The 55,289-nt window shown below is 70.8% G+C and carries 54 protein-coding genes (2 of these 54 running past the window's edge); 25 read left to right on the forward strand and 29 right to left on the reverse strand.

Annotation, left to right across the window (positions count from 1 at the left end; translation table 11 throughout):
- A protein-coding gene (locus FBY22_RS04095) for a hypothetical protein (protein ID WP_142142526.1) crosses the window boundary here: on the forward strand, positions 1–66 show its end. It extends 141 nt beyond the left edge of the window; 66 of the gene's 207 nt are visible here — the last part of the coding sequence; its start codon lies beyond the left edge, outside the window; it ends in the stop codon at positions 64–66.
- A 26-nt stretch (positions 67–92) separates the two neighbouring features.
- Here FBY22_RS04095 and FBY22_RS04100 read toward each other — a convergent pair whose 3' ends face one another.
- From FBY22_RS04100 to FBY22_RS04110, 3 genes are read right to left on the reverse strand one after another with little or no spacing between them, the layout of a single operon-like run.
- Entirely contained in the window at positions 93–665 is a 573-nt protein-coding gene (locus FBY22_RS04100; RefSeq protein WP_142142527.1) for a cob(I)yrinic acid a,c-diamide adenosyltransferase, read from the reverse strand.
- Between the two features lie 13 nt (positions 666–678).
- Positions 679–1,428: an ABC transporter permease gene (locus FBY22_RS04105; protein WP_142142528.1), complete on the reverse strand. Its 750-nt coding sequence runs from the start codon at positions 1,426–1,428 to the stop codon at positions 679–681.
- A gap of 13 nt (positions 1,429–1,441) precedes the next feature.
- Positions 1,442–2,227: an ABC transporter ATP-binding protein gene (locus FBY22_RS04110; protein ID WP_142142529.1), complete on the reverse strand. Its 786-nt coding sequence runs from the start codon at positions 2,225–2,227 to the stop codon at positions 1,442–1,444.
- Between the two features lie 79 nt (positions 2,228–2,306).
- Between FBY22_RS04110 and FBY22_RS04115 the strand changes: the two genes are divergently transcribed.
- The 4 genes from FBY22_RS04115 to FBY22_RS43830 all read left to right on the forward strand — a co-directional run bounded on the left by FBY22_RS04115 (position 2,307) and on the right by FBY22_RS43830 (position 7,238).
- Complete coding sequence (locus tag FBY22_RS04115) at positions 2,307–2,948, forward strand: TetR/AcrR family transcriptional regulator (protein ID WP_142142530.1); 642 nt, start codon at positions 2,307–2,309, stop codon at positions 2,946–2,948.
- A 138-nt stretch (positions 2,949–3,086) separates the two neighbouring features.
- Positions 3,087–3,935 carry a 3-hydroxyacyl-CoA dehydrogenase family protein gene (locus FBY22_RS04120; protein ID WP_142142531.1) on the forward strand — a complete coding sequence of 283 codons (849 nt, stop codon included), beginning with the start codon at positions 3,087–3,089 and terminating at the stop codon, positions 3,933–3,935.
- A gap of 169 nt (positions 3,936–4,104) precedes the next feature.
- Positions 4,105–4,428, forward strand: coding sequence for an STAS domain-containing protein (locus FBY22_RS04125; protein ID WP_142142532.1), 324 nt, complete (start codon positions 4,105–4,107; stop codon positions 4,426–4,428).
- A 257-nt stretch (positions 4,429–4,685) separates the two neighbouring features.
- Complete coding sequence (locus tag FBY22_RS43830) at positions 4,686–7,238, forward strand: ATP-binding protein (protein WP_160159857.1); 2,553 nt, start codon at positions 4,686–4,688, stop codon at positions 7,236–7,238.
- 63 nt (positions 7,239–7,301) lie between these two features.
- Here FBY22_RS43830 and nucS read toward each other — a convergent pair whose 3' ends face one another.
- Positions 7,302–7,973 (reverse strand): endonuclease NucS, encoded by a 672-nt coding sequence (nucS, locus tag FBY22_RS04135; protein WP_142142533.1) that lies wholly within the window; start codon positions 7,971–7,973, stop codon positions 7,302–7,304.
- 255 nt (positions 7,974–8,228) lie between these two features.
- Between nucS and FBY22_RS04140 the strand changes: the two genes are divergently transcribed.
- Positions 8,229–8,621, forward strand: a complete 393-nt coding sequence (locus FBY22_RS04140; RefSeq protein WP_142142534.1) for an SCO5389 family protein — start codon at positions 8,229–8,231, stop codon at positions 8,619–8,621.
- Between the two features lie 82 nt (positions 8,622–8,703).
- Here the strand turns inward: FBY22_RS04140 and FBY22_RS04145 are convergent, their stop codons facing one another.
- Positions 8,704–9,732, reverse strand: a complete 1,029-nt coding sequence (locus FBY22_RS04145; protein WP_142142535.1) for an LLM class flavin-dependent oxidoreductase — start codon at positions 9,730–9,732, stop codon at positions 8,704–8,706.
- Positions 9,733–9,953: 221 nt separating this feature from the next.
- Here FBY22_RS04145 and FBY22_RS04150 point away from each other — a divergent pair, with 221 nt between their 5' ends.
- Positions 9,954–10,295 carry an ATP/GTP-binding protein gene (locus FBY22_RS04150; protein WP_142142536.1) on the forward strand — a complete coding sequence of 114 codons (342 nt, stop codon included), beginning with the start codon at positions 9,954–9,956 and terminating at the stop codon, positions 10,293–10,295.
- 16 nt (positions 10,296–10,311) lie between these two features.
- Here the strand turns inward: FBY22_RS04150 and FBY22_RS04155 are convergent, their stop codons facing one another.
- The 7 genes from FBY22_RS04155 to mce form a co-directional block, all read right to left on the reverse strand.
- Positions 10,312–11,190 carry an ABC transporter permease gene (locus FBY22_RS04155; RefSeq protein ID WP_142142537.1) on the reverse strand — a complete coding sequence of 293 codons (879 nt, stop codon included), beginning with the start codon at positions 11,188–11,190 and terminating at the stop codon, positions 10,312–10,314.
- Complete coding sequence (locus tag FBY22_RS04160; protein ID WP_142142538.1) at positions 11,187–12,659, reverse strand: ABC transporter ATP-binding protein; 1,473 nt, start codon at positions 12,657–12,659, stop codon at positions 11,187–11,189. Before FBY22_RS04160 ends, FBY22_RS04155 begins: the two co-directional genes overlap by 4 nt.
- A gap of 114 nt (positions 12,660–12,773) precedes the next feature.
- Positions 12,774–13,544, reverse strand: coding sequence for an ABC transporter permease (locus FBY22_RS04165; RefSeq protein WP_142142539.1), 771 nt, complete (start codon positions 13,542–13,544; stop codon positions 12,774–12,776).
- A gap of 2 nt (positions 13,545–13,546) precedes the next feature.
- Positions 13,547–14,503: an ABC transporter ATP-binding protein gene (locus tag FBY22_RS04170; RefSeq protein WP_142142540.1), complete on the reverse strand. Its 957-nt coding sequence runs from the start codon at positions 14,501–14,503 to the stop codon at positions 13,547–13,549.
- 108 nt (positions 14,504–14,611) lie between these two features.
- The gene (locus tag FBY22_RS04175; RefSeq protein WP_142142541.1) at positions 14,612–15,547 is read right to left on the reverse strand and encodes a cellulose-binding protein; all 936 of its coding nucleotides are present in this window, start codon (positions 15,545–15,547) and stop codon (positions 14,612–14,614) included.
- A gap of 183 nt (positions 15,548–15,730) precedes the next feature.
- On the reverse strand, positions 15,731–19,612 hold the full coding sequence (gene scy / locus FBY22_RS04180) for a polarized growth protein Scy (RefSeq protein ID WP_142142542.1): 3,882 nt from the start codon (positions 19,610–19,612) through the stop codon (positions 15,731–15,733).
- A 209-nt stretch (positions 19,613–19,821) separates the two neighbouring features.
- Complete coding sequence (gene mce, locus FBY22_RS04185) at positions 19,822–20,262, reverse strand: methylmalonyl-CoA epimerase (RefSeq protein WP_126274402.1); 441 nt, start codon at positions 20,260–20,262, stop codon at positions 19,822–19,824.
- A 148-nt stretch (positions 20,263–20,410) separates the two neighbouring features.
- Here mce and FBY22_RS04190 point away from each other — a divergent pair, with 148 nt between their 5' ends.
- Both FBY22_RS04190 and meaB read left to right on the forward strand, forming a co-directional pair.
- Positions 20,411–21,613, forward strand: coding sequence for an acetyl-CoA C-acetyltransferase (locus FBY22_RS04190; protein WP_142142543.1), 1,203 nt, complete (start codon positions 20,411–20,413; stop codon positions 21,611–21,613).
- A 37-nt stretch (positions 21,614–21,650) separates the two neighbouring features.
- Entirely contained in the window at positions 21,651–22,607 is a 957-nt protein-coding gene (gene meaB / locus FBY22_RS04195; protein ID WP_142142544.1) for a methylmalonyl Co-A mutase-associated GTPase MeaB, read from the forward strand.
- A 65-nt stretch (positions 22,608–22,672) separates the two neighbouring features.
- Here the strand turns inward: meaB and FBY22_RS04200 are convergent, their stop codons facing one another.
- The 4 genes from FBY22_RS04200 to FBY22_RS04215 form a co-directional block, all read right to left on the reverse strand.
- Positions 22,673–23,149: a MarR family winged helix-turn-helix transcriptional regulator gene (locus FBY22_RS04200; RefSeq protein WP_142142545.1), complete on the reverse strand. Its 477-nt coding sequence runs from the start codon at positions 23,147–23,149 to the stop codon at positions 22,673–22,675.
- Positions 23,150–23,244: 95 nt separating this feature from the next.
- Complete coding sequence (locus FBY22_RS04205) at positions 23,245–24,042, reverse strand: AIM24 family protein (protein ID WP_142147346.1); 798 nt, start codon at positions 24,040–24,042, stop codon at positions 23,245–23,247.
- Positions 24,043–24,044: 2 nt separating this feature from the next.
- Positions 24,045–24,695: an AIM24 family protein gene (locus FBY22_RS04210; RefSeq protein ID WP_142147344.1), complete on the reverse strand. Its 651-nt coding sequence runs from the start codon at positions 24,693–24,695 to the stop codon at positions 24,045–24,047.
- Between the two features lies 1 nt (position 24,696).
- Positions 24,697–25,329: an AIM24 family protein gene (locus FBY22_RS04215; protein WP_142142546.1), complete on the reverse strand. Its 633-nt coding sequence runs from the start codon at positions 25,327–25,329 to the stop codon at positions 24,697–24,699.
- A gap of 114 nt (positions 25,330–25,443) precedes the next feature.
- Here FBY22_RS04215 and FBY22_RS04220 point away from each other — a divergent pair, with 114 nt between their 5' ends.
- The 5 genes from FBY22_RS04220 to FBY22_RS04240 all read left to right on the forward strand — a co-directional run bounded on the left by FBY22_RS04220 (position 25,444) and on the right by FBY22_RS04240 (position 28,316).
- Positions 25,444–25,788, forward strand: a complete 345-nt coding sequence (locus FBY22_RS04220; protein ID WP_142142547.1) for a DUF3817 domain-containing protein — start codon at positions 25,444–25,446, stop codon at positions 25,786–25,788.
- Complete coding sequence (locus tag FBY22_RS04225; protein ID WP_142142548.1) at positions 25,785–26,078, forward strand: MTH1187 family thiamine-binding protein; 294 nt, start codon at positions 25,785–25,787, stop codon at positions 26,076–26,078. The genes FBY22_RS04220 and FBY22_RS04225 overlap by 4 nt, the downstream gene beginning before the upstream one ends.
- Positions 26,079–26,227: 149 nt before the next feature.
- A complete protein-coding gene (locus tag FBY22_RS04230; protein ID WP_142142549.1) occupies positions 26,228–26,992 on the forward strand; it encodes a hypothetical protein in 765 nt (254 codons plus the stop codon).
- The gene (locus FBY22_RS04235) at positions 26,989–27,675 is read left to right on the forward strand and encodes a DUF4166 domain-containing protein (RefSeq protein WP_399210472.1); all 687 of its coding nucleotides are present in this window, start codon (positions 26,989–26,991) and stop codon (positions 27,673–27,675) included. The genes FBY22_RS04230 and FBY22_RS04235 overlap by 4 nt, the downstream gene beginning before the upstream one ends.
- A complete protein-coding gene (locus FBY22_RS04240) occupies positions 27,672–28,316 on the forward strand; it encodes a TetR/AcrR family transcriptional regulator (RefSeq protein WP_142142550.1) in 645 nt (214 codons plus the stop codon). Before FBY22_RS04235 ends, FBY22_RS04240 begins: the two co-directional genes overlap by 4 nt.
- A 225-nt stretch (positions 28,317–28,541) precedes the next feature.
- Here the strand turns inward: FBY22_RS04240 and FBY22_RS04245 are convergent, their stop codons facing one another.
- Positions 28,542–29,525: a DUF5937 family protein gene (locus FBY22_RS04245; protein ID WP_142142551.1), complete on the reverse strand. Its 984-nt coding sequence runs from the start codon at positions 29,523–29,525 to the stop codon at positions 28,542–28,544.
- Positions 29,526–29,606: 81 nt separating this feature from the next.
- Here FBY22_RS04245 and FBY22_RS04250 point away from each other — a divergent pair, with 81 nt between their 5' ends.
- The 4 genes from FBY22_RS04250 (at position 29,607) to FBY22_RS04265 (ending at position 33,668) form a co-directional block, all read left to right on the forward strand.
- On the forward strand, positions 29,607–30,875 hold the full coding sequence (locus FBY22_RS04250; RefSeq protein WP_142142552.1) for an MFS transporter: 1,269 nt from the start codon (positions 29,607–29,609) through the stop codon (positions 30,873–30,875).
- 21 nt (positions 30,876–30,896) lie between these two features.
- On the forward strand, positions 30,897–31,406 hold the full coding sequence (locus tag FBY22_RS04255; protein ID WP_142142553.1) for a MarR family winged helix-turn-helix transcriptional regulator: 510 nt from the start codon (positions 30,897–30,899) through the stop codon (positions 31,404–31,406).
- Between the two features lie 116 nt (positions 31,407–31,522).
- On the forward strand, positions 31,523–31,861 hold the full coding sequence (locus FBY22_RS04260) for a DUF3817 domain-containing protein (protein WP_142142554.1): 339 nt from the start codon (positions 31,523–31,525) through the stop codon (positions 31,859–31,861).
- A 106-nt stretch (positions 31,862–31,967) separates the two neighbouring features.
- Positions 31,968–33,668, forward strand: a complete 1,701-nt coding sequence (locus FBY22_RS04265; protein ID WP_142142555.1) for a methylmalonyl-CoA mutase — start codon at positions 31,968–31,970, stop codon at positions 33,666–33,668.
- A gap of 54 nt (positions 33,669–33,722) precedes the next feature.
- On the opposite strand, the gene FBY22_RS04270 is transcribed toward FBY22_RS04265, so the two are convergent.
- Complete coding sequence (locus FBY22_RS04270; RefSeq protein WP_142142556.1) at positions 33,723–34,337, reverse strand: TetR/AcrR family transcriptional regulator; 615 nt, start codon at positions 34,335–34,337, stop codon at positions 33,723–33,725.
- 276 nt (positions 34,338–34,613) lie between these two features.
- Here FBY22_RS04270 and FBY22_RS04275 point away from each other — a divergent pair, with 276 nt between their 5' ends.
- From FBY22_RS04275 to FBY22_RS04300, 4 genes are all read left to right on the forward strand, one after another.
- On the forward strand, positions 34,614–35,594 hold the full coding sequence (locus FBY22_RS04275) for a tetratricopeptide repeat protein (protein ID WP_142142557.1): 981 nt from the start codon (positions 34,614–34,616) through the stop codon (positions 35,592–35,594).
- A 622-nt stretch (positions 35,595–36,216) separates the two neighbouring features.
- Positions 36,217–36,849, forward strand: a complete 633-nt coding sequence (locus FBY22_RS04290; RefSeq protein ID WP_142142559.1) for a DUF6230 family protein — start codon at positions 36,217–36,219, stop codon at positions 36,847–36,849.
- Positions 36,850–36,992: 143 nt separating this feature from the next.
- Complete coding sequence (locus FBY22_RS04295) at positions 36,993–37,553, forward strand: DUF6114 domain-containing protein (protein ID WP_142142560.1); 561 nt, start codon at positions 36,993–36,995, stop codon at positions 37,551–37,553.
- Positions 37,543–38,871, forward strand: coding sequence for a hypothetical protein (locus FBY22_RS04300; protein WP_142142561.1), 1,329 nt, complete (start codon positions 37,543–37,545; stop codon positions 38,869–38,871). Before FBY22_RS04295 ends, FBY22_RS04300 begins: the two co-directional genes overlap by 11 nt.
- Positions 38,872–38,968: 97 nt before the next feature.
- Here the strand turns inward: FBY22_RS04300 and pyk are convergent, their stop codons facing one another.
- The 3 genes from pyk to pta form a co-directional block, all read right to left on the reverse strand.
- On the reverse strand, positions 38,969–40,393 hold the full coding sequence (gene pyk, locus FBY22_RS04305; protein WP_142142562.1) for a pyruvate kinase: 1,425 nt from the start codon (positions 40,391–40,393) through the stop codon (positions 38,969–38,971).
- Between the two features lie 120 nt (positions 40,394–40,513).
- The gene (locus FBY22_RS04310) at positions 40,514–41,719 is read right to left on the reverse strand and encodes an acetate kinase (RefSeq protein WP_142142563.1); all 1,206 of its coding nucleotides are present in this window, start codon (positions 41,717–41,719) and stop codon (positions 40,514–40,516) included.
- Positions 41,716–43,806: a phosphate acetyltransferase gene (gene pta / locus FBY22_RS04315; protein WP_142142564.1), complete on the reverse strand. Its 2,091-nt coding sequence runs from the start codon at positions 43,804–43,806 to the stop codon at positions 41,716–41,718. The genes FBY22_RS04310 and pta overlap by 4 nt, the downstream gene beginning before the upstream one ends.
- A gap of 289 nt (positions 43,807–44,095) precedes the next feature.
- Here pta and FBY22_RS04320 point away from each other — a divergent pair, with 289 nt between their 5' ends.
- Positions 44,096–45,121 carry an ATP-dependent 6-phosphofructokinase gene (locus FBY22_RS04320; RefSeq protein WP_142142565.1) on the forward strand — a complete coding sequence of 342 codons (1,026 nt, stop codon included), beginning with the start codon at positions 44,096–44,098 and terminating at the stop codon, positions 45,119–45,121.
- 133 nt (positions 45,122–45,254) lie between these two features.
- On the opposite strand, the gene FBY22_RS04325 is transcribed toward FBY22_RS04320, so the two are convergent.
- From FBY22_RS04325 to FBY22_RS04345, 5 genes are all read right to left on the reverse strand, one after another.
- Positions 45,255–46,007: a helix-turn-helix domain-containing protein gene (locus tag FBY22_RS04325; protein WP_399210479.1), complete on the reverse strand. Its 753-nt coding sequence runs from the start codon at positions 46,005–46,007 to the stop codon at positions 45,255–45,257.
- 353 nt (positions 46,008–46,360) lie between these two features.
- Complete coding sequence (locus tag FBY22_RS04330; RefSeq protein WP_142142566.1) at positions 46,361–47,206, reverse strand: carbohydrate ABC transporter permease; 846 nt, start codon at positions 47,204–47,206, stop codon at positions 46,361–46,363.
- A gap of 6 nt (positions 47,207–47,212) precedes the next feature.
- On the reverse strand, positions 47,213–48,175 hold the full coding sequence (locus tag FBY22_RS04335) for a carbohydrate ABC transporter permease (RefSeq protein ID WP_142142567.1): 963 nt from the start codon (positions 48,173–48,175) through the stop codon (positions 47,213–47,215).
- 16 nt (positions 48,176–48,191) lie between these two features.
- Positions 48,192–49,574 carry an extracellular solute-binding protein gene (locus FBY22_RS04340; protein WP_142142568.1) on the reverse strand — a complete coding sequence of 461 codons (1,383 nt, stop codon included), beginning with the start codon at positions 49,572–49,574 and terminating at the stop codon, positions 48,192–48,194.
- Between the two features lie 132 nt (positions 49,575–49,706).
- Complete coding sequence (locus FBY22_RS04345; protein ID WP_260844706.1) at positions 49,707–50,567, reverse strand: 5'-methylthioadenosine/S-adenosylhomocysteine nucleosidase; 861 nt, start codon at positions 50,565–50,567, stop codon at positions 49,707–49,709.
- A 65-nt stretch (positions 50,568–50,632) separates the two neighbouring features.
- Between FBY22_RS04345 and FBY22_RS04350 the strand changes: the two genes are divergently transcribed.
- Complete coding sequence (locus FBY22_RS04350) at positions 50,633–51,166, forward strand: hypothetical protein (RefSeq protein WP_142142569.1); 534 nt, start codon at positions 50,633–50,635, stop codon at positions 51,164–51,166.
- A gap of 39 nt (positions 51,167–51,205) precedes the next feature.
- On the opposite strand, the gene FBY22_RS04355 is transcribed toward FBY22_RS04350, so the two are convergent.
- Both FBY22_RS04355 and FBY22_RS04360 read right to left on the reverse strand, forming a co-directional pair.
- Positions 51,206–51,892, reverse strand: coding sequence for a response regulator (locus FBY22_RS04355; RefSeq protein ID WP_142142570.1), 687 nt, complete (start codon positions 51,890–51,892; stop codon positions 51,206–51,208).
- Positions 51,889–53,526: a sensor histidine kinase gene (locus FBY22_RS04360; protein WP_142142571.1), complete on the reverse strand. Its 1,638-nt coding sequence runs from the start codon at positions 53,524–53,526 to the stop codon at positions 51,889–51,891. Before FBY22_RS04360 ends, FBY22_RS04355 begins: the two co-directional genes overlap by 4 nt.
- A gap of 219 nt (positions 53,527–53,745) precedes the next feature.
- On the opposite strand from FBY22_RS04360, the gene FBY22_RS04365 reads away from it, so the two are divergent.
- Complete coding sequence (locus FBY22_RS04365) at positions 53,746–55,128, forward strand: cation:dicarboxylate symporter family transporter (protein ID WP_142142572.1); 1,383 nt, start codon at positions 53,746–53,748, stop codon at positions 55,126–55,128.
- Between the two features lie 146 nt (positions 55,129–55,274).
- Here the strand turns inward: FBY22_RS04365 and FBY22_RS04370 are convergent, their stop codons facing one another.
- Positions 55,275–55,289, reverse strand: partial view of a TetR/AcrR family transcriptional regulator gene (locus tag FBY22_RS04370; protein WP_142142573.1) — the 3' portion only. Its footprint extends 597 nt past the window's final position; only the last 15 of its 612 coding nucleotides appear in the window; its start codon lies off the right edge, out of view; it ends in the stop codon at positions 55,275–55,277.

Raw genomic sequence — 55,289 nt, forward strand, 5'->3', positions numbered from 1 at the left:
GCCGCCGCCGAGTCCGCGCTCGCCCGGGCGGACGAGGACGCGGCCCGGGACGGCACGGACCGCTGAGAGGAGCGGGCGCGGGGCGGGGGGTCTCAGCGCTCCCCGCCCGGCACCCACAGCACGTCACCGACGTCCTTGTTGGCCGTCCGGGCCAGGATGAACAGCAGGTCCGAGAGGCGGTTGAGGTAGGTCGCGGTGAGCGGGTTCATCGCCTCGCCGTGCACCTCCAGCGCCGCCCACGTCGAGCGCTCGGCCCGCCGTACGACCGTGCAGGCCTGGTGCAGCAGGGCCGCGCCCGGGGTGCCGCCCGGCAGGATGAAGGAGCGCAGCTTCTCCAGCCGCTCGTTGAAGCGGTCGCAGTCCGCCTCCAGCTTGTCGATGTAGAACTGCTCGACCCTCAGGGGCGGGTACTCCGGGTTCTCCACGACCGGCGTCGACAGGTCCGCGCCCACGTCGAACAGGTCGTTCTGGACGCGGGTGAGGACCTGGACGACCTCCGCGTCGAGACCGCCCAGCGCGATCGCCGTCCCGATCACCGCGTTCGCCTCGTTGGCGTCGGCGTACGCGGAGATCCTGAGGTCGGTCTTGGCGACTCGGCTCATGTCGCCGAGGGCGGTCGTGCCCCGGTCGCCGGTCCTGGTGTAGATGCGCGTCAGATTGACCATGTGGCCAGCGTAGTTACGCCCCGGCCGTGCGGAAGACGCGTGTGCCCACTGTCACGGCGAGCAGGGCGAATCCGAGGGCGACGAGGACGCCGTACGCCATGTGGTCCGTCACGTACGACCCGACGTACGCGTCCCGCACCGCGTCCACCAGATAGCGGAACGGCACGAAGTGGGACAGCACGTCCAGCCACGCCGGCGCCAGGCTCATCGGGAGCATCAGCCCGGACAGCAGCATGGACGGCATGGTCAGGGCGTTGACCATGGGACCGAACTCCTGGGGCGTGCGGACCTTGAAGGCCAGCGCGTACGACAGCGAACCCAGGGAGACGGTCAGCAGGGCCACGAAGGCGAAGCCGATCAGGATGCCGGCCAGTGGGGCGCGCAGGCCCATCACCGCCGCGGCCAGCACCAGCAGCACGGCCTGGAAGACGAAGACGGTCGCGTCGCGCAGGACGCGGCCGAGCAGCAGCGCGAGCCGGCTGACCGGGGTCACGCGCATGCGCTCCACCACGCCCTGGCCGTTCTCCATGATGATCGTGAACCCGGCGAACGCGGCCCCGAACAGGCCGAGTTGGAGCAGCAGCCCGGGGACCAGGACCTGCCAGCTGGTGCCGCGGGAGGCCAGCGGCAGCCCGGTGAGCAGCGGCCCGAAGAACAGCAGGTACAGCAACGGCATCAGCACGCCGAAGAGCAGCGCGAAGCGGGAGCGCAGGGACTGGCGGAGGTAGCGGCCGTAGATCAGGCCGGTGTCGTGGAGCAGCATCTTCTCCGGCTTCCTATACGGCGACGGGGGCGGGGTCGGCCTTGGCCGGACCGCGGCCGGTGATGGCGAGGAACGTGTCCTGCAGGCTCGCGTCGATCGAGCCGGCGTGGCGCAGCTTCAGGGCGCTCGGCGTGCCCTCGGCGGCGACCACGCCCCGGTCGACGACGACCAGCCGGTCGGCGAGGGCGTCCGCCTCGTCCAGGTAGTGGGTCGTCAGGAACACCGTGGTGCCGTGCTCGTCCCGCAGTCGGCGCACCAGCTCCCACAGGTCGGCCCGGCTGCCGGGGTCGAGGCCGGTCGTCGGTTCGTCGAGGAACAGCACCTTCGGGCGGTGGGTGAGTGCCATCGCGATGTCCAGACGCCGGCGCTGGCCTCCGGAGAGCGTGCCGCACCTGCGGTCGAGCAGCCCTTCGAGGCCGAGGTCGCGAGCCAACTCCGCGGCGCGGTCGACCGCCTGCCCGCGCGTCAGCCGGTACAGGCGGCCCTGGGTGACCAGCTCCTCGCGCACGCTGATCTGCGGGTCGACGCCGCCGGACTGGGCGACGTAACCGCATGCCCGCCGCACCCCTGCCGGATCGCGCGCCAGGTCGTGGCCGGCGACCGTGGCGGCGCCGCCGGTCGGGGTGAGCAGGGTCGTGAGCATCCGCAGGGTGGTGGTCTTCCCGGCGCCGTTCGGGCCGAGGAACCCGAGGATCTCGCCCTCGTGGACGGTCAGATCGATGCCGCGGACCGCTTCGACGGGGCCGCGCCTGGTGGGGAAGGTGCGCGCCAGTGCGGCCGCGCTGATGACTTCAGCCATGCGCCCAGAAAAACAGAGTCCCTTAAATTTTGCAATGACTCCAAAATTCAAGTGAGCCCAGCGGGGTTAGGATTCGGACATGGCAGAGGGGCTCCGCGAGCGGAAGAAACGGCAGACCAGGCAGTACATCTCCGACGTCGCCACGGGCCTGTTCGTCGAGCGCGGCTTCGACGCCGTGACCGTCGCCGAGATCGCCGACGCCGCCGACGTCTCGGTCAACACCGTCTACAACTACTTCCCCGCGAAGGAAGACCTCTTCTTCGACCGCTCCGGCGACATCGGTGACCGCCTGGCCCGGTGGGTGCGCGGACGGCGCAAGGGGGAGTCGGCCGCCGACGCCGTCCTGCGGGAACTGCGCGAGGAGGCCGAGGCGGTCTCGCCGCGGCTCGGCCTGATGCCGGGCTACGCCACCTTCATGCGGGTCATCGAGGAGGCCCCCGCGCTGCGCTCCCGGCTGTGGGCCATCGGTCAGGAGGTCCAGGACAGCCTGGAGGCGGCCCTGCGGGAGGAGACGGCCGCGGCCGACGACGACCCGCTGCCCCATCTGATCGCCGGTCAGCTCGGCTGGGCGCACAGTGCCGTCATGGCGGTCATTCGCCGCGAGATGGTCAAGGGGCGCGATCCACGCGAAGTGTCACGAGAGGTACTGGTCCTCCTCGACGACATCGAGGAGCTGTTGGGCGAGAAGGTGCTCAACTACGCCGTCCGTGGCGTCGAATGACCCCTGCCGGTGTGATGTCCGTCAGATGAGACGTGACGCGCATTACTTACCGAACACACGGCACCTCACGAGCGCTAAGGTCCGCCGAAGAGACATACGTAAACGTGGTGTAAGGCGTTTCAAAGGGGAGTCGCAAACGTGGCACGGAAGCTTGCCGTCATCGGCGCCGGCCTGATGGGTTCCGGTATCGCCCAGGTCTCGGCCCAGGCCGGCTGGGACGTCGTCCTGCGGGACGTCACGGACGAGGCCCTCAGGCGCGGCACCGACGGCATCAAGGCCTCGTACGACAAGTTCGTGAGCAAGGGGAAGATGGAGGCGCACGACGCCGACGCCTCCCTCGCCCGCATCACCGCGACCACCGATCTGGACGCCGCCGCCGACGCCGACATCGTCGTCGAGGCCGTGTTCGAGAAGCTGGAGGTCAAGCACGAGATCTTCCGCACGCTCGACAAGATCGTGCGCCATGACACCGTGCTGGCCTCCAACACCTCCGCCATCCCGATCACCAAGATCGCGGCGGCCACCGAGCACCCCGAGCGGGTCGTGGGCGTCCACTTCTTCTCGCCGGTGCCGATGATGCAGCTCGTCGAGCTCGTCCGCGGCTACAAGACCAGCGACGAAACCCTCGCCACCGCGCGGGAGTTCGCCGAGTCCGTCGGCAAGACCTGCATCGTCGTCAACCGCGACGTGGCCGGCTTCGTCACCACCCGGCTCATCTCCGCCCTCGTCGTCGAGGCGACCAAGCTCTACGAGTCGGGCGTCGCGACCGCCGAGGACATCGACCTCGCCTGCAAGCTGGGCTTCGGCCACGCGATGGGCCCGCTGGCCACGGCGGACCTGACCGGCGTCGACATCCTGCTGCACGCCACCAGCAACATCTACACCGAGTCGCAGGACGAGAAGTTCGCGCCGCCGGAGCTGATGCGCCGGATGGTTGACGCCGGTGACATCGGGCGCAAGAGCGGGCAGGGCTTCTACACGTACTGACCACATCGGTACGTCCGGCCACTGAAACCGCACAAACCCCGGGAGCATCACTCGCGGGGGTGAATTCGGTATCGGTTCGCTCACAGACGGCAACCTCGTCGCCGCTGGAGCAGTCAGACGATGCACAGCCACCGTCACGGAGTACGCAACGCACTCACGGGGAGCGCTTATGTTCATCAGGGGCGACCACGCCGAGCTGGTCGTCGGGGGCCGCCTCGACGTCCGCAGCGCGGCGGACGCCCGCACGGTCCTGCACTCGGCCGTCGACGACGGAGTCGGCGACATCGTGCTCGACCTGTCCGAACTGGACTCCTGGGACGCCACCGGACTCGGGGTGATCATGGGCGTCCACCGGCGGGCCGGCCGCTGCGGCCGGCGCCTGGTGCTGCGCGACGTACCGCCGCAGATGCAGCGCCTGCTGGTGGCCACCCGGCTGCACCGGATCCTGGCGATCGAGGGGGGCATCGGGGTGGAGTCGCTGCCCCGCGTGTGACGTCTGGCACGCACGGTGCGGGCGCGGCCGGGCATTCCGGCCGGGAAACGCAGGTCAGCGCGATCCGTACGACACTGTGACGTCTCGGGCGGCGCCGTACCCCGGGCTGTCGTAGATACTGAGCGAAGGTTTAGGGTTCGGCTGCCCGCCGCCAGCGAAACCCTCGAGCGGGTACCGGACCAGAAGCGACAGCGGAGTGTGCGACAAGGCCGGGAGGGGCTGTATCGGCACACGATCGCTTTTGGGGGGCTTGACCTATGGACCCGAACAACCGGGGACCCGAGGGCTACGGCCATGACGGCGACACGGGAGCGTCGCGCCAGCGCCCGCCCAGGGACCCCCTCACACCCGACTTCGGACAGCACACGCCCGCGCTCGCCCGCACGGTGCAGCTCGTCACGGGCGACCACCTGCTCACCGTCAATCCCGTCGACGGCAGCGAGATAGAGCCCTGCCCGCCAGGGGAGCGACCGGCCCGGCCCGAGAAGCTCACCGCGGCCGAGCGCGCCGAGGCGGTCCGGGCCGCCCGGGCACCCGTCCCGCCGGGACCGGCCCTGCCCGTGCTGCCGCTCCTGGAACGCCAGGACGAGCGCGAGCACTTGGTCCGGCTGCTCGCCCGTGGCCGCTCCGTACGCCTCACCGGCCCCGCAGGCTCGGGCCGCACCGCCCTGCTCGACCTGGTCGCGGAGGACTGCGCGGACCTCGCCCCCGACGGCGTCGTCCGCCTCAACGGCTTCCACCGCAGCGCCGAGGAACTGCTGCACGACCTCTTCCACGCCGTCTACAACGCGCCCCTGTACCGCCCGGAGCGGGAAGAACTGCTCGCCCTCGTCCGGGAGGTCGGCGCGGTCGTCGTCCTCGACGACATCGAGTTCGGCGGCGCCGCCCTCGACGAGCTGCTCGACGCGACGCCCGAGTGCGCCTTCGTGATCGGCGCCACGCCCGACGTGCCCGCGCCCTCCGCCGACTCCGCCGTCGAGGAGGTCCTCCTCGGCGGCCTGGAACGGGCGGGCGGCGTCGACATCATCGAACGCGTCGTCGGCCGGCCGCTCACCGAGGAGGAGGCCAACTGGGCCGGCGACCTCTGGTTCGAGTCCGAGGGCCTGCCGCTGCGGTTCGTCCAGGCCGGCGCCCTGCTGCGCCAGCGGGACCAGCAGCGGGCCGGCGCCGGCGCCGTGGACGAGTTCGGCGTCTTCGCCGACTCCCTGCCCGTGGACGCGCCCTTCGACGCCCCGTTCGACGCCGAGGACGACGCCGTACCGCTGCCCTCACTCGGCGAGGCCGCCGCGCCCGCCCCGCTGCTGGCCGCCCGGCTGAGTCCGTCGGCCCGCGCGACCCTGCGCTTCGCGGTCGCCCTCGGCGGCGAGGTGCCCCACCAGGCCCACCTGCCGGCGCTGGTCGGCGACACCCACGCGGACGCCGCCCTCGGCGAACTGGCCTCCTGCGGGCTGGTCTCCCCGGTCGGCTCCCGCTACCGCCTCGCCGCCGGCGTCCTCCAGCAGCTGGAGGCCGCCGGATACAACGACGACATCGGGGCCCGCGCGCTGACCGCCGCCCAGCACTACGCCTGGTGGGCCGGGCATCCGTCGGTCACCCCCGAGCGGGTGTGCGCCGAGGCCGACGCCCTGCTCGCCGCCCTCGGCGTCCTGGTGCCGGACACCGCCCCGCCCGCGGAGGGCGAGGAGGCCGTCACCGTCCGGCTGGCCCGCACGGCCGCGCCCGCCTTCGCCGCCGGACTGGACTTCAGCGCCTGGGAACGCGCGCTGCGCGCCGGTGCCGAGGCCTCCCGGCTGGCGGGAGAGGTGTCGGAACAGGCCTACTTCCACCACGAGCTGGGTGTGCTCGCGCTGTGCGACGGGGAGTTCGACCGGGCCCGCGCCGAGCTGGAGACCTCCCTGGGGCTGCGCGGCGCGACCTCCGACAAGCGCGGCACGGTCGCCGCCCGGCGCGCCCTCGCCCTGGTCGCCGACCGCACCGGCACGGCGCCGGGTCTGGTGTCGACGGCCGGTGAGGAGGTGCCGGACGCCCGCTACGAGGAGTCCCAGTCGCCCCCGGGCGGCGTACCCGCGGTCCTGCCGGGCTTCCCGCCCGCGCGGCCGTCGGCCCCCTCCACGGGCGACGGCGCGACGATCGTCGTCAACCGGTCGGCGTCCGGCGGACACCCGCCCAAGACGCACCGCGCGGGCATCAGGGGCCTCGCCCGCCGCAACCTGGTGGCGGCCGGCGCGGGCGCGCTGCTCGTCGCCGTGCTGGGCACGGTGGTGACACTCGGCGCGACCTCCAACAACGACGCCAACAACCCCTCCGACAAGGTCGGTGTGAACCCGTCCGCCAGCCAGGGCGTCGACGACGGCTCCCTCGGCGCGGACAAGCCGAAGACCGACAAGGGCGGCGACACCGGCACGGCCACGAGCAGGCCGACCGATCCGGGGCCCGACGGCACCTACGGCACCTCGGACGACCCGACGCCGCCGTCCGACACCGGCGGCACGCCGTCGGACAGGCCCAGCGGGACGAAGGGGTCGGGTGGCGGCGGTTCGTCGAGCTCGCCGTCGAAGTCGCCGTCCAAGCCGCCCACGTCACCGCCCCCCTCGTCGCCGAAGCCGAGCACGTCGTCTTCGTCGCCGTCCACGTCACCGAGTCCCTCGCCCTCGCCGTCCGCCTCGACGTCGTCGAGTGCGGGGCCCCCGTCCACCTCGACCACGGCCAGCGGCCCGGCCTCCGGCGCCCCGGCGTCCTCCACCGCCCCGGACCGGACGAGCGCTTCGGCGAGCGCACCGGCGAGCAGCGCCTCGGGCGCGGTGATCTGAGGCGGGCACACCGAAGGGGCCGGGTTCCACCAGGACCCGGCCCCTTCGCCGTACCGCCGCCGCTCAGAACAGCCGCAGCTTGTCGTCCTCGATGCCGCGCAGCGCGTCGTAGTCCAGCACCGTGCAGCCGATCCCGCGGTCGGTGGCGAGGACGCGGGCCTGCGGCTTGATCTCCTGTGCCGCGAAGATGCCGCGGACCGGGGCCAGATGCGGGTCGCGGTTCAACAGCTCCAGATAGCGGGTCAGTTGCTCCACGCCGTCGATCTCGCCGCGCCGCTTGATCTCCACCGCCACGGTCTGCCCCTCGGCGTCCCGGCACAGGATGTCGACGGGGCCGATCGCGGTCATGTACTCGCGCCGGATGAGCGAGTAGCCCTCGCCGAGGGTCTCGATGCGGTCCGCGAGGAGTTCCTGGAGGTGTGCTTCCACGCCGTCCTTGATCAGGCCTGGGTCCACGCCGAGTTCGTGCGAGGAGTCGTGGAGGATCTGCTCCATCGTGATGATGAGTTTCTCGCCCGCTTTGTTGATGACGGTCCAGACGCCCTCGTCGTCGCCCGCGCCCTCCTTCAGCGTGCAGGGCGGTGACATCCAGTTCAGGGGCTTGTAGGCACGGTCGTCGGCGTGGATCGACACACTGCCGTCCGCCTTCACCAGGATCAGGCGGGGCGCCGAGGGGAGATGGGCGGTGAGCCGGCCCGCGTAGTCGACGGAGCATCGGGCGATGACGAGACGCATGGTCGGCAACGCTACTCGACGGGCAGGTGTCGACGCGATTCGCCCCAGAAGACGACTGACCGCCCCTGTTCGGTTGTGGCCGATTGTGGGCCTAAAGAGGAGCCCCTATGTACGCAATCTCCTGGTGCGGTCACGGTCCGTTGCCTACCGTATAAACGGGAGGTCGCGAGGCGTGTACACAGCGTGTGCGGTATCGCGAACTCCCTTATCTGTCCGGCAACCCCTGTGCACCACAGGGGTGCGAGAGGAGAACCCATGTCGCTCGACGTCTCACCGGCCCTACTCGAGAAGGCCGAGCGAGGCGAGGTCGACGAAGCAGAATTCGTCGACTGCGTCCGGACCTCCCTGCCCTACGCATGGGAGATGATCAGCTCCCTGGTGGCCCAGCTGAAGGTCGACGGCGGACAGTTCGCCGACAACCAGACGCCTCCGCCGGACGAGCGGGCACGCGGTCAGCTGCTGCGTGCGCTCGCGAGTGACGCGATACGCGGCGCGCTCCAGCGGCACTTCGGTGTCCGGCTGGCTTTCCAGAACTGCCACCGGGTGGCGGTGTTCCCGTTGGACTCTTCCGTCGACGAGACGCTGGCGCGCTTCACCTCGGTCCGCAGTCAGCTGCTCAACCAGTCTCCGGAGTTCCGGGACTGCTGAGCGGCATGCCGCTTGCTTGCCGCTCCGTACGCGGGAGGTGCATCAAGTACCGGAGCGGCAAGCCCCATGCCGGACCATGCGGTCAGCCGAGGTGGGGGAGGATTTCGGCACCCAGCCGCCGTACGTTCTCCTCGGTGGCCGCGAGGTCGCCGGAGCCCTCGATCAGCAGGGCGAAGCGGGAGATGCCCGTCCGTTCGCTGGTCGCCGTGAGCCGGTCGACGCACAGCCGTGGGGTGCCCACCGGGTGCAGCCCGCAGAGCAGTTCGGTGTACGCCAGCGGGTCGCGCATCTGCCGCATCCGGCCGTCCACAGTGACATGCGCGTCCAGCCCCTGCTTGAGCCAGCCCGGCATCGCCTTCGTCAGCGCCTCCACCGCGTCCGTGCGCCGGTCCGCGATCTGGCACACGCCCGCGGAGACATGGCCGGCGCCCATGACGCGCTCCGGCGGGTGCCCCGCCGCGCGCGCCAACTCCCGCCACAGGGCGACCATTTCCGCCTTCTCCTCGTCCCCCACGTGCATGCCGAGCAGCATCGGCAGCGCCCGCTCGGCGGCCATCCGGACGCTCCTGGGCGAGGTGCAGGCGACGACGACCTCGGGTCCGTCTGCGTCCGTCAGGGACTCCGACGGCCTTGGCACCACGGGGACTTCACGGAAGCGGAACCGCTCCCCGGCCGCCCCCACGGACGGTTCGCGCAACCAGCGCACCAGCAGATCGAGTGATTCCGGGAACCCCTCCTCGTAGGCCGCGAGACCCGACCCGAACACCTCCAGGTCGACCCACGGGCCACCGCGCCCCACGCCCAGCGAGAACCGCCCGCCGGAGGTGAGGTGCAGCAGCGCGGCCTGCTCGCCGAGGGCCACCGGGTGAGCCGTGGGCAGCACGCTGACGGCCGTGCCCACCCGCAGCCGGCGGGTGTGGCCCAGCAGGAACCCCGCCAGGGTGATCGCCGACGGACAGGTCCCGTACGGCACGAAGTGGTGTTCCGCCAGCCAGACCGAGTCCAGACCGGCCTCCTCGGCGACCTCCGCCGAGCGGACCGCGCGGTGCAGCGCCTCCCCATGACCCTGTCCCGGGAACTGGGCGGACAACACGAAACTTCCAACGCGCATTGCTTTTTCCTGCTTCCTTGGCTCCGACATGGAGCTCCCCCACCCGGCATAACCGTCTGACACGTGCGGGGGTCACGGCCTGGCGAAGAGATTTCCGGATTGTCTGCAGAACGGGCCGTCGCGGGTGGGGCCCGGGGGGTCGGTGCCCTACGCGTACCCGGGTTCCGGGACCGTAGGCTGGACACGAACCGTGCTTCCTGTATAGCCCCGTGAGGTGTTCCGTGTCCCCGCGTCGCAACCGACCCAAGGGCTCCGATCCGTCGGGCTCGTCCGGCCGCAGCGCCGAGGACGACGGCCCCGGCCGCTATGGCGGCTGGCAGTCGACGGAGAGCTGGCAGGGCGAGCAGTGGAGCCTGCGGCACGTGGCGGGCACGAGTGCGCAGGGCAAGACCTACCGCTGCCCCGGCTGCGACCAGATGATCGCCTCCGGGGTGCCGCACGTGGTGGCCTGGCCGGAGCACGCGGGCGTCGACGACCGCCGTCACTGGCACAAGGCGTGCTGGAACGCGAAGGACCGCCGCACCACGCGGGTGCAGCGGTCCCGTAACGCGCCGAAGTTCTGACGAGGCTCCCGAGGGCTCACACGTCGCGGCTGTTGAGCAGCGCCACCGCGCCGCCGAACGCGGCGGCCGTGACGCCGAGCGCGATCCACAGCGGGTCCCAGCCGCTGGGGCCGCCGGAGTCGCTGAGGGAGTTGGAGTAGAAGACGGCCAGCTGGTTGGGGATCGAGTACTCGAACAGGGCCTGGCGGACGTCCTCCAGCGCCTCGGAGAACATGAACAGCGCGATCACCAGCGGCGCCAGCACCAGGCCGATCATGATCGTGATGGCGCCCGCGGAGTGCCGGATGACCGAGCCGATGACGAGCGAGAGCAGTCCGAGCAGGGCAATGTAGAACGAGATGCCGAGGGTGCCCTTCAGCCATTCCTCGCCCGACGGGGTCCGGGCCGAGCTCAGCATGGACACATCGGCGAGCGCGACGAGCAGCACCGACACGAACGTCACGGTGAACGCGACCGCGAAGAACACGATCGCCTTCGCCGTGAGCACCCGGGCGCGGGACGGGCACGCGGTCATCGTGGTGCGGATCATCCCGGTGCCGTACTCGGAGGCCGTGGTCAGCACGCCGAGGGTGATGATGCAGATGCTGCCGAGGAGCAGTCCGAAGACACCGAAGGACAGCGGGTTCTCGCCCGACAGGCTGCCGTCCGACTCGTTGGCGGACACCAGCGCCGCGACCAGCAGGCCGATGCCCACCACGAGCAGCACGAACACGCCGAGCGTCCACATGGTCGACCGGACCGACCTGATCTTCGTCCACTCCGAGGCGATCGCGTGCCCGAGGTGGGTGCGCACCACGGGGATCGGCGAGGTGTAGCCGGGATACGGCGAACCGGGCGCCGCCGCCTGCCAGTCGGGTGCGGCGGCCTGGGGCATCGGGGGCTGCGGGGTGCTCATCGGGCGTCCTCGGGCTTGGTCAGGTCGGCGGAGGCGGCGGACGGGACGGACGCGGGCGCCGCGTCCTGCGGGCCCGCGGCGGCGCTCTGCGGCACGGACGCCTGCGGCGCGCCGGCGGGCGGCGCCGGGACGGCGGGCGTGGCGGAACCTTCCGGCGCCGACCGCGGCGGGCTCGGCGGCTGCGCCGGGGTGGCGGGCTGCGGCTGCGGCGCGGACCCGTGCGGGGCGGCGCTCGGCGCGGGCGCACCGGGGGCCTCGCCGGCCGGTACCGCGGGCACCGGCGGCTGCTGGGGTGCCTGCGGCGCCGGCTGGACGTACGGGTTGCCCTGGTCCGCGGGCGGCGCGGTGGGGGCGCCGTACGGGCTCGCGGGGGGCTGTCCGGCGGCACCGTAGGGGCCGGGCTGCCCCGGCTGCCCCTGCGGCATCGCGAACGGCTGACCGCCCTGTCCGGGCGGCGGCGGGGCGTACCAGCCCGGCTGGCCCTGGCCGGGCACCGGCATCGGGGGCTGGGCGCCGGGCGGCAGGGGCTGCATCAGCCCCGCCTTCTGGTCGATCGTGGAGCGGTAGTCGACGGCGGCCTGGGTCATCCGCATGTACGCCTCCTCCAGCGAGGCCTGATGCGGCGACAGCTCCCACAGCCGTACGTCGGCGTCGTGCGCGATGTCGCTGATGCGGGGGAGCGGCAGCCCGGTGATCCGCAGGGCGCCGTCCTGCTCGGGCAGCACGTGTCCGCCCGCCTCGGTCAGCGCGGACGTCAGCTTCTCGCGCAGCTGCGGTTCGGTGTCCGGGGTGCGCACCCGCGCGAAGCCGGCGGAGTTGGCGGCGATGAAGTCCGCCACGCTCATGTCGGCGAGCAGCTGCCCGCGTCCGATCACGATGAGGTGGTCCGCGGTCAGCGCCATCTCGCTCATCAGGTGCGAGGAGACGAAGACCGTACGACCCTCCGCCGCGAGCGCCTTCATCAGGTTGCGCACCCACAGGATGCCCTCGGGGTCGAGGCCGTTGACCGGCTCGTCGAAGAGCAGCACCTGCGGGTCGCCCAGCAGCGCGGCGGCGATGCCGAGCCGCTGCCCCATGCCGAGCGAGAAGCCCTTGGACCGGCGCCTGGCCACGTCCTGCAGGCCCACCACGCCCAGCACCTCGTCGACCCGCCGGGACGGGATCCCGGACAGCTGGGCGAGGCTCAGCAGGTGGTTGCGGGCGGACCGGCCGCCGTGCACCGCCTTGGCGTCGAGCAGCGCGCCCACCTGACGCGGCGCGTTCGGCAGCTTCGCGTACGGGTAGCCGCCGATCGTCACCTGCCCCGCGGACGGGTTGTCCAGGCCGAGGATCATCCGCATCGTCGTCGACTTGCCGGAGCCGTTGGGCCCCAGGAAGCCGGTGACGGCCCCCGGCCGCACCCGGAACGAAAGGTTGTACACAGCGGTCTTGTCGCCGTAGCGCTTGGTCAGGCCGACTGCCTCGATCATGCTCCGCACCCATCAAAAGGTTCAGGACAGCGGGGCACACGCCCCCGTAAGGGTTAGGAGGATATCGAGGCGCTGACGGTTCCGCTCAAGAGGAGGTAAAACCTGAGCCCCTGCTCACGCGTCCCGTCTCCGCAGCAACACGTACCCGCCGAGCAGCGCCGCGACCACCCACAGCACCATGATCCCCAGACCGCCCCAGGGCCCGTACGGGGTGTCGTCGTCGATCCTCGGCACCACCTGCATGATCCTGCTGCCCGCCTGGTCCGGCAGGAACCGGCCGATCTTCTTCGTCGCGGAGACGTTCCCCAGGATGTTGGAGATCAGGAAGAAGAACGGCATCAGGATGCCCAGCGACAGCATCGGCGAGCGCAGCATCGCGGCCACGCCCATCGAGAACACGGCGATGAGGGTCATGTAGAGCCCGCCGCCGACGACCGCGCGCAGCACGTGCGGGTCGCCGAGGGCGGCCTTGTGCGAGCCCAGCATCGCCTGCCCGAGGAAGAAGGCGACGAAGCTGGTCGCCATGGAGACGACGAGGGCGAGGCCGGTCGCCACCCCGATCTTGCCGGCGAGGAAGGTGCCGCGCTGCGGCACGGCCGCCAGCGAGGTGCGGATCATGCCGGTGCTGTACTCGTTCGACACGACCAGCACCCCGAAAACGATCATCGCGAGCTGGCCGAGGCTCATGCCGGCGAAACTGATGTAGGTGGGGTCGAAGGACAGCCGGTCCTTGGCGCTCATGTTGTCGAACTCGTGCCTGGTCAGCGCCGAGATCAGCATGCCGAGGGCGATGGTGACGACCACGGCGAGGGAGAGGGTCCACACGGTCGAGGCCACCGACCGGATCTTGGTCCACTCGGACCGCACCACCTGGATCGCCGCCATCCTCAGCTCCTCTCGCAGTCGTCGCCCCAGGCCGGCCGCTGCCCGGCGGGGGCGTCGGAGTGCGCGTGGTACTCCACGGACTCGGCGGTCAGCCGCATGAACGCCTCCTCCAGGGAGGCCTGCTGCGGGCTGAGCTCGTGCAGCACGATCTGGTGCCGGGCCGCCAGCTCGCCGATGTGCTCGGCCTTCCCGCCGTCCACCTCCAGCGCCCCGCTCCCGGACTCCACGACGGTCACGCCGGCCTCGTGCAGCACGTCGAGCAGGCGCTCGCGCTGCGGGCTGCGCACCCGGACGTAGGAGCGCGAGTTCTGCTCGATGAACTCGGCCATGGAGGTGTCGGCGAGCAGCCGGCCCTGGCCGATGACGACCAGGTGGTCGGCGGTGAGCGCCATCTCGCTCATGAGGTGGGAGGAGACGAACACCGTCCGCCCCTGCGCGGCCAGCGATTTCATCAGAGTGCGGATCCAGTGGATGCCCTCGGGGTCGAGGCCGTTGACCGGCTCGTCGAACATCAGGATCCGCGGATCGCCGAGCAGCGCGCCCGCGATGCCGAGCCGCTGCCCCATGCCCAGGGAGAACCCCTTGGCCTTCTTCCTCGCCACACCGGTGAGACCGACGGTGTCCAGCACCTGCGCCACCCGGCCGCGCGGGATGCCGTTGCTCTGCGCGAGGCAGAGCAGGTGGTTGTAGGCGCTGCGCCCGCCGTGCGTCGCCTTCGCGTCCAGCAGGGCGCCGATGTACTTCAGCGGGTCCTTGAGACGGTCGTAGTGCTTGCCGTCGATCCGGACGTCACCGGCCGTCGGCCGGTCGAGACCGAGCATCATGCGCATCGTCGTCGACTTGCCGGCGCCGTTGGGTCCCAGGAACCCGGTGACGATGCCGGGTCTGACGGTGAAGGTCAGGTTGTTGACCGCCACCTTCTCGCCGTAACGCTTCGTCAGGCCCGCCACTTCGATCATGCGGCCACGCTAAGACGGCTCCTGGGCCGGTGCCACCGGAGGACTCCGGGCACGGCGAAGGCCCGCACCTCCGGGGGAGACGGTACGGGCCTTCGAACGTAGTGCTGATTACCGGGACTGCTGAGCCGGAACCCCACGGGAGATCGGCTCGTCGTCGGCCGGCGTGCCGGCGGCGGCCACCGCGGCGCCCGTGAGCGTCGCGAGCATCTCGCGGACGTTCGTCAGCTGGGCGTTGATGCTGTCGCGGCGGTTGGTGAGGGCGGCCAGCTCGCGCTCGGATTCCGAACGGATCCGGTCGGCCTTGGCGTTGGCGTCCGCCACGATGTCCTCGGCCTGGCGCTGGGCCGTCTCCACCGTCTGGCGGGCGCGGCGCTCGGCGTCCGTGCGCAGCTTCTCCGCCTCCAGGCGCAGCTGCTCGGCGCGGTGCTCGATCTCGGCGAGGCGCTTCTCCGCCTTGGCCTGGCGCGAGGCCAGGTCGCGCTCCGACTGCTCGCGGCGCTTGGCGAGGTTCGTCTCGAAGTCCGCGGCGGCCTGGGCGGCCTTGGCACGGGTCTCCTCGAAGAGGGCGTCCGCCTCCTCGCGCTTCGACTGCGCGTCCTTCTGCGCCTCGGAACGCAGCTGGGAGGCGTCGCTCTTGGCCTTCTCGACGATCCGGACGCCCTCGTCCTCGGCCTTGGCCTTGCGCTCCGCCGCGAACGACTCCGCGTCGTTGCGGACCTGCTGGGCCGCGGACTCGGCGAGCTCGCGGTGCTGCTCGGCCGCGCGCCGGGCCTCCTCGCGCAGATCCTTGGCCTCTTCCTCGGCGAGGCGCAGGATCTTCTCGACACGCGCGCCGAGACCGGCGTACGACGGCTCCGCGTCGCTTACCTGAGCCTGGGCGTTCTGCGTCTCGAGGTGGAGCTCCTCGATGCGCTTTTCCAGAGCGGTGATGCGGGCGAGAGCGCTGTCACGGTCGGAGACGAGCTTGGAGATGCGTTCGTCCACCTGAGCGCGGTCGTACCCACGCCGCACAAGCTCGAAGCCGTAGGGGGAAGTGTCGCTCATGGGGTTCCTGTCAAATGAGACCGGTGAGGTGATAGGGGGAATCCTAGGGGCCGAAGCGGTGTGTCATCGAGCGGATACGTGTTTGATCTGGAGAATGACACCCCTTTTGAGTGGCTGACCCCGGGACGGCTTGCCAAAAATGTGGTCAAAGGCCCCCGACTGCATCGCCTTTCGACCGGTCGGTCAGCTGTCCGACGGCTTGCCACCCGAACGAGGGGCTCCGACCGCGGCACCCGCCTTGACACCCGCGTCCTTGCCCGCCGACGGGGCCTCGAAAGACTCCAACGCCTCCAGGACGTCCTGGACACGGGAGATCTCGGCCTGGATGTCCTCGCGCCGGCGCACCAGGATCTCCAGCTCGCGCTTGCCCTCCTCGACCGTGGCCCTGGCCTCGCGGATCGCCTCCGCCTTGAGCTCCTCGGCCTCCCGCACGAGCGCCGACTTCTTCTGCTCGGCCTCCTTCAGCAGGCCCTCGGCCTTCTTCACGGCGGCGATACGGACCTTGCCGGCCTCGGAGTTGGCCTCCGACACCAGCTCCTTGGCCTTCGCCTGGGCCTTGGCGAGCTGCTCCTCGGCGGCCTTGATGAGCGCGTCGCAGCGGTCGCCGGTGGACTTCATCGTCTCGGCGGCCTCGCGGCGGGCCCGCTCGTGCAGGGCCTCGATCTCGCCGGTGATGCGGTCGCGCAGCTCCTCCGCGCGCTCCCGGATCTGCGTGGCGTCGCGACGGGCGCCGACCAGCAGCTCGTCCGCGTCCGTACGGGCCTTCTCCACCAGCGAGTTGCCCTCGACCGTCGCCTCCGACACCAGCCTGTCGGCCTCCTTGCGGGCCGCGCCGACCATCGTGTCGGCCCGCGTCTCCGCCTCGGCGGTCGTCTGGTGCGCCTGCTGCTGCGCCTCGGTGAGCAGCTTGTCGGCCTCGGCCGTCGTCTCCGTGATGAGCGTGTCGACCTGCTCGGCCACGTCCTGGCGCCGCTTGTTGGCGTCCTTGCGGGCCTCGTCCAGAGTGCGCTCGGCCTCCGCGCGCGCCGAGTTGACCAGCCGCTCGGCCTCCGCCGCCGCCTCGGCCCTGACCCGCTCGGACTCGCTGCGGATCCGCTCGGCGTGCTGCTGGGCGGAGCCCACGGTCTCGGCGGCCTCCGCGCGCAGCCGCTCGGCGTCGCCGGTGGCGTCCGCGATGAGCCTCTCGGCCTTGGCGACCGCCTCGGCCCGCGTCCGCTCGGCCTCGGCGACCGTGTCGGTGCGCAGCTTGTCGGTGTCCCGGACCGTCTCCGTGGTGAGCCGCTCGGCCTCGTTGCGCGCCTCGGTGATGAGCGTGTCGGCCTGCGTCGCCGCGTCCGACCGGATGCGGTTGGCGTCCTCGCGGGCGTCCGCCCGGGTGCGCGCGGCCGCCTGGTCCGCCTCCGCGAGGGCGTCCGAGACCTCCGTACGCACCCGCTGGGCGTGCTCGGCCGCGTCCGAGCGCAGCCGCTCCGCCTCCGCGATCGCCTCCGAGACGGTCCGCTCGGCGAGCGCCTTGGCGGCGTCCGTCTCCTCTGCGGCCTCGCGCCGGATGCGGTTGGCGTCCTCGGTGGCCCGCTCCCGCTCCGCGTAGGCGTCGGCGCGGACCCGGTCCGACTCCTCCTCGGCCTCCCGCCGGGTGCGGTCGGACGCGTGCTCGGCGGCGCTGCGCAGCCCGGCGATCTCCTCCTGGGCCTGCTCGTGCAGCCCGGCCACGGAGTCCCGTACCTGCTGGGCGTGGAGCTCGGCCGCGGACACCATCTCGGTGGCACGCCGGTCGGCCTCCTCGACCAGCCGGACCGCCTCGGTCTGCGCCTCCTCGACCCGGTTGCGGGCGGAGGCCAGCAGTTCCTCGCTCTGCTCCCGGGCCTGCCTGCGCTCCTGGTCGGCCTCGGTGCGCGCGGCGCCGAGGAGTTCCTCGGCCTCGCGGCGGCGCCGGTTGGCCTCCTCCTGGGCCGCGGCCAGCGTCTCCGACGCCTCGGTACCCAGCCGCTCGGCGGCGGCCTGTGCCTCGGCCCGCACCCGGTCGGCGGTGTCCTGCGCCTCCGACTTCAGCCGCTCGGCCTCGGCCGCGGCCTCCGAACGCAGGCGTACGGCGACGGCCTCGCCCTCCGCACGGGAGGCCGACGCGTCCGACGCGGCCTCGTCGCGCAGCCGCTGGGCCTCCGCCTCCGCCTGCTGCTGGAGCGTGCGGATCCGCTCGGCGGCCTCGGCGCGCAGCCGGTCGGACTCCTCGGCGGCCTCGCGGCGGATGCGCCCGGCCTCCTCGCGGGCCTCGGCCAGCGCCCGCTCGGCGGCGGCCAGCCGGTCCTCGGCCTCGGACTGCAGCCGCGTCAGCTCCGCGGCGGCCTCCGCGCGGCGGGTCTCTATGGCCCGCTCGGTCTCCTCGCGCAGCTCGCGCGCGGCCCGCTCGGCCTCCGCCCTGATGCCCTCGGCCTGCTCGGCGACCTCCTCGCGGTGCCGCTCGGCCTCCTGCCGGGTGCGCTGCAAGGTCTCCTCGGCCTGCCGGCGCAGCGTGGTCGCCCGCTCGATGGCCTCGGTGCGGACCTTCTCGCTGTCGGTGGTGGCGCTCTGGCGCAGCTCGTCCGCGTCCGCCTTCGCCTTGGACAACAGCTCCTCGGCGGTCTTGGCGGCCTCCTCGATCTGCGCCACGGCCTCCTTGCGGGCCTCCGCGCGGATCTTCTCGCCCTCGGCGACCGCGTCGGAACGCAGCTGCTCGGCCTCGCCGCGCAGCCGGCGGGCCTCCTCCTGCAGCTCGACCGTCTTGGCGCGGTACTCCTTGGTGTCGTCCTTGGCCGCGCCCTTGAGCTGCTCGGCCAGGTCGTGCGCCTCGGCACGCAGCCGGTCCGCCTCGGCCTCGGCCTCGGAGCGGATCCGCTCGGCCTCCTCGGCGGCGGCCTTGGTGGTCTTCCTGGCGTCCTCCTGCGCGCGGTTGAGGACGTCCTCGGCGGTCCTGGCCGCCTTCGACAGCTGGGTGGCGCTCTCCTCGGCGGTGATCGTCCGGGCCTTCTCGGCGGCCTCGGCGACGATCCGCTCGGCCTCGGCGCGGGCATCCGCGACGGCCTGCTCGGCGTCCGCCTTGGTGGACTCGGCCTCCTTGGTGGCCTCCTGCACCAGCCGGGCGACCTGCTCCTTCGCCGTGCGCGTGCGCTGCTCGTTGGCCGACTCGGCGCTGGCGAGGGCCTTCTCGGCCTGCGCGGTCGCCTCGGTGACGAGCTTGTCGGCCTCCGCCTGCGCCTTGCGCAGCGCCTCCTCGGCCTCGGTCATGCGCTGCTCGGCGGCGCGGCTGAGCTCCTGCGCCTGCCGGCGGGCCGAATCCGACTCCGTGGCCGTGGAGTTGCGCAACTGCTCGGCGTGGTCGGTGGCCTCCTGGGCCTGCGTGGACGCGGCGTTCAGCAGGCGCTCGGCGTCCGTGCGCGCCCGGCGCAGCAGCTGCTCCGCCTCCGCGCGCGCCGACTCGGCCTCGCTCTGCAGCCGCTGCCGGGCCTCCTCGGTCAGCCGCTCGGCCTCCGCGCGGGCGGCCGCCATGGCCTGCTCGGCCTCGGCACGGGACTCCTCCAGCAGCCGGCGGGCCTGCGCCTCCGTACGGGCGCGCAGCTGCTCGGCCCAGGCCACGTTCTCGTTGACGTGCGACTCGACGGTCTGCCGGCGCTCCGCCAGCTCCTGGTCCAGCTGCTGCCGGCGGGTGACCGCCTCCTGGTGCAGCTCGGCCTGCAGCCGGGCGGCGTTCTCGGCGTGCTCCTGCAGGATGCGCTGGGTCTGGGCCCGGGCCTGGCTCAGCTCGCGCTCGGCCTCCTGGCGCAGCTGGTCGGCCTGCATCTGCGCGTTGCGCAGCAGTTGTTCGGCCTGGTAACCGAGGTCACCGCCGTCGAAGGCGGGCCGGGACATGATGGTGCGGCGCGCCTCGTGCAGCTTGGCGCGCAGCACCTCGACCTGGTAGCCGAGGTCCTCGGCGTGCTGGATCGCCTTCTCCCGCTCGGTCTTCAGCCGATCCATCTCGGCCTCGAACCGAGAGAGGTGGTCGACGTCAGCCGCCGGCTCTCGCTCCTGGCGTTCGTAGCCCCGCACTGCGCGGTCCCATCCGTCCCCTGGTCGCATGTCTGGCCATACGAGCTCCGTCCGTCGGACGGACGGAGCCCCCGGGGAATGGTGTCAGATCAACGGCGGAGCATGGGCTGCTGCCCCGCGCTCGCCCCCCGAAACCCGGACCCCGGCGTGCGGCCACCCCGGTTCGAGGAGCGACCGCCCCCAACCCTACCGGCCCTTATGTACGGCGGTCAGTGCTCAGGTGACTCAACAGGCGCCGAAGTGACCAGTTCTGTCAGTACGCCGTGACAATCCTTGGGGTGCAGAAACGTGATCCGTGACCCCATGGAGCCACGTCGCGGCTCTTCGTACAGAACGCGTACGCCCTTGTCCTTGATGTCGGCGGCGTCGGCGTCGACGTCCGCCGTACCGAAAGCGATGTGGTGGACGCCCTCGCCGTTCTTGTCGAGCCACTTGGCGACCGTCGAGTCGGGGCGCGTCGGCTCCAGGAGCTGCAGGTAGGAGGCGCCGCCGTCCGAGGTGTCGTTGATCTTCAGCATGGCCTCGCGGACGCCCTGCTCCTCGTTGACCTCGGAGTGGAACACCTCGAAGCCGTACGTGGCCCGGTAGAACTCGACGGTCTTGTCGAGATCGAAACAGGCGATTCCGATGTGGTCGATTCGCGTCAGCATGGTTGTCAGTGCAGCGCTCTTCGGATGGTTACGCAACGTGCGCGCGATCACACCGACGGCCCGGTGACGGCACGGAGTGCCACTCAGTACATTCGAAGTAAACCCTCGTTCACTCCTCGGCAGTGCAGCCGGAAGGGGATCGCACCTCATGACTGGAACGAACAGCACGACCTCGGTGATCGTCGCGGGCGCCCGAACGCCCATGGGACGGTTGCTGGGCTCGCTGAAGTCCTTCTCCGGAGCCGACCTCGGCGGCTTCGCGATCAAGGCGGCCCTCGACCGTGCGGGAATCGGCGGCGACCAGGTGCAGTACGTGATCATGGGCCAGGTGCTCCAGGCCGGGGCGGGCCAGATCCCGGCCCGCCAGGCCGCCGTCAAGGCGGGCATCCCGATGAGCGTCCCGGCGCTCACGGTCAACAAGGTGTGCCTGTCCGGCCTCGACGCCATCGCCCTCGCCGACCAGCTGATCCGCGCCGGCGAGTTCGACGTGATCGTCGCGGGCGGCCAGGAGTCCATGACCAACGCCCCCCACCTGCTGCCGAAGTCCCGCGAGGGCTTCAAGTACGGTGCGATCGAGATGCTCGACGCGATGGCGTACGACGGCCTGACCGACTCCTTCGAGAACATCGCCATGGGCGAGTCCACGGAGAAGCACAACACGCGCCTGGGCATCCAGCGCCCCGAGCAGGACGAGATCGCCGCCCTGTCCCACCAGCGCGCGGCGGCCGCCCAGAAGAACGGCATCTTCGAGGCCGAGATCACCCCGATCGAGATCCCCCAGCGCAAGGGCGAGCCGGTCGTCTTCAGCAAGGACGAGGGCATCCGCGGCGACACCACCGTGGAGTCCCTGGGCAAGCTGCGTCCGGCCTTCACCAAGGACGGCACGATCACCGCGGGCACGAGCTCCCAGATCTCGGACGGTGCGGCGGCCGTGGTCGTGATGAGCAAGGCCAAGGCGCTGGAGCTGGGCCTGGACTGGATCGCCGAGATCGGCGCCCACGGCAACGTGGCCGGGCCGGACAACAGCCTGCAGTCGCAGCCGTCGAACGCGATCCTGCACGCCCTGAAGAAGGAGGGCCTTAGCGTCGAGGACCTCGACCTCGTCGAGATCAACGAGGCCTTCGCCGCCGTCGCGGTGCAGTCAATGAAGGACCTCGGCGTGTCCACGGAAAAGGTGAACGTCAACGGTGGTGCGATCGCCCTGGGTCACCCGATCGGCATGTCCGGCGCCCGTCTCGTCCTGCACCTGGCCCTGGAGCTCAAGCGCCGGGGCGGCGGTGTCGGCGCGGCCGCGCTGTGCGGCGGCGGCGGTCAGGGTGACGCGCTGATCGTGCGGGTACCCAAGGCCTGAACCCTCTGTCGTACATACCTCTCTGAACGGAGCTGTGATGCAGGACGTCTCCACACTCGTCGCCCAGGCGAGGGAAGGCCGGCCGCGAGCCGTGGCCCGGCTGATCTCCCTGGTGGAGGGGGCGTCCCCGCAGCTCAGGGAGGTCATGGAGACACTCGCCCCGCTGACGGGCAACGCCTATGTGGTCGGTCTGACGGGCTCGCCCGGCGTCGGCAAGTCCACGTCCACGTCGGCGCTGGTGACCGCGTACCGCAAGCAGGGCAGACGGGTCGGTGTCCTTGCCGTCGACCCGTCCTCGCCCTTCTCGGGCGGCGCCCTGCTCGGCGACCGCGTCCGCATGTCGGAGCACGCCTCCGACCCGGGCGTCTACATCCGCTCGATGGCGACCCGGGGCCACCTCGGCGGGCTCGCCTGGGCGGCCCCGCAGGCCATCCGCGTCCTGGACGCGGCGGGCTGCGACGTGATCCTGGTCGAGACGGTCGGCGTCGGCCAGTCGGAGGTGGAGATCGCCTCCCAGGCCGACACCAGCGTCGTCCTGCTGGCCCCCGGCATGGGCGACGGCATCCAGGCGGCCAAGGCCGGAATCCTGGAGATCGGCGACGTCTACGTCGTCAACAAGGCCGACCGCGACGGCGCCGACGCCACCGCCCGCGAGCTCAACCACATGCTGGGCCTCGGTGAGTCCCGCGGCCCGGGCGACTGGCGCCCCCCGATCGTCAAGACGGTCGCCGCGCGCGCCGAGGGTGTCGACGAGGTCGTGGAGGCCCTGGAGAAGCACCGCGCGTGGATGGAGGAGCGCGGAGTCCTCGCCGAGCGCCGCCGGGCCCGCGCCTCCCGCGAGGTCGAGACGATCGCCGTCACGGCCCTGCGCGAACGCATCGGAGACCTCCACGGCGACCGCCGCCTGAGCGCCCTGGCGGAGCGCATCGTCGCCGGCGAACTGGACCCGTACCGCGCGGCGGACGAGCTGGTGGCGGGCCTGACCCAGGGCTGAGGCCCCGGACGACGAGGGGCGGGGTTCCTGTTCGGACCCCGCCCGCCGTCCTGCCGGTCGGCCGCCTAGGGGCGTCCCCGCTGCCCGCGCAGGTGTTCCTGGATGGGCTTGAGGGCCTTGTCGAGTTCCGACAGTGCCTCGGGGGACAGCAGATCGATGAAGTGCCGCCGTACGGACGACACGTGGTGCGGCGCGACCTTCTGCATCGTCTCCATGCCGTGCTCGGTCAGCACCGCGTACAGGCCGCGCCGGTCGGACTCGCAGTTCTCCCGGCGGACCAGGTTCGCGTTCTCCATGCGGGTGATCTGGTGCGAGAGCCGGCTCTTGGACTGCAGGGTGGCGGACGCGAGGTCGCTCATCCGCATCCGTACGTCCTCCGACTCGGAGAGGTTCACCAGGATCTCGTAGTCGTTCATTGTCAGGCCGAACGGCTGCAGATCCCGTTCGAGCTGGTACGTCAACAGCCTGTTGACCTCCAGGTGGGTGCGCCAGGCGCACTGCTCCGCATCGGTCAGCCAGCGCGTGGCCGTCTCGGTCTCCATGAATGAAGTCTACCTAAGAAGTTGAAAAGCGAACTAGTGAGGGTTTTCGCGTGACGGTGCGCACACGTTCGACGTCACACTCCGCAGACTACCGCTCACAGCCCGAAGCGACGCTGGAGGTCTCCCAGCTGTCCGGGAAGGCGCGGTGCCCCTCCCGGCTGTGAGGGCCCTGTGAAGGGCCCCCCGGAACCGGGGATTCCGGGCTCCTGCGGAACCATCCCCGTGGCCTGCTCGGCCATGAGGGTCTCGGACGACTGGAGCAGGACCGTGCCCGCCCCGACGAACTCGAACTGGTGCTCCTCTCCGGAGGCCCCTCCGAGGCCCGTCATCGCACGTAGACCGCCCATCACACCGGTCATGTAACCGTGGTCGTAGTGGTGGCACGGCGAGGGGCAGTCGGCCCAGCCGACGAGCGCCTGCGGGTCCACCCGGATCGGGGGTTCCATGAACACCACCGGACCGTTAGATGCGGCCACGAACTTTCCGGTTCCGATGAGTGTCAGAAAACCCGGCACGATCGATTGCTTGAGAGCGAGACTTGGCTGAAAAGCGAGCAAGTTGCCGGAGCGAATGGTCAGGTTGCCGTCGTCCAGGTCGTACGAATTCACGTCGAAGGCCCGGTCGGCGAGGAGCATCTTGCCCGAGCCCTCCGCCACGACCCAGTCGCTCGCGTGCAGAGGCGAATGGAACGACGTACGGACAAGTCGGTCGAGTCGACCGTGCCCGACGCCGTTGAACTCCATCGAGCCGTAGTACGCGATCATCTTCCCCTTCTGCAGGAACCACTGGCTCCCCTTGAGCTCGACGCAGAAGGTGTACTTGTTGACGTTGTCGTCGACCGGCAGGGTCATGGGGTCGTAGACCGTCGGGCCGCCGCCCGGAGCCCCGTACATGCTCACAGCTTCTCCTCCGAGGCCTGGACGTAGACGGTGCCGCTGCCGCTGAACTCCAGCTGGAAGGCCTCGCCGGAGCCGCGGCCCACCATGTCGCGCCAGCCGAGGGCGGTCGACAGCTTGTTGCGTACGTCCCCGTAGTGGGCGACGTACGCCTGCGGATCGACGTGCACGGCCCGCCCCGGGGTGATCGGCACCTCGAAGACCCCGCCGTGCGCCATGACGGCCACCGACCCGTGGCCCTTCAGGGTCGTGGTGAACAGTCCCTGCCCGGTGACCTGCCCGCGCACCATGCCCATCACCCCGCCCTGCGAGCCCATGAACATCGTGCCCTGCTCGAGGGTGCCCTCGAAGGCGAGCAGCCGGTCCGCCTCCACGTACAGGGTGTCCCCGGTGAGGTCGATGACCTGGACGTGGTGCCCGCCGTGCCCGAACAGCACGGTCCCGCTGCCCTCGACGCTCATCAGCGGTGTCGCCTCGTTGGCCACCCGGCGGCCGATCATCGACATGATCCCGCCCTGGCCGCCCTGCATGTTGGGCGTGAAGGACACCTCGCCCTTGTAGGCGAGCATCGCGCCCCGCTGACTGAACAGCCGCTGCCCCGGCACCACCGTGGCCTCGATCATCTTGGAGTTGATCTCGCGGAAGCCCATCTCACACATCACCCGCGATCGTGTTCCGCTCGCTCGGCTGCACGTACACCAGCCCGTCCCCCTCGAACCGGATCTGGAAGGCCTCCCCGCCGCCCTCACCGAGCAGGGTGCGGAAGGTCACACCGGACTGGAAGGACTGCCGCAGGTTCCCCTGGTGCGCGACGTACGCGCCGGGGTCGACGGTCAGCGGGTACTGCGCGCTCACCCTGAGCACCACCGCCGGCCCGTCGGACATGATCGCCGCCTGTCCGTGCCCCTCGACGGTGGTCGTGAACAGTCCGTTTCCCTGGGAGGCCCCGCGCAGACCGGTGAAGGTCGTGCCGGTGCGCAGACCCGCGTCCGTGGCGAGCAGGTTGCTCGACTCCACGAACAGCTTGTCCCCCTGAAGGCTGACCAGGTTGATCTCGGACGCGCGGTCGGCGAACCAGCACGTGCCCTGCCCCCGCACCTCCATCACCGTCATCTGCTCACCGGTGAGGCGCCGCGTCACCATCCCCCGCAGCCCCTCCCCACCGCCACTGAGCTTCTTGAACGCCATCTGACCGTCGTACGCGACCATCGAGCCGTTCTTCGCCTTAACGGCGTCCCCGGTCATGTCGACGGCGAGCACTTTGCTGCCTTGAAGTCGGAACATCGCCACGCTGTGAAGGTAACCCCCCGACCCGTCCCCGCTCGCCCCTTTGTCACAATGGGGAACGCTTGTGCATCCGTTCACAAAGAGCGACCTGTCTCCCACCGAAGGTGACCCGTGGACCTCAAGACCGCCACCGCCCTCCGACGCCTCCGACTCGTCTCGGCTCCCGAGGCCGTCTCCTTCCTGCTCCTGCTGCTGTGCTCCGTGCTGAAGCGGACGACGGACTTCAACGCGGTGCCGGTGATGGGCATGGTCCACGGCGTGCTGTTCGTCCTCTACGTGATCTTCTGGGCCGACGCCTGGAACCGCACCAAGTGGCCGCTGCGGACCGCCGCCGTCTACTTCGTCCTCTCCGTCCTGCCGACCGGCGGTTTCTTCGCGGAGCGCAGGCTCAAGCGAGCCGCCGAGGACGAGGTCATCGCCTCCCGCGCTCGCGCGGAAGGGATCGTGAACGCATGATCGTCGCCTTCTCCGTGACCCCGCTCGGGGTCGGCGAGGACGTCGGCGAGTACGTCGCCGAAGCCGTCCGTGTGGTCCGCGAGTCCGGCCTGCCCAACCGGACCGACGCGATGTTCACCAGCGTCGAGGGCGAGTGGGACGAGGTGATGGACGTCGTCAGGCGGGCCGTGGCCGCCGTGGAGGAACGCGCGCCGCGCGTCTCGCTGGTCCTCAAGGCGGACATCCGCCCCGGCGTGACCGACGGCCTTACCTCGAAGGTGGAGACGGTGGAACGGCACCTCGCCCAGTAGCACTCCAGGCCCCCGAAACCCCGGCCCGCGGAGCCGGGGTTTTTCACACCCCCCATTTGAGCGTTCGCTCAAAACAAAGTACCGTCGCCCCAGTGAGTTGAGCAGTCGCTCAAAAGCGGGAGCCACTCGGAACACACCTGGGGGAACGCATGGCCCGCACCGGGCTCTACGTGGAGGCGCGCATCCGCACCCACCTCGAAGACCTCTGGACCCACACCCAGAACCCCGCCGCCCACCAGCGCTGGGACCTTCGCTTCACCGAGATCTCGTACCTGCCCCGCGCCGAGGGGGAGCCGCAGCACTTCCGGTACGCCACCCGGGTGCTGCCCTTCCTCACCGTCGCCGGCACCGGCGTCTCGGCGGGGGAGCGGGAACGCCCGGACGGCACCCGCACCTCCGCCCTCCGCTTCTCCTCCCCGCACCCCCTCTCCCTGCTGGCCGAGGGCAGCGGCTACTGGCGCTACGTCCCGGACGGCGACGGAGTCCGCTTCCTCACCGGCTACGACTACCGCCCCCGCTGGGGCGCCCTCGGCGCGGCGGCCGACCGCCTGCTGCTGCGCCCCCTGATGGGCTGGGCCACGGCCTGGTCCTTCGACCGGCTGCGCCTCTGGCTGGAGCGGGGCATCACCCCGGAGCGGGCACTGCGCAACTGGCTGGCCGAACTGCTCGTACGCGCCCTCCTGATCACGGCGGGCTGCGCCGGCTTCGGCCTGGAGCACCGTTTCCTGCGGCTGTCGGGCCCCCTCGCGGCGCCGATGGCCTACGCCTGGCCGCTGCTCCTGGCCGTGACCGTCTCCCTGGCCCTGTTCGCGGGACCCCTGCCCTGCACCCCGGCGGCCCGCCGCTGCCTGCGCACACCCCCCACACCCGTGCGCGCCCCGCGCCTCCTGCGCACCCTGGGGAGCCCGCGATGACGACGATGACTCCGTCGATCTTCCGCACCGCCATGGGCGCCGAGTTCGACCGCCTCCACCCCCAGCTGCGGCGCCGCTTCTCGGTCGGCCTGGCGAGCGGCGAGACGTGCACCGGCCGCGGCGTGATGGACCGCATCTGGCACGGCGGGCCCTGGGTGAAGCCCTTCCTCGCCCTCGGCGCGACCCGCAACATCCTGGTCCCCAGCCCCGGCCGCGACGTCCCCTTCGTGATCGAGAACGTCCCGTACACGGACACCTTCGGCCGTGAGACGGTGAGCTTCGTGCGCACCTTCGACCTGCCCGGCCGCCCCCGCCGCTTCGACGCCCAGATGGTCCTGAGCCCCAAGAAGGACCGCGTCCTGGACTACCTGGGCACCCACCAGCACCTCGCCAGCGACCTCCACCTGCACGCCGAGCCGGACGGCTCCCTCCTCATCCGCTCCGGCGAACACCGCTTCCGAGAGGGCATGGTGGACGTAAGGGTCCCCGAACTGATCGGCGCCACGGCACAGGTGCGCGAGTCCTACGACGAGACGACGAACCGCTTCCACATCCAAGTGAAAGTAGTGAACAAACACTTCGGCCCGCTCTTCGGCTACGAGGGCTCCTTCGAGGCGTCGTACACGGACATCCCGGCCATCCGCCCGGGCCTGCGACCGGTCCGCGAGGAGCGCCGCGCATGAGCCCGGAGACGGCCAAGTCCCGGGAGACGAAGACCAAACTGCTCGAGGGAGCCCTGAACGTCCTCACCGAGCAGGGCATCGCGAAGACCTCGGCCCGCACGATCGCCACATCGGCCGGAGTCAATCAGGCCCTGGTCTTCTACCACTTCGGCTCCGTGGACGAACTACTGGCCGCCGCCTGCCGGCACGGCGCCGAACAGGCGGTCGCCCGCTACCGCACCCGCCTGGCCGCGGTCACGTCCCTCTCCGAACTGCTCTCCCTGGGCCGCCGGATCCACGAGGAGGAACGCGAGGGCGGCCACGTGGCCCTCCTGGGTCAACTGCTGGCAGGCGCCCAGACCCACACCGCCCTGGGCCCCGCCACGGCCGCGGGCCTGGACCTGTGGATCACCGAAATCGAGAGCACCCTCACCCGCGTACTCCCCAACACACCCTTCGGGGAGTTCGCCCACCCGAGAGGCCTGGCCCGCGCCGTGGCGGCGTCCTTCGTGGGCATCGAACTCTACGAGGGCGTCGACCGCGAGGGAGCCCACGCGGCCCTGGACGCCCTGGAACAACTGGGAGCCCTGGTGGCCGCCCTGGAAGACCTGGGCCCGGTGGCCCAACGAGCGATCCGCCACCACCTGCGCCGCAGAGTCTGAGAAGCACGCCCAGGAAGTGCCACGACCCCCAGCAGAGCGTCCGCGGCACCACGGTGACCGCTCGCGCAGTTCCCCGCTCCCCTGGGTGCCTGTAGTCGACGACGGCGAGAAGGGGACGGGGTGGGGGGTGCCCGCCCGCAGTGTCGGGCGTCAACGCCGCTCACAAGCAAAGCCGACAGAACCGCCCGACCGAGGACGGACACCCCCCACCCCGTCCCCGACCCCTCACCCGTCCCCGGACACCAAAGCGATCCCCAACGGTGTCCGCTCGTACAGCACTTGATGCCCGTACCGCCGCGCGACCAGCAGCCCGGCGTCCCGCAGCAGCGTCAGATGCGCGGAGACGGAGGACGGCGCGAGCCCCAGCCGATGGGCGAGCGCGCCGGTCCCGGCAGGTTCGTCGAGGGCGGCGAGCACGGCGGCACGCCCCCGCCCGAGGAGCCGTACCAGAACGTCCGGGGTGCGCTCGGCCGGCTCGGCCCACAGCCCGCCGATCCCCCGGGCCGGATACGCGAGGGTGGGCTGCCACGGCGGATCGAAGGTGCTGACCACGTCCGGCCAGATGAAGACGCTGGGCAGCAGAACGAGCCCCTGCCCCGCCAGCTCACGCTCGTGCTCGCCGCGGAACTCGACGGTCAGCGTCCCCGCCTCCCAGCCGAACCGCCGGTTGATCTCCGGCAGCAGCCCGCCGAGCCCCACCTCGGCCAGCCGCCGCGAGTGAAAGGCGATGTCGGCCTCCAGCAGGGCGCGCAGCCGCGGCCAGTCCGGGGCGATCAGGGCCCGCCAGACGCCCTCCATCGCGTCCGAGAGCTCCTCGACCATGCCTGCCGGATCCGCGAGCCACCGCTCCGCCGCCGCCGAGCCGAGAGCGCCAGGGGTGTCGGCAAGAGATTTCCACGTGTCCGCCAGAGCGACCTCCGGATCGCAGGCCCGTACCGCCGCGATCTCCTCCTCGAAGGAGGCGGCGGGCCCGATCGGCGGCGGACACAACCAGTCGGGACAGTGACCGGGCTGCGGCATCAGCAGCCACAGATCGCTGAGGTCCAGCCCCCGGGCCACCTCACCGACCCGCCGCAGCCACCGCGCGTGATACCCGTGCCGCTCGCGCCGCTTCAGCGTGCGCACCAGCTCCTGCGTCTCCCACAGCGGAGAGACGGCGAACCGGCACCGCAGAAAGTCGTCCTCCCCGAACCGCAGCCGCGAAGGCACCGCGCACCACCCACCCCTCCCAACATTCGCCCGAGCCCGAATCTCTAGGATGCCCCACCCCGCACCCGCAGGCTGCTGCCCATGCCCGCAGCAGCACCCACACCCGCACCCCCGCCCCCCACCCGCTACACAGCCGTCTTCGCCGTCCGAGAGTTCCGCGCGGTCTTCGCCGCCCACGCCCTCTCCCTCCTCGGCCTGATCGTCAGCGAGATCTCCCTCTCCGTCCTCGTCTACGACCTGACCGGCTCCCCTTTGATGAGCGCCCTCACCTTCGCGCTCGGCTTCCTGCCGTACGTGATCGGCGGCACCCTGCTCGCGGGCATCGCCGACCGCTTCCCGGCCCGCCGGGTGCTGGTCTCGTGCGACCTGCTGTGCGCGGGCTGCGTGGCGCTGATGACGACGCCGGGCGCGCACATCGGCGTACTGCTGGCCATGCGCTGCGGCGTCGCGGCGGTCTCACCGGTGTTCCAGGGCACCCGCCTGGCCACGCTGGCCGACATCCTCGGCGACGGCGACCTGTTCGTGCTGGGCCGCTCGCTGCTGCGGATCGTGAGTCAGAGCGCGCTGCTCGTCGGGTTCGGGCTGGGCGGCCTGCTGCTGATCGTGGTCTCGCCGCGGCACGCGCTGCTGATCACGGTCGGCACGTTCTGCGCCTCCGCGCTGCTGCTCCGCTTCGGCACCCGGCGCAGGCCCGCCCGGACCGGCACGACGACCCCGCTGGTGAAGGACTCCCTCAGGGGCGCCCGCCAGGTCCTCTCCGACCGCCGGGTCCGCGCCCTGCTGCTGCTGTTCTGGATCCCGCCGATGTTCGCGGTGGCGCCGGAGGCGCTGGCGGCGCCGTACGCGGACGAGCTGTCGGCGGGCTCGGCGGGTCTGGGCCTGCTGATGTGCGCCCTGCCGGTCGGCACGATCGCCGGTGAACTGTACGCGGGCTCCCGGCTGCGCCCCGCGACCCGGGAACGCGTCGTGCTCCCTCTGCTCTGTGCGACGGTCCTGCCGTACGCCGGCTACGCCCTGCGCCCCGGCCTCGCCGCCTCGCTGGCGCTGCTGCTGGTCGCGGGCGCCGCGTCGGCGTACACCCTCGGCCTGGACCAGTGGTTCGTGCGGGCGGTGCCGGAGGAACTGCGGGGGCGGGCGATGACGCTGCTGCAGGCCGGGCTGATGACGATCCAGGGGGTGGGGATGGCCCTGGCGGGGGTGGTCGCGGAGTTCGCCGGGGTCAGGGCGACGGTCGCGGGGGCTGGAGTGCTCGGTGTCGTGGTCTGCGTCCTGCTCGCCCGAGAGGCCCGTCGTACGGAGGCCCCCGAGCCCGCCGGACCGATGGGCGAGACGGGGCTGACCACCATGTGACCGGCCGGTAAGGTCAGGGGCGTGCCGAAGCCGCTCAGTCTTGCCTTCGATCCGATCGCCCGCGCCGACGAACTCTGGAAGCAGCGCTGGGGCAACGTGCCGTCGATGGCGGCCATCACGTCGATCATGCGCGCGCACCAGATCCTGCTCGCCGAGGTCGACGCGGTGGTCAAGCCGTACGGGCTCACGTTCGCGCGGTACGAGGCACTGGTGCTGCTCACCTTCTCCAAGGAGGGCGAGCTGACGATGTCCAAGATCGGCGAGCGCCTCATGGTGCACCCCACCTCGGTCACCAACACGGTCGACCGCCTGGTCAGGTCGGGTCTGGTGGCCAAGCGCCCCAACCCCAACGACGGCCGCGGCACCCTGGCCTCCATTACCGACAAGGGCCGCGAGGTCGTCGAGGCGGCCACCCGCGACCTGATGGCGATGGACTTCGGCCTCGGGGTCTACGACGCCGAGGAGTGCGCGGAGATCTTCGCGATGCTGCGACCCCTGCGGGTGGCGGCGCACGACTTCGACGAGGACTGACCCCGCACGACCCCGCCACCCCGCGACCCCGCACGACCCCGCGACCCCTGACGACCCCGCCCAGGTCCACGGACCCCGCCCAAGATCTCCCGGAACGGGCGGTTACGCTCGACGCCATGAAGAAGAGCGTGCTGACCCGCTACCGCGTCATGGCCTACGTCACCGGTGTGCTGCTGGTCCTGCTGACCCTGGGCGTGATCGCCAAGTACGGGCTCCACCTCGACGGGGCGGACAAGTTCACCACCTTCGTGGGGATCGCCCACGGCTGGCTCTACGTCCTCTACCTGGTCTTCGCCTTCGACCTGGGCTCGAAGGCGAAGTGGCCGGTCGGCAAGCAGCTGTGGGTGCTGCTCGCGGGGACGATCCCGACGGCCGCGTTCTTCGTGGAGCGCAAGGTCACCCACGAGCTGGAGTCCAAGGTCGCCGACCCGGCTCCGGTCTCCGCGAAGGCGTAACCGCCCCGGCTCCGGTCTCCGCGAAGGCGTAACCGTTCCGCCGTACGGATCGCGTACGGCGGTCCGCCATCGACATTTACTTGGACGTCCTAGTAAATTCGAGAGTATGGACGCTGACGCCATCGAGAAAGGCCGCCGACGCTGGCAGGCCCGCTACGACGCCTCCCGCAAGCGGGAAGCCGACTTCACCACGCTCTCCGGCGATCCCGTGGAGCCGGTGTACGGGCCCCGACCAGGAGACGAATACGAGGGATTCGAGCGGATCGGCTGGCCGGGGGAGTACCCCTTCACCCGCGGGCTGTATCCGACCGGCTACCGCGGGCGGACCTGGACCATCCGCCAGTTCGCGGGGTTCGGCAACGCCGAGCAGACCAACGAGCGCTACAAGATGATCCTCGCCAACGGCGGCGGCGGTCTCTCCGTGGCCTTCGACATGCCGACCCTCATGGGGCGGGACTCCGACGACGCGCGCTCGCTCGGCGAGGTCGGCCACTGCGGCGTCGCCATCGACTCCGCCGCCGACATGGAGGTCCTGTTCAAGGGCATCCCGCTCGGCGACGTCACGACGTCCATGACGATCAGCGGGCCCGCCGTCCCCGTCTTCTGCATGTACCTGGTCGCCGCCGAGCGGCAGGGCGTGGACCCCGCCGTCCTCAACGGCACCCTCCAGACGGACATCTTCAAGGAGTACATCGCGCAGAAGGAGTGGCTCTTCCAGCCCGAGCCGCACCTGCGCCTCATCGGCGACCTGATGGAGTACTGCGCCGCCGGCATCCCCGCCTACAAGCCGCTGTCGGTCTCCGGGTACCACATCCGCGAGGCGGGGTCCACGGCCGCACAGGAGCTGGCCTACACGCTCGCCGACGGCTTCGGCTACGTCGAACTGGGTATCTCCCGCGGCCTGGACGTCGACGTCTTCGCGCCCGGCCTCTCCTTCTTCTTCGACGCGCACGTCGACTTCTTCGAGGAGATCGCCAAGTTCCGCGCGGCCCGCAGGATCTGGGCCCGGTGGATGCGGGACGTCTACGGAGCCCGGTCCGAGAAGGCCCAGTGGCTGCGCTTCCACACGCAGACCGCCGGCGTCTCCCTCACCGCCCAGCAGCCGTACAACAACGTGGTGCGTACGGCCGTGGAAGCGCTCGCGGCGGTGCTCGGCGGCACCAACTCGCTGCACACCAACGCCCTCGACGAGACCCTCGCCCTGCCCAGCGAGCAGGCCGCGGAGATCGCGCTGCGCACCCAGCAGGTGCTCATGGAGGAGACCGGGGTCGCCAACGTGGCCGACCCGCTGGGCGGTTCGTGGTTCGTGGAGCAGCTGACGGACCGGATCGAGGCGGACGCGGAGAAGATCTTCGAGCAGATCAAGGAGCGGGGCCTCAGAGCGCATCCGGACGGGCGGCACCCCATCGGGCCCATCACCTCCGGCATCCTGCGCGGGATCGAGGACGGCTGGTTCACCGGTGAGATCGCGGAGTCCGCGTTCCGCTACCAACAGGCCCTGGAGAAGGGGGACAAGAAGGTCGTCGGCGTCAACGTCCACACCGGGTCCGTCACCGGGGACCTGGAGATCCTGCGGGTCAGCCACGAGGTGGAGCGGGAACAGGTACGCGTGCTGGGTGACCGCAAGGCCGCCCGGGACGAGGCCGCCGTCCGGACGGCCCTCGACGCCATGCTCGCCGCCGCCCGCTCGGGCGCCAACATGATCGAGCCGATGCTGGACGCCGTACGCGCCGAGGCGACCCTGGGCGAGATCTGCGGGGTGCTGCGGGACGAGTGGGGGGTGTACACGGAGCCGGCCGGTTTCTAGGCTCCGCCGCCACACGCGCGGGTGCCGGGGGGCTCGCCCCTCGGCACCCCGGGCTCACGAGGTCAGCCCCACCAGCAGAATGCGGGTGAAGCCGCGCACCCACTCCTCGTCCGCCGCCTCGGCGCTCACCAGCGTCCGGTGGACCACCGCGCCCGCCACCACGTCGAAGATGAGGTCGACCGTGCGGGCCGCCTCCGCGGGGTCCGACTCCGCCGGCAGTTCGCCGCGCTGCTGGGCGCGCTCCCGGCCCTGAAGGACCAGCCGCTTCTGCGGCTCCACGATCGACGTGCGGATCCGTGCGCGCAGGGCGTCGTCGCGGGTCGACTCCGCGACCACCGCCATCAGGCCGCACGCCGCCTCAGGGCGGGCGAGGATCGCCGCGAACTGCAGGACGACGCCCTCGATGTCGGCGGCGAGGCTGCCGAGGTCGGGCAGCCGCAGCTCGTCGAAGAGTTCCGCCACCGCGTCGACGACCAGTTCGTTCTTGCCCGCCCAGCGCCGGTAGAGGGTCGTCTTCGCAACCCCGGCCCGCATCGCCACGTCTCCCAGGGTGAGCTTGGACCAGCCCAGCTCCACCAGCGCCTCCCGCGTGGCCGCCAGGATCGCGGCGTCCGCGGCAGCGCTGCGCGGGCGCCCCGTGGCACGGGGGGCGCGGCTGCGGCTCTGCATCCCAAGACCATAACCGGCGGTTCCCGTGACGCAGTGAGGGAGATCACCGGGGGGTGGTGTCCCGGAGGCACTCAGTGCCATTACGCTACGACTCGTAGCGAAAGCTCGCGCGGCTCGCGCGGGTGACGCACTTGAGTGACGACCACAGGCGTGGGGTGGGGACCCGGCGCCGAACCAGCACCACCACGCACCACGAAGACGCACGACGACCACGCATGATGACCGGCTTTCACCACGCTTTTCACGCGCGCGCACAGTACGGGGGAGGATAGACGCATGCAGCCACGGAACATGTCCATGAGCGGAGTCGTCGACCTCGCCGCGGTGAAGGCGGCCCAGGAGGCCAAGGAGAAGGCGGAGCAGGCGCGTGCCGAGGCCGCCCGGCAGGGCGGCGGCCCGGGAGCCGTCTCGCCGGCGGACCTGGTGATCGACGTCGACGAGGCCGGCTTCGAGCGCGATGTCCTGCAGCGCTCCGCCGAGGTGCCCGTCGTCATCGACTTCTGGGCCGAGTGGTGCCAGCCCTGCAAGCAGCTGAGCCCGGTCCTGGAGCGGCTCGCCGTCGAGTACAACGGCCGTTTCCTGCTCGCCAAGATCGACGTCGACGCCAACCAGATGCTGATGCAGCAGTTCGGCATCCAGGGGATCCCGGCCGTCTTCGCGGTCGTCGCGGGGCAGGCCCTGCCGCTCTTCCAGGGGGCCGCCGGCGAGGCGCAGATCCGCCAGACCCTCGACCAGCTGGTGCAGGTGGCCGAGCAGCGGTTCGGCCTGACCGGTCTCACGGTCGACCCCGACGCCGAGCCGGGCGGCGCCCGTCCCGAGCCCGAGGAGATGCCGGCGGGGCCGTACGACGCCCTGCTCGAGGCCGCCGTACAGGCCCTGGACTCGGGGGACTTCAGCGGTGCGGTCCAGGCGTACAAGAACGTGTTGAGCGACGACCCGGCCAACCCGGAGGCCAAACTCGGCCTCGCACAGGCCGAGTTGCTGCAGCGGGTGCAGGGTCTCGACCCGCAGGTCGTGCGCCGGGACGCGGCCGAGAAGCCGGCCGACGTGCGGGCGCAGATCGCCGCGGCGGACCTGGATCTCGTCGGCGGTCATGTGGAGGACGCCTTCGGGCGGCTCATCGAGACCGTCCGGCGCACGGTGGGTGACGACCGGGACGCGGTGCGTCTGCGACTGCTGGAGCTCTTCGAGGTCGTAGGGGCGGACGATCCTCGTGTGGCGACGGCCAGGCGGGCTCTGGCGCGAGCCCTGTTCTGACCAGTCGCTAAACGTCACCGCATGTGATGCCCGAGTGAAAGATTTGCCGACGTAGCTCCACTGCGGCCGCGCTTTACCAAATCTTGGTAATCGCGGCCGCTGTTACTTGGAGTAAGTTACGGGCTTTGATCTGTCGGGTTCTGTCCAACGATCAATAGTTTTGTTCCCACCCTCGAGTGCACCGTGCGTCGCCGCCCGAGACCTGTGGGTCGTCCTTCGGTTATCCGGCCGTTACTACCGAGTAACGAAGGCCCTTGTGCGGGCGGCGAGAATGCACCACGATCGGCCACGCTCGGTCCGTTCCCGTACCCCGACAGCCGGTTGGGTCGCGGGAGTTCCAGGGTCCCCACCGGGCAGAGCCAGCGCCAGGCGCGTCGGCTCTTGGGCAGGGGGGTCTTCACCCACTCGGTGAAGCCTGTCCAGCAAGGTTGTGCGTGATGCGTGTCAGGCGCGACCAGTGGTTGTCGCTCGGGGGTGATCGCCGGTGATCGGTGCGCGGTTCGCGCCTCCGAGACGGGCGCTCTCCTTCCCGAGGACGTAGCACTTCTCCCATCCCTGCCCGGACGAGCCGCCGACTGGAGGCAGCCGGGGCCAGGAGATGTACGTCCGAGAAGGAGGAAATATGGAGTCCCAGGTGCGTGGCGGGACCAGATGGAAGCGGTTCGCTGTGGTCATGGTGCCCAGCGTCGCCGCTACGGCCGCGATAGGTGTCGCCCTCGCGCAGGGCGCTCTCGCCGCGTCGTTCAGCGTCTCCGGCCAGCAGTTCAAGGTCACGGCCGACCAGCTGGAAGGCGACGGCTTCTCGCAGTACGGGGCCATCGACTCGGGGTACACCCTCGACGGCAAGAAGACGGCCCACCCGGTCGCGGTCTCGGCGTTCAAGTCCGCGTCCATCAAGGGCCTGTGCCAGTCGGTGGTCACGCCGAACGTCCCGATTTTCGGCAGCGTCAGCCTCATCCTGAAGGCGGGCGGCGGTGACAAGCCGGTCGAGGCCGACAACCTCTACATCGACCTCGACGACCTGTCGGCCGACGCGACGTTCACCAACATCGACATCGGTGTGGCCGCCGGGAACGCCAGCAAGGGCCCCGGCATCAAGAGCGGTGACGCCGCCAACCCGTATGGGTTCGCCCAGCAGGCCGAGCACGCCTCGCTGTCCGGCGTGAAGCAGACGGCGTGGGCGACCACCGCCGGAACCTTCAAGCTCAGCGGGCTGAAGATGTCCGTGCAGACGGGTACGCACGAGTGCTACTGAGCACTCTGTGACGGGCGGGGGAGCCGATGGCGCCCCCGCCCGTCCACCTTCCCGCACCTTCTTCACACGCATCACACTCACCACCACAGCGTCACCACACAGCACGATCACCACAGCAACGCCGCACCAGGGAGCTGTTTTCCATGAGCGCCGAGACTCCTGCCGCACCCGTCGGCCAGTTCAGCCGCCGGAGGCTGCAGTTCCGCGCCTGGCGGGGTACGAGGCCGTTCTGGGCCGGACTGTTCGTCCTGCTCGCCGGCTTTCCGATCATGTACTTCCCGTACGCGCATCTCCAGGTCGGTCACCTGACGTTGGCGATGGCCACCACCGGCGGAGCCGGTTCCCTGATCATCGGCGTGCTGCTCGTCGTCCTCGGCGTCAGCCTCTGGTTCCAGAAGCACGTACGGGTCTTCGCGGGCGTCGCCGCGATCCTGCTGGGCCTGGTGTCCATCCCGGTGTCCAATCTCGGCGGGTTCCTGATGGGGTTCCTGCTGTCGCTGGTGGGCGGGGCCATGGCCATCGCCTGGGCGCCGGGCGCGGAGCCCGGCGAGCAGCCGGCCCAGGAGGACACCACCGGGACGGGCGGTGCGCCGCAGGCCACCGACCCCGACACCGCCATCCTCAAGCCCGTGGTGGGCGAGCCGAACGATCTGTCAGGAACGAGCCCGGCCAACGGGGCGAACGGGAGGCACAGTGCCGGCTGACGAGGTGACCCACGGGGCTGATGTGGACGAGTCCCGTGTGAGAACCGGGCCGCGCCACGCGGCACCCAAGAAGCCGCTGTTCACCCGGTTCCACATGCCGGCCGGCAAGGCGATAGCCATGGCGGCGATGCCGACCGCCGTCCTCATGGGCATGGGCTTCACGTCCTCGCTCGCCCTCGCGGACAGTGGTGGCTCGACGCCGACAGCGAAGAGCCTGACCGCCGACGAGTACAAGAACTGCGTTGCCGCGCTGGACGGTTCCTCGGCCTCGCCGTCGCCGTCCGCCTCGGCGAGCTCCAGCGACTCGGCCGATACCGCGACGCCCTCGCCGTCGTCCTCCGCCGGCACGTCGAAGGACTCCTCCGCAACGGGCACGGACTCGGGCACGGCCTCTTCGTCGGATTCAGGTTCCGACGACAAGGCCTCGCCCAGCCCGTCCGCGACGGACAGCGGGAGCAAGGACACGTCCGGCGGCGCCACCGCCACGCCGACCCCCTCGGCGTCCGCGAGCGGCGACAGCGGCGGCGGTCTGCTGGGCGACCTCGGCGACGCGATCACCGGGATCTTCACCGGCGGCTCCGACTCCTCGTCGAGCGCGAGCCCGTCGCCGTCCCCCTCCGCGTCCTCCTCGTCGAGCGACACGTCCAAGGACTCCTCGACGTCGAGCGCGTCCGACACCGTGAAGGACACGACCAAGAAGGTCACCGACACGGTCAAGAAGACGACCGACACGGCCACCGGCACGGCCCAGGACGTCACCAAGTCGGTCGAGAAGGCAGCCGAGACGGCCACCTCCTCGCCGAGCCCGTCGGCGAGCTCCAGCACCGACGCGCAGAACTGCCCCGCCGCCACCGAGGACGTCAGCGGTGTCGACAACAAGGTGGCGGTGGCGGACGACCCCTGGTACCTCAGCGCCAGTTCGCTGCTGCTGAAGGGGGCCGACTACCAGGGCGTCGTCGAGGTGAAGACGGCCAACGGCACCAAGAAGAAGGTGCTGAAGTACGTCATATCGAACGGCACGGACATCGGCGACCTGAACCAGACGGTCAAGGACAAGCAGCAGAACAAGACGTACCACGTGGAAGCCGGGAAGGGGACGACGTCCACCATCCGTGACGGCGACACCACGATGTACACGGAGTCCATCTCCGGGAACCTGTTCGGGCTGATCCCGATCACGTTCAGCCCCGACAACCCGCCGCCGCTGAACATCCCGTTGATCTACTTCACCAACGTCAAGGTCGTCCAGGCCGCCCAGTTCGGTGGCACGCTGCACGTGCCGGGCATGCACCTGTACACGACCGACGGAATCGGCTGAGCGCCGCCACAGGCCCGTTCGGGAGCCGCAAGGACTGAGGGCGCCCCCCGCTGCCGGGGGGCGCCCTCAGCGCCGTACAACCGCCTTCGCGGGCCTGTCAGTTGCCGCCGCCGACGTGGTGGACGCGGAGCATGTTGGTGGTGCCGGGGACCCCGGGGGGCGAGCCGGCGGTGATGATGATGGTGTCGCCCGCCGAGAAGCGGTTGATCTTGGCGATCTCCTGGTCGACCATGTCGACCATCTCGTCCGTGGTGTCCACGAAGGGCACCACGTGCGACTCCACGCCCCAGCTCAGCGTGAGCTGGTTGCGGGTGTCCTCGTCGGTGGTGAAGGCGATGATCGGCTGCTGCGCGCGGTAGCGCGACAGCCGGCGGGCGGTGTCGCCGGACTGGGTGAAGGCCACCAGGCCCTTGGCGCCGAGGAAGTCCGCGATCTCGCACGCGGCGCGGGCGACGGAACCGCCCTGCGTACGCGGCTTCTTGCCGGGCACCAGCGGCTGCAGGCCCTTGCTCAGCAGTTCCTCCTCGGCCGCGGTGACGATCTTCGACATCGTCTTGACGGTCTCGACCGGGTAGGCGCCGACGGAGGACTCGGCGGAGAGCATGACCGCGTCCGCGCCGTCCAGGATCGCGTTGGCGACGTCGGAGGCCTCGGCGCGCGTGGGACGGGAGTTGGTGATCATCGACTCCATCATCTGGGTCGCCACGATCACCGGCTTGGCGTTGCGGCGGCACAGCTCGATGAGGCGCTTCTGCACCATGGGGACCTTCTCGAGCGGGTACTCGACGGCCAGGTCACCGCGGGCCACCATGACGGCGTCGAACGCCATCACGACGTCCTCCATGTTGTCCACCGCCTGCGGCTTCTCCACCTTGGCGATGACCGGGACCCGGCGGCCCTCCTCGTCCATCACCTTGTGGACGTCGGCCACGTCCCTGGCGTCGCGGACGAAGGACAGCGCGACCATGTCGCAGCCCATGCGGAGCGCGAAGCGCAGGTCCTCGACGTCCTTCTCGGACAGCGCGGGCACGTTGACGGCCGCGCCGGGCAGGTTGATGCCCTTGTGGTCGGAGACGACGCCGCCCTCGATGACGATCGTCTTCACCCGCGGGCCGTCGACGTCCAGGACCTTCAGCTCGACGTTGCCGTCGTTGATCAGGATCTGGTCGCCGCGGTCGACGTCACCGGGCAGGCCCTTGTAGGTCGTACCGCAGATGGTCTTGTCACCCGGGACGTCCTCGACGGTGATGACGAACTCGTCACCCCGCTCCAGCTCGACCGGACCCTCGGCGAAGGTCTCCAGGCGGATCTTCGGGCCCTGCAGGTCGGCGAGGACACCGACGGGCCGGCCCGTCTCCTTCGACGCGGCACGGACGCGGTCGTACCGCGCCTGGTGCTCGGCGTGGGTGCCGTGGCTGAAGTTGAACCGGGCCACGTTCATTCCGGCCTCGATCATCGAGACCAGCATTTCGTGGGAGTCGACCGCGGGGCCGAGAGTACAGACGATTTTCGAACGGCGCATGGGGTGGATCCTATCGGTTTGTTTCGCCGCGGAATATTCCGTCTGGCGGAAGATACAAATGGGCGGGCCGGCGCTCAGTTGCTTTGTTACCGCTCAGTTGTCACACGGCGGAGCCGCATATCAATACCGACCGACCAGGGCGTAGGTCTGCGTCGCGATTTCCAGTTCTTCGTCGGTGGGCACCACCGCGACCTTCACCCGCGCGTCGGCGGGCGAGATCAGCCGCGGCTCGTCGCCGCGTACGGCGTTCAGCGCGCCGTCCACCGCGAGACCCAGGGTCTCCAGGCCCGCGACGGCCGCCTCGCGCACCGCTGCCGCGTTCTCGCCGACGCCCGCCGTGAACGCGATCGCGTCCACCGTACCCAGCACGGCGTAATAGGCGCCGATGTACTTCTTCAGGCGATGAATGTAGATGTCGAAGGCGAGCTTCGCCTCCTCGTCGCCCTCGTCGACCCGGCGTCGTATCTCCCGCATGTCGTTGTCGCCGCACAGGCCGACCAGCCCGCTCTTCTTGTTGAGAAGAGCGTCGATTTCGTCGATGGACATTCCGCCAACACGCGCCAAATGGAAGATGACAGCCGGATCCATGTCTCCCGAGCGCGTACCCATCACGAGCCCCTCCAAAGGCGTCAGTCCCATGGAGGTGTCCACGCACCGGCCGCCGCGCACCGCGGACGCGGAGGCGCCGTTGCCCAGGTGCAGCACGATCACGTTCACGTCCTCGGGCGCCTTCCCCAGCAGCTTCGCCGTCGCCCGCGAGACGTACGCGTGCGAGGTGCCGTGGAAGCCGTAGCGGCGCACGCGGTGCTCGTCGGCGGTGCGCACGTCGATCGCGTAGCGGGCCGCGGACTCCGGCATCGTGGTGTGGAAGGCGGTGTCGAAGACGGCGACCTGGGGCAGGTCGGGCCGCAGGGCCTGCGCGGTGCGGATGCCGGTGAGGTTGGCGGGGTTGTGCAGCGGGGCCACCGGGATCAGCCGCTCGATCTCGGCGAGCACGGCGTCGTCGATGACGGTCGGCTCCGTGAACGTCTTCCCGCCGTGCACCACCCGGTGGCCGATGGCGGCGAGCTCGCGGGAGTCCAGCCCGAGCCCGTCCTTGGCCAGCTCCTCCGACACCGCCTTCAGGGCGGCGTCGTGGTCGGCGATCGGCCCGCTCCACTCACGGGTGTCGTCGGCGCCGACGTGCGTGTGCCGGATCCGCGAGGACTGCTCGCCGATGCGCTCGACGAGCCCCATGGCCAGCCGGGTGCTGTCCCGCATGTCGAGGAGCTGGTACTTCACCGACGAGGAGCCGGAGTTGAGGACGAGGACGCGGGACGCGCTCACTGGACGGTCGCCTTCTGTGTCGGGGTCTGGGCCTGGATGGCGGTGATGGCCACGGTGTTGACGATGTCCGAGACCAACGCGCCCCGGGACAGGTCGTTGACCGGCTTGTTCAGGCCCTGCAGCACCGGGCCGACCGCGATCGCGCCGGCCGAACGCTGCACCGCCTTGTAGGTGTTGTTGCCCGTGTTGAGGTCGGGGAAGATCAGCACTGTCGCCTGCCCGGCCACGTCCGACTCCGGCAGCTTGGTCGCCGCGACGGTCGGCTCCACGGCGGCGTCGTACTGGATCGGCCCCTCGATCTTCAGGTCGGGCCGCCGCTGCCGCACCAGCTCCGTCGCCTCCCGCACCTTGTCGACGTCGGCCCCGTACCCGGAGGTGCCGGTCGAGTACGACAGCATCGCGATCCGCGGCTCCACGCCGAACTGCTCGGCGGTGGTGGCCGCCTGGATGGCGATGTCGGCGAGCTGCCGGGCGTCCGGGTCGGGGTTCACCGCGCAGTCGCCGTAGACCAGCACCTTGTCGGCGAGGCACATGAAGAACACCGACGAGACGATGTCGGCGCCCGGCCTGGTCTTGATGATCTCGAAGGCGGGCCGGATGGTCGCCGCCGTGGAGTGCACGGATCCCGAGACCATGCCGTCGGCCAGCCCCTCCTGGACCATCAGCGTGCCGAAGTAGTTCGCGTCGCTGACCACGTCGTAGGCCAGCTCCACCGTGACGCCCTTGTGGGCGCGGAAGTCGGCGTACTTCTCGGCGAAGGAGTCGCGCAGCTCGCTGCGGGCCGGGTCGATCAGCTGCGAGTCGCCCAGGTCGATGCCGAGGTCGGCGGCCTTCTTGCGGATCTGGTCGACCGGGCCGAGCAGGGTGAGGTCGCAGATGCCGCGGCGCAGCAGCACCTCGGCGGCGTGCAGGATGCGCTCCTCGGTGCCCTCGGGCAGGACGACCCGGCGCTTGTCGGCGCGGGCCTGTTCGAGCAGCTTGTGCTCGAACATCATCGGGGTGAGGCGGTCGCTGCTGGGGGCGGAGACGCGCCGGATGAGGTCGGTGGTGTCGACGTGCCGCTCGAAGAGCCCGAGCGCGGTCTCGGCCTTGCGCGGCGTGGCCGCGTTCAACTTGCCTTCCAGGGCGAAGAGTTGCTCGGCCGTCGGGAAGCTCATGCCGGGCACGGAGAGCACCGGGGTGCCGGGCGCCAGGCGGGCGGCGAGGGTGAGGACGTTCTCGTCGGGCGCCTCGCCCAGGGTGAGCAGCACGCCGGCTATCGGCGGGGTGCCGGCGCTGTGCGCGGCCAGTGAGCCGACGACCAGGTCGGCGCGGTCGCCCGGGGTGACGACCAGGCAGCCGGGGGTCAGGGCGCTGAGGAACTTCGGCAGCATGGCGCCGCCGAAGACGAAGTCGAGCGCGTCCCGGGCCAGCCCCGAGTCGTCGCCCAGCACGACCTTCGCGCCCAGCGCCTGGGCGATCTGGGAGACGGTCGGCGCGGACAGGGCGGGCTCGTCGGGCAGGACGTAACAGGGCACGGGCAGCCGCGAGTCCAGCTTCCCCGCGATCTCGTCCCGGTCCTCCCGGGCCACCCGGTTCGCCACCATGGCGAGCACGTCGCAGCCCAGGCCGTCGTACGCCCGGTAGGCGTTGCGGGTCTCGGCGAGCACGGACTCGCAGGTCTGCTTGCGGCCGCCCACCACCGGGATGACCGAGGCGCCGAACTCGTTGGCGAGGCGGGCGTTGAGGGACAGCTCGTCGGGAAGCTGGGTGTCGGCGAAGTCGGTGCCGAGGACGAGGACGACGTCGAAGTCGCGGGCCACGGCGTGGAACCGGTCGACGAGGACGGACACCAGCTCGTCGGTGCCCCGCTCGGCCTGGAGCGCGGAGGCCTCGTGGTAGTCCATGCCGTAGACGGTCCCCGGGTCCTGGGAGAGCCGGTAGCGGGCGCGCAGCAGCTCGAACAGCCGGTCGGGGCTGTGGTGGACCAGCGGCCGGAACACCCCCACCCGGTCGACCTGCCGGGTCAGGAGCTCCATGACCCCCAGCTCGACGACCTGGCGGCCGTCGCCGCGGTCGATACCGGTCACGTACACGCTGCGCGTCACGCGTGCTCTCCGTTTCGTCGCTCGTCCGTCGCTGTTCGGCCCGAGTCCATACCGGTCATATGGGAGCTCGTGAAAATCGCCCACCGAGGTGAGCGGAACCTACTTGACAATACCCCCGGGGCTGGATAAGGCGCCCGTCAGCATTCGTCCCCCATGTCAGGACCTGTGGCGGGGGTCGCACCGGGACCCATGGCCCTGTGCCGGACAAGGGGGGATCGGTGACCGTCTCCGGACATGAAACAATCGGACTGGCTCACCGGTATCAACAGCGAGCAGGAGACACAGCACGATGCGCATCGGGGTTCTCACCGCAGGCGGCGACTGCCCAGGCCTGAACGCCGTGATCCGATCGGTCGTGCACCGAGCGGTCGACAACTACGGCGACGAGGTCATCGGCTTCGAGGACGGCTATGCCGGCCTGCTCGACGGCCGCTACCGCAGTCTCGACCTCAACGCGGTCAGCGGCATCCTGGCCCGCGGCGGCACGATCCTGGGCTCGTCGCGCCTGGAGCGGGACCGCCTGCGCGAGGCCTGCGAGCGGGCCGAGGACATGGTCGAGGCATTCGGCATAGACGCGCTCATCCCGATCGGCGGCGAGGGCACGCTGACGGCGGCCCGGATGCTGTCCGACGCCGGTCTGCCGGTGGTCGGTGTGCCGAAGACCATCGACAACGACATCTCCTCCACGGACCGCACCTTCGGCTTCGACACCGCGGTCGGCGTCGCCACCGAGGCGATGGACCGCCTGAAGACGACCGCTGAGTCCCACCAGCGGGTGATGGTCGTCGAGGTCATGGGCCGCCACGCGGGCTGGATCGCCCTGGAGTCCGGCATGGCCGCCGGTGCGCACGGCATCTGCCTGCCCGAGCGTCCCTTCGACCCGGCGGACCTGGCCGAGATGGTCGAGGAGCGCTTCTCGCGCGGCAAGAAGTTCGCGGTCGTGTGCGTGGCCGAGGGCGCCCATCCCGTCGAGGGCAGCATGGACTACGGCAAGGGCGAGATCGACAAGTTCGGCCACGAGCGCTTCCAGGGCATCGGTACGGCACTCGCGTACGACCTGGAGCGCCGCCTCGGCAAGGAGGCCAAGCCGGTCATCCTCGGCCACGTCCAGCGCGGCGGCGTACCGACGGCGTACGACCGCGTGCTCGCCACGCGCTTCGGCTGGCACGCGGTGGAAGCGGCGCACCGGGGTGAGTTCGGCAACATGACCTCGCTGAAGGGCACCGACATCGTGATGGTGCCGCTGGCGCAGGCGGTGACCGAGCTGAAGACGGTGCCCAAGGACCGCATGGACGAGGCGGAGTCGGTGTTCTAGGGCCCGCAAAGCGGACTTGGTGGGGGCCGCTGCGGTTCGGTCGCGCCCTGAAGGGGCGCGACCGAACCGCGCGACCAGCCACGACGGACCCGCGGGTGCCCGACGGCCCAGTCCCGCACATCCAGCGGAGCGCTCAGCGGGTGTTGTCCTGCACGGCGCCCCAGAAATGGTCGACGATCCGGTCCAGGAGGTCCCGTCCCGCCCGGCCGGCGTCGCTCGCCGCGCTTCCGTCGCCCCAGCTCAGTGAGGCGACCATCTGCCCCTGGTAGTCCTGGTGCAGCTCCTGGAGGGTGTCCTCCAGGAGGCGCCGGTCCAGCGGCACCATCCTGGCGACCGGGCGGACGTAGGCCTGCCAGCGTGTGGTCACCGCGCCGCGCAGGGCGTCGGCGAGCTTCGGCTCGCGTCCCGTGACGGTGACGAAGTCCGGCAGCGACAGATCGAGCAGGTCGGCGAGGGCGGCCGACTGACGGTCGCTGCCGCGCCAGGTGTTGTGCTCCTCCATGTGCAGGTAGGCGAGGAGTTCCAGGCCGACGCCGCGGGCCACGTCCTCGGGGGCGAGGCCGCGGGCCAGGCGGTGTTCGCGCAGGGTGCGCGGCCTGCCGATGAGTTCGGCGGGGGAGCACCACAGCACACCCGCGAGCGCGGCCAGTTCGGGGTTGGTGGGGGAGACGACCCCGCGTTCCCAGGCGATCACGAGATCGGGGGTGACATAGGGGAGCCCGTACGAGGAGCACAGTCCGTAGGCGACGTGCTCCGGGCCCATGTTGAGCGCCGTGCGCAGCCGGCGGGCGGCGGTGGAGTCGAAGGGCGGGGCCGGCTGGGGCGGCCGGGTGGGGTGGATAGGGCGGTTGGGGTGGGGGTCCGGGTGGTGTGAGGGATGGCGCACGGGCACAACGTAGGGCCCCCGGGGTGCAGTGACTACGGTCTGTTCGGCCAGGATCACGGATTGTAGGAACGTACGGCTCGGGGGTGTCCGGGAGCGTTCCGGAGATCATCCTGCACCGGACCGGACGCGGCGGCGAGGACGGCGGGCCGCGGGCGCGCGTCACGGACGGTGAGGTCGATCTTCGCGCGCGAGGCGAATGGCAAGGTAGAGGGGCATATTCGCGGACCTGTGCGCGCGCCGGGTCCCGGGCGCGACCGCACAGCCGGCCCGGACGGCATTCCGCGGGTGCCGTCCGTGCGGGCGGGCCTCGAAGAGGGGTTCGCACGGTCGGCCCGCCGGCGGGTGGCGTGAAGTCACCCCTTCACCGCCCCGCCCAGTGCGAACCCCCCGCCCAGCCGCCGGGCGATGAGCACGTACAGCAGGATCACCGGCGTCGAGTAGACGATCGAGAACGCCGCGAGCTGTCCGTACGCCACCATTCCCCGGTTGCCGAAGAACTCGTTGATGCTCACGCTCGCCGGGATCTGGTCCGGTGTCAGCAGCAGCATGAACGGGACGAAGAAGTTCCCCCACATCATCACGAAGGAGAACACCGTCACCACCGCCACTCCGGGCCCCATCAGCGGCAGGACGATGCGGACGAGGGACTGCAGCGACGACGCCCCGTCCGTCCATGCCGCCTCCTCCAGCTCCTTGGGCACCCCGTCCATGAAGTTCTTCATCAGCCAGATGGCGAACGGGAGTTGGGAGGCGGCGAAGAACAGGATCGTGCCCTGCATGGTGTCGATCAGGTTCACCTGGACGAACAGCGCGTAGACGGGGACCATGACCGCGGTGATCGGCAGACTCGTCGCGAACAGGATCGTGAGGAGGAAGGGCCGGTTCAGGCGGGAGCGGAAGCGGGACAGCGGGTAGGCCGCGAGCGCCGCGCACACCACCGTCAGCAGGGTTCCTCCGCCGCACAGGATCAGGCTGTTGAGGAGCGGGGTGAAGGTGATGTCCTGCTTCAGGATCGCGTCGAAGTTGGCCAGGGTGAGGCCGTCGGGCGCTTTCACCCTGAGGTCCGCGTGCGGGTCCACCGAGGACAGCAGGACCCAGGCCAGCGGGAGCGAGAAGGCGGCGGCGACCGCCAGCAGGCCCGCGTCGGCGGCCAGCCGGCGGCTGCGGCGGCGGGCGGCGAGGGTGACAGTGGGGGCCATGGGGGATCAGACCTCCGTCCGCAGCAGGCGCAGATAGACCAGTGAGAACAGCGAGCCGACCACGAGCAGGAGCAGGGCGACCGCCGTGGCGTAGCCGATCATGCTGTTCTGGAAGGCCTGTTCGTACATGTACAGGGGCAGGGTCTGGCTCTTGTTGCCGGGGCCGCCGCGCGTCATCACCCAGATCAGACCGAACACGGACAGGGTCTGCAGGGTGTTGAGCATGAGGTTGGTACCGATGGAGCGGCGGATCATGGGCAGCGTGATGTGCCACAGCCGGCGCCAGCCGCCCGCGCCGTCGACCTCCGCCGCCTCCGTGATCTCGCTGGGGATCTCGTTCAGCGCGGCCGAGTAGACCAGCATCGAGAAGGCCGTGCCCCGCCAGACGTTGGCGAACGACACCGCCAGGATCGGCAGGGTGAACAGCCAGTTCTGGGAGGGCAGATGGAGCCACCGCAGGATGGCGTCCAGGGTGCCCTCGCGACGGAAGAACGCGTACAGCAGGAACCCCGCGACCACCTCCGGCAGGACCCACGCCGTGATGACGACCCCGCCCGTGAGCGTGCGCACCGGCTTCGAGGCGCGCTGCATCAGGGCGGCCAGGGCCAGGCCCAGCGTGTTCTGGCCGAGCAGGGACGACACGACGGTGAAGACGAGGGTCAGCCATACGGCGTTCAGGAACTCGTCGTCGGCGAAGGCCTTGCGGAAGTTCGCCAGACCCACGAAGGAGGAGTGGGCCTGGCCGGTGAGCTGGAGGTCGGTGAAGGCGATGTAGGCGCAGTAGGCGATCGGGCCGGCGAGGAAGAGCAGCAGCAGGACCAGGGCGGGGGAGACGGGCAGTGCCCGGAGCAGGGCGCGGCGGACGCCCGCGCCGGGCGTGCGGCGACCGGACGACGGGCCCGGGGGGACGGAACCGGTGGTCTCGGGGCCGCCGTCGGCCGTCTTCGGGTGCGGGAGTGCGGCGGTCATCGGCGGGGGCCGCCGTTCACTTCCGCACGACCTGGTCGTCGGTGGCGTCCTTGAGCGCGTCGTCGTAGCCGCTCGCCGCCTCGTCGACGGACGTGTCACCCGTCGTGACGCCCTCCATCGCCTCCTGGATGGCGGTGGAGACCTTCGGGTACGCGGGGTAGGCGGGCCGGTAGTGGGTGCTGGCCACCAGGTCCGTGAAGAACTTGATGCCGGGCTGTGCCCTGGCGTACGCCGGGTCGCTCGCGACGTCCTTGCGTACCGCGATGCCGGAGTTGGCGACGTACCACTTCTCGGCGTTCGCCTTGGTCTGCATGGTCCTGATGAAGTCGAAGGCCAGGTCGGGGTTGCCGGCCTTGGCGGGGACCGCCCAGGTCCAGCCGCCGGACATGCTCACCTTGCCGGGTGCCTGCCCGTGCTGGGTGGGCATGGGCGCCAGCCCCAACTCGCTGGACCACTCGTGCCATTCGTGCCCGCTGCCCTTCAGCCAGGCCTGCGGCAGCCACGACCCGTCGAGGGCGATGCCCAGCTTGCCCTTGGGCAGGAGGTCGCCGGCCACGATGGTCTGGATGTTGGGGTCGAGGGCTGTGGAGACGTCGGGCCCGAGCTTCTCCCGGTACACGGTGTGCACGAACGACAGCGCGTCCCTGAACCCCTGGCTCCCCGCGATCCACTTCTTCGACGCCCGGTCGTACAGCGGGTCGGAGGTGCCGTCGCCGGTGCCGTAGAGCAGCATCTCGAAGGTCTGCATCGTCGCCGCCTCACCGGCGGGCTTGCCGGTGTAGACGTTGATCGGGGTGACGCCGGGGACCTTCTTCTTGATGGCGCGGGCGGCGGAGAGGACGTCGTCCCAGCTCTTCGGCTGCCAGGTGGCGGGCAGCCCCGCCTTTTTGAAGATCCCCTTGTCGAACCACAGGCCCCGGGTGTCGGTGCCGTCCGGGACGCCGTACGTCCTGCCGTCCTCGCCCTTGGCGGCGTTCTTCGCGGTGTCGATGAACTGCTTCCAGTCGGGCCACTTGGCGAGGTAGGGGTCGAGCGGCTTCAGGTACCCGCTGGTGATGTCGGAGTTGATGAGGAACGTGTCCTCGTAGACCAGGTCGGGCGCCGTCTTGGGGGAGCGGAGCATCTGCTGGACCTTGGTGTAGTACTCCGAGTCCGGGGCCTTGATCGGGATCAGCTCGACCTTCTTGCCCGGGTACTTCTTCTCGAACTGCTTCTTGATGTCGGCGAGATAGCCGTCCATCACCTTGATGGAGTTGTCCGTGGACTGCTTGAAGGAGACCTTCACGGTGTCCGGGCTGCTGCCGGAGCCGCTGCCGCAGGCCGTGAGGGCGGTCGCGGCAAGGGCGGTGGTGAGGAGGACGGGGAGGAGGGGGAAGGCGGCGGTGGGGCGCACGGGCATGACCTCCTGCGGCTGCACTTCGTCGTGGCGCGGGATGACTGCCCGGTGAACGTAAGTGGAGTGGTCTAGTCAGGTCAATGCGTGTGCGCGAGATCGGCACGGCCGGGGTCGTGTGCCGCTCGCAACCCCGAACTACCGCTCGCCGCCCGGGCGTTCCACCCGCTTGGCGACGAACGGGCCGTTGAAGGTGCTGCCACGGAAGTCGAGGTGATCCCCTCCGTACGTCGCCGTCGGGCGGGCCCCCTCTCCGGCGTCCGGCCCTCCACGGCCCGCTGCCGCCGTCCGTGACGGGCGCAGTTCCCGCAGCACCGCCACCGCCGCCCCGGCCGCGTTCGCCGCCGCCCTCGGCTGCGAACCTCCCTCGTCGGCATGCGACTTGCCCTCGTCGGCCCGGTCGCTGATCCCCCGGATCACCAGCGCGTCCCCGCCCGCCAGGTGTACGGCGCTCGCCACGCCCGCCCCCTCCATCTCGACGGCGGCCGCGTCGCCGTAGTGCGCCTTCAGCTGCGCCGCCAAGGCCGAGCGGGCCGACGCCAGTACGACGTCGCCCGCCGCGATCGGCTTCAGGTGGGCCCGCGGGTCGTCCCGCAGCGCCTCCCGCGCCGCCTGCTCCAGACGGTGCGAGGCCCGCCACGCCTCGGGCCGGACCAGGAAACCGTCCGGGGTCTCCTTGCCGCCGTGGATGCCGTACACCTTGGTCGCGACGACCACGTCGCCCACCTCGATGTCGCTCTTGAGGGCGCCGGCGATCCCGACGAACAGCACCGCCTCCGGGTCCAGCCACGACACGACCCGTTCCGTCAGCGCCGCGGCCGTCAGGTTCCCCTCGCCCAGCTCCACCAGGGCCACCTCCCACGGGGTGCCCGGCAGGCGGCCCACCGAGGCGGCCGTCCCCCTCGGGTGCCGGACCCTGCGGATGTCCGTCAGGTGCTCCCGTACCGCCGTGAACTCCAGCGACAAGGCGGTCAGCACCGCCGCAGTGGGTTGCGTCACTCCCTTAAGGTACTTCCAAGTGACCTGCACAGACGTCGTGTTGGCGCGGACCCGGGGGAGACGACATGCCCGAGCGAGAGGTCACCACGGCCCAGCTGCTTCTCGCCGAGTACCAGACTCTCAAGGACGAGCAGAAGACCCGTATCGGCTTCCGCGACAACCTCCTCTACGTCACCCTCACCATCGTCGCCGCCGTCATCGCCGCTGCCGCCCAGGCCAAGCAGTCCGCCATGCTGCTCGCGCTGCCGCCCGTCACCGTCGTCCTCGGCTGGACGTACCTCGTCAACGACGACAAGATCTCCGCGATCGGCACCTACGTGCGCGAGGACCTGGGGCCGCGGCTGGCCGAACTCGCCCGGACCGAGCGGGCCTTCGGGTGGGAGACGGGCCACCGCGGCGACCCCCGCCGCCGCTCGCGCAAGATCATCCAGAGTGTGATCGACCTGCTGGCCTTCTGCGCGGTTCCCCTGGCCGGCCTCACCGTCTACTGGGCCGCCGGCCAGACCACCCCCGGCCTGCTCGCACTGTCCCTGTTCGAGGCGCTCACCGTCGTCGTCCTGGGCTCCCAGATCCTGCTGTACGCCTGGCCGTTCGCCTGACAGCCGTAGGGCGCGTTCGAGAGTCCCATCCGGCACGCCCTACGGGCCGCTCACCCACCGGTACTGCAACTCCGGCCGCCCCACCGTCCCGTACTGCGGAGCCCGCGCGGCCCTGCCCGCCTCCACCAGATGCTCCAGGTACCGTCGCGCCGTGATCCGGGAGATCCCCACCGCCTCGGCCACTCCCGCGGCGGTCATGCCCTCCCCGCTGTCACGCAACGCGACGGTCACCCGCTCCAGCGTCGGTCCGCTGAGCCCCTTCGGCAGTGCCGCCGGGCCGGGCGCCCGCAGCGCGGCCAGGGCCCGGTCCACCTCGTCCTGGCCGCTGGCCTCGCCCGCGGCCCCCCGGAACTCGGCGTACCGCACGAGCCGGTCGCGCAGGGTCGCGAAGGTGAACGGCTTCAGGACGTACTGCACGACCCCCAGCGAGACTCCCTCCCGCACCACCGTCAGATCCCGCGCCGAGGTCACCGCGATCACGTCCGCGTGATGTCCCGCCGCCCGCAGCGACCGCGCGAACTGCAGCCCGTGCACGTCCGGCAGATGCAGGTCGAGCAGGAGCAGGTCCACCGCCTGCCGGTCGAGCAGCCGGCGCGCCTCCGCCCCGCTGTGCGCCTTGCCGACCGCGACGAACCCCGGCACCCGGCCGACGTACATCACATGCGCGTCCGCGGCCACCGGGTCGTCCTCCACGACCAGCACCCGGATGGGCTGTCCGCTCGTCATATGCCACGCCCAGGGACCACAGCGCTCTCCTCCGCCAACGGCAACCGCACCACGAACTCCGCTCCACCGCCGTCCGCCTCCGCCACGGACAGCGAGCCCTCGTGCCGCTGCACAGCCTGCCGGACCAGGGCCAGCCCCAGGCCACGGCCCCCCGGCCCGGCGGGCTTCGTGGTGAAGCCCCGCTGGAAGACCAGGTCGGCGTGGGCGGGGTCCACTCCGTCGCCCGTGTCCGCGACGCACAGGACGAGTTCGGTGCCCTCCGCGTACGCCGTCACCGTCACCCGCGCCCGCAGGCTGCCCTGCGCCGCGTCGACCGCGTTGTCGATCAGGTTGCCGAGGATCGTCACCAGGTCCCGCGCCGGCAGCGAGGGCGGCAACAGGCCGTCGTCGAGGCGGCTGTCCTGCGACACCACCAGTTCCACACCCCGCTCGTTCGCCTGCGCCGTCTTGCCCAGCAGCAGCGCCGCCAGGACCGGTTCGCTCACCGCCGCCACCACCTGGTCGGTGAGGGCCTGGGCCAGTTCGAGTTCGGCCGTGGCGAAGTCGACGGCCTCCTCCGCGCGGCCCAGCTCGATCAGGGACACGACGGTGTGCAGCCGGTTCGCCGCCTCGTGCGCCTGCGAGCGCAGCGCCTGCGTGAAGCCCCGCTCGGAATCCAACTCGCCCATCAGGGACTGCAGTTCGGTCACGTCTCGCAGCGTGACCACGGTGCCCCGGCGCTCGCCGCCCGACACCGGTGACGTGTTCACCACCAGCACCCGGTCGTTCGTCAGATGCACCTCGTCCACCCGCGGCTCGGAGGCGAGCAGCGCCCCGGTCAGCGGCGCGGGCAGCCCGAGGTCCGCGACCGACCTGCCGACGACGTCCTCCTCGGACTGCTCCGACGGCAACCCCAGCAACTCCCGGCCCCCGTCGTTGATCAGCGCCACCCGGTACTGGCCGTCCAGCATCAGCAGCCCCTCGCGCACCGCGTGCAGCGCGGCCTCGTGGTAGTCGTGCATCCGGCTGAGCTCGGCCGCGTTCATGCCGTGGGTGTGCCGGCGCAGGCGGGCGTTGACGACGTACGTGCCGACCGCGCCGAGGACGAGGGCGCCGGCCGCGACCCCGAGCAGGGCCCACACCTGGTCCTGCACCTGCTTGCTGATCACCTTCACCTCGATGCCCGCGCTGACCAGTCCGATGATCCGGCCGTGGTCGTAGATCGGGGTGACCGCCCGGACCGAGGCGCCGAGCGTACCGGTGTAGGTCTCGGTGAAGGACGTGCCGTGCAGGGCGGGCTCGATGGTGCCGCGGAAGTGCCTGCCGATCTCCTCCTCGCGGGGGTGGGTCCAGCGGATGCCCCGCGTATCCATGATCGTGACGAAGTCGACGTCGGCGCCGCGCATCACCCGCAGCGCGTACGGCTGGAGCTCGGCCGTGGGGTTCGGGGTGTGGATCGCGGCCACCACGGACGGGGCGTCGGCGATGGAGCGGGAGACCGCCATGGCCTGGCGGGCGGCCGCGTCCTGCGCCTGCCGCTGGTCGGTGACGTACGTGAACAGTGCGTATCCGGCCACGACCACCGCTATCAGCACTGCCTGCATGGCGAACAGCTGACCGGCCAGGCTGCGGGGTCGGGGGAGGGGGATGCGCATGCCGTCAGTGTGCCTCGCAGGCCGATGGTGAACTAAATGAACGGAAGGGTGACCGCCCTCACAGCCGCACGGGATAGTCACCGCAATGCGGAAGCGAGCGGAAGCGGGACATTCGGTTCCAGCCATCGCAGCCGCCGTCGAGAACCGCACCCCCATCCCCATCCCCCGGACGTGAGCCGCACGCCGGTGATGCCGACGAAGACGTCAAGGAGGGCAGCCGTGGCCGCCAGCACCCCCGATACGGCACCTGCCGCACCCGCACGCAAGCGGGACCGCACCCATTACCTGTACATCGCCGTCATCGTGGCGGTGGCACTCGGCATCGCCGTGGGGCTCATCTGGCCGGACGCCGGTGTGGAGCTCAAGCCGCTCGGCACCGGCTTCGTGAACCTGATCAAGATGATGATCTCGCCGATCATCTTCTGCACGATCGTGCTCGGCATCGGTTCGGTCCGCAAGGCCGCGAAGGTCGGTGCCGTCGGCGGTATCGCGCTCGGCTACTTCCTGGTGATGTCCCTGGTCGCGCTGACCATCGGCCTCGTCGTCGGCAACATCCTGCACCCGGGCGACGGGCTGCACATCACGAACGCGATCAAGGCCTCCGGGCACGACCAGGTGTCCGCCGACGCGCTGCCGCCCGTCGACTTCGTCCTGTCGATCATCCCGCTGACGTTCGTCTCCGCCTTCACCGAGGGCCAGGTCCTGCAGACCCTGCTGATCGCGCTGCTCGCCGGCTTCGCGCTGCAGGCGATGGGCCCGGCGGGCCGGCCGGTCCTGAACGGCATCGAGCACATCCAGCGGCTCGTCTTCCGCATCCTCGCCATGGTCATGTGGGCCGCCCCGATCGGTGCCTTCGGCGCCATCGCCGCGGTGGTCGGCTCCGCCGGTGTCGACGCGCTGAAGAGCCTCGCCGTCCTGATGCTCGGCTTCTACGTGACCTGCGTGCTGTTCGTCTTCATCGTGCTCGGCGTCATGCTGCGGGCCGTCGCGGGACTGAACATCCTCACCCTGTTCAAGTACCTGGCCAGGGAGTTCCTGCTGATCCTGTCCACCTCCTCCTCCGAGTCCGCGCTGCCGCGGCTCATCGCGAAGATGGAGCACCTGGGCGTCAGCAAGCCCGTCGTCGGCATCACCGTCCCGACCGGCTACTCCTTCAACCTCGACGGCACCATGATCTACATGACCATGGCGTCCCTCTACATCGCCGACGCCCTGGGCACCCCGATGTCGATCGGCGAGCAGATCCCGCTGCTGCTCTTCCTGCTGCTGGCCTCCAAGGGCGCGGCGGGCGTCAGCGGCGCCGGTCTCGCCACGCTCGCCGGTGGCCTGCAGTCGCACAAGCCCGCCCTGGTGGACGGCGTCGGCCTGATCGTCGGCATCGACCGCTTCATGAGCGAGGCCCGCGCCCTGACCAACTTCGCGGGCAACGCCGTCGCCACCGTGCTGATCGGCACCTGGACCAAGGAGATCGACAAGGTGCGGGTCCGGCAGGTCCTCGCCGGTGAGCTGCCCTTCGACGAGACGACCCTCCTGGACGAGGGCGTCCAGCCCCACGCCGAGATCCCCGAGCAGGGCGGCGAGAAGGAGCTGGCGAAGGCCTGAGCCCCGCATCCCGGTGAGAGCACCGGGCGACTGAACACTCCCCCCGTCGACCAGTCGCCCGGCCGCGGAAGCCGAGTGGCGAAGTCCCACCCCCCGTGGACTCGCCGCTCGGCTTCCGTGCGTCCGGGGCCCCGTCAGGACCCGCGTCAGGCGTCGGCCAG

This window comes from Streptomyces sp. SLBN-31, assembly GCF_006715395.1.
In the GTDB taxonomy this organism is placed as follows: domain Bacteria; phylum Actinomycetota; class Actinomycetes; order Streptomycetales; family Streptomycetaceae; genus Streptomyces.

Bases quoted from the DNA above. Each gene is read 5' to 3' on its own strand.
- FBY22_RS04240 (WP_142142550.1), top strand. From the start codon at position 27,672: ATGAGCCCGGAGACGGCCAAGTCCCGGGAGACGAAGACCAAACTGCTC.
- FBY22_RS04105 (WP_142142528.1), bottom strand. From the start codon at position 1,428: ATGCTGCTCCACGACACCGGCCTGATCTACGGCCGCTACCTCCGCCAG.
- pyk (WP_142142562.1), bottom strand. From the start codon at position 40,393: ATGCGCCGTTCGAAAATCGTCTGTACTCTCGGCCCCGCGGTCGACTCC.
- FBY22_RS04260 (WP_142142554.1), top strand. From the start codon at position 31,523: ATGAAGAAGAGCGTGCTGACCCGCTACCGCGTCATGGCCTACGTCACC.
- FBY22_RS04350 (WP_142142569.1), top strand. From the start codon at position 50,633: ATGCCCGAGCGAGAGGTCACCACGGCCCAGCTGCTTCTCGCCGAGTAC.
- FBY22_RS04170 (WP_142142540.1), bottom strand. From the start codon at position 14,503: ATGATCGAAGTGGCGGGCCTGACGAAGCGTTACGGCGAGAAGGTGGCG.
- FBY22_RS04320 (WP_142142565.1), top strand. From the start codon at position 44,096: ATGCGCATCGGGGTTCTCACCGCAGGCGGCGACTGCCCAGGCCTGAAC.
- FBY22_RS04335 (WP_142142567.1), bottom strand. From the start codon at position 48,175: ATGACCGCCGCACTCCCGCACCCGAAGACGGCCGACGGCGGCCCCGAG.
- FBY22_RS04270 (WP_142142556.1), bottom strand. From the start codon at position 34,337: ATGCAGAGCCGCAGCCGCGCCCCCCGTGCCACGGGGCGCCCGCGCAGC.
- FBY22_RS04140 (WP_142142534.1), top strand. From the start codon at position 8,229: ATGTCGCTCGACGTCTCACCGGCCCTACTCGAGAAGGCCGAGCGAGGC.
- FBY22_RS04230 (WP_142142549.1), top strand. From the start codon at position 26,228: ATGGCCCGCACCGGGCTCTACGTGGAGGCGCGCATCCGCACCCACCTC.
- FBY22_RS04290 (WP_142142559.1), top strand. From the start codon at position 36,217: ATGGAGTCCCAGGTGCGTGGCGGGACCAGATGGAAGCGGTTCGCTGTG.
- FBY22_RS04175 (WP_142142541.1), bottom strand. From the start codon at position 15,547: ATGAGCGACACTTCCCCCTACGGCTTCGAGCTTGTGCGGCGTGGGTAC.
- FBY22_RS04205 (WP_142147346.1), bottom strand. From the start codon at position 24,042: ATGTACGGGGCTCCGGGCGGCGGCCCGACGGTCTACGACCCCATGACC.
- FBY22_RS04330 (WP_142142566.1), bottom strand. From the start codon at position 47,206: ATGGCCCCCACTGTCACCCTCGCCGCCCGCCGCCGCAGCCGCCGGCTG.
- FBY22_RS04265 (WP_142142555.1), top strand. From the start codon at position 31,968: ATGGACGCTGACGCCATCGAGAAAGGCCGCCGACGCTGGCAGGCCCGC.
- FBY22_RS04275 (WP_142142557.1), top strand. From the start codon at position 34,614: ATGCAGCCACGGAACATGTCCATGAGCGGAGTCGTCGACCTCGCCGCG.
- FBY22_RS04190 (WP_142142543.1), top strand. From the start codon at position 20,411: ATGACTGGAACGAACAGCACGACCTCGGTGATCGTCGCGGGCGCCCGA.
- FBY22_RS04235 (WP_399210472.1), top strand. From the start codon at position 26,989: ATGACGACGATGACTCCGTCGATCTTCCGCACCGCCATGGGCGCCGAG.
- FBY22_RS04200 (WP_142142545.1), bottom strand. From the start codon at position 23,149: ATGGAGACCGAGACGGCCACGCGCTGGCTGACCGATGCGGAGCAGTGC.
- FBY22_RS04115 (WP_142142530.1), top strand. From the start codon at position 2,307: ATGGCAGAGGGGCTCCGCGAGCGGAAGAAACGGCAGACCAGGCAGTAC.
- FBY22_RS04210 (WP_142147344.1), bottom strand. From the start codon at position 24,695: ATGGGCTTCCGCGAGATCAACTCCAAGATGATCGAGGCCACGGTGGTG.
- FBY22_RS04225 (WP_142142548.1), top strand. From the start codon at position 25,785: ATGATCGTCGCCTTCTCCGTGACCCCGCTCGGGGTCGGCGAGGACGTC.
- FBY22_RS04295 (WP_142142560.1), top strand. From the start codon at position 36,993: ATGAGCGCCGAGACTCCTGCCGCACCCGTCGGCCAGTTCAGCCGCCGG.
- FBY22_RS04355 (WP_142142570.1), bottom strand. From the start codon at position 51,892: ATGACGAGCGGACAGCCCATCCGGGTGCTGGTCGTGGAGGACGACCCG.
- FBY22_RS04360 (WP_142142571.1), bottom strand. From the start codon at position 53,526: ATGCGCATCCCCCTCCCCCGACCCCGCAGCCTGGCCGGTCAGCTGTTC.
- FBY22_RS04100 (WP_142142527.1), bottom strand. From the start codon at position 665: ATGGTCAATCTGACGCGCATCTACACCAGGACCGGCGACCGGGGCACG.
- FBY22_RS04155 (WP_142142537.1), bottom strand. From the start codon at position 11,190: ATGAGCACCCCGCAGCCCCCGATGCCCCAGGCCGCCGCACCCGACTGG.
- mce (WP_126274402.1), bottom strand. From the start codon at position 20,262: ATGCTGACGCGAATCGACCACATCGGAATCGCCTGTTTCGATCTCGAC.
- meaB (WP_142142544.1), top strand. From the start codon at position 21,651: ATGCAGGACGTCTCCACACTCGTCGCCCAGGCGAGGGAAGGCCGGCCG.
- nucS (WP_142142533.1), bottom strand. From the start codon at position 7,973: ATGCGTCTCGTCATCGCCCGATGCTCCGTCGACTACGCGGGCCGGCTC.
- FBY22_RS04125 (WP_142142532.1), top strand. From the start codon at position 4,105: ATGTTCATCAGGGGCGACCACGCCGAGCTGGTCGTCGGGGGCCGCCTC.
- FBY22_RS43830 (WP_160159857.1), top strand. From the start codon at position 4,686: ATGGACCCGAACAACCGGGGACCCGAGGGCTACGGCCATGACGGCGAC.
- FBY22_RS04250 (WP_142142552.1), top strand. From the start codon at position 29,607: ATGCCCGCAGCAGCACCCACACCCGCACCCCCGCCCCCCACCCGCTAC.
- FBY22_RS04165 (WP_142142539.1), bottom strand. From the start codon at position 13,544: ATGGCGGCGATCCAGGTGGTGCGGTCCGAGTGGACCAAGATCCGGTCG.
- FBY22_RS04145 (WP_142142535.1), bottom strand. From the start codon at position 9,732: ATGCGCGTTGGAAGTTTCGTGTTGTCCGCCCAGTTCCCGGGACAGGGT.
- FBY22_RS04340 (WP_142142568.1), bottom strand. From the start codon at position 49,574: ATGCCCGTGCGCCCCACCGCCGCCTTCCCCCTCCTCCCCGTCCTCCTC.
- FBY22_RS04215 (WP_142142546.1), bottom strand. From the start codon at position 25,329: ATGTTCCGACTTCAAGGCAGCAAAGTGCTCGCCGTCGACATGACCGGG.
- FBY22_RS04160 (WP_142142538.1), bottom strand. From the start codon at position 12,659: ATGATCGAGGCAGTCGGCCTGACCAAGCGCTACGGCGACAAGACCGCT.
- FBY22_RS04110 (WP_142142529.1), bottom strand. From the start codon at position 2,227: ATGGCTGAAGTCATCAGCGCGGCCGCACTGGCGCGCACCTTCCCCACC.